The organism is Saccharibacillus sp. JS10 (assembly GCF_024436065.1).
Taxonomy (GTDB): domain Bacteria; phylum Bacillota; class Bacilli; order Paenibacillales; family Paenibacillaceae; genus Saccharibacillus.
Map to the genome: position 1 here is coordinate 966,359 of NZ_JANFNS010000002.1, position 57,671 is coordinate 1,024,029.

The 57,671-nt window shown below is 46.3% G+C and carries 59 protein-coding genes (1 of these 59 cut by a window edge); 58 read left to right on the plus strand and 1 reads right to left on the minus strand.

Going from position 1 to position 57,671, the window contains the following annotated elements; genetic code table 11:
* Positions 1-89: 89 nt before the first annotated feature.
* The 25 genes from fapR to NOM90_RS09920 all read left to right on the plus strand — a co-directional run bounded on the left by fapR (position 90) and on the right by NOM90_RS09920 (position 24,998).
* Entirely contained in the window at positions 90-668 is a 579-nt protein-coding gene (gene fapR / locus NOM90_RS09800) for a transcription factor FapR (protein WP_255941880.1), read from the plus strand.
* A gap of 24 nt (positions 669-692) precedes the next feature.
* A complete protein-coding gene (gene plsX / locus NOM90_RS09805) occupies positions 693-1,718 on the plus strand; it encodes a phosphate acyltransferase PlsX (protein WP_255941633.1) in 1,026 nt (341 codons plus the stop codon).
* Positions 1,718-2,707, plus strand: a complete 990-nt coding sequence (locus NOM90_RS09810; protein ID WP_255941634.1) for a beta-ketoacyl-ACP synthase III — start codon at positions 1,718-1,720, stop codon at positions 2,705-2,707. Before plsX ends, NOM90_RS09810 begins: the two co-directional genes overlap by 1 nt.
* A gap of 31 nt (positions 2,708-2,738) precedes the next feature.
* A complete protein-coding gene (fabD, locus tag NOM90_RS09815) occupies positions 2,739-3,677 on the plus strand; it encodes an ACP S-malonyltransferase (RefSeq protein ID WP_255941635.1) in 939 nt (312 codons plus the stop codon).
* A 34-nt stretch (positions 3,678-3,711) separates the two neighbouring features.
* Positions 3,712-4,461 (plus strand): 3-oxoacyl-[acyl-carrier-protein] reductase, encoded by a 750-nt coding sequence (gene fabG / locus NOM90_RS09820; protein ID WP_255941636.1) that lies wholly within the window; start codon positions 3,712-3,714, stop codon positions 4,459-4,461.
* Between the two features lie 60 nt (positions 4,462-4,521).
* Positions 4,522-4,755 (plus strand): acyl carrier protein, encoded by a 234-nt coding sequence (acpP, locus tag NOM90_RS09825; RefSeq protein WP_037282458.1) that lies wholly within the window; start codon positions 4,522-4,524, stop codon positions 4,753-4,755.
* 121 nt (positions 4,756-4,876) lie between these two features.
* A complete protein-coding gene (gene fabF / locus NOM90_RS09830; protein WP_255941637.1) occupies positions 4,877-6,121 on the plus strand; it encodes a beta-ketoacyl-ACP synthase II in 1,245 nt (414 codons plus the stop codon).
* A gap of 12 nt (positions 6,122-6,133) precedes the next feature.
* Complete coding sequence (gene rnc / locus NOM90_RS09835; protein ID WP_255941638.1) at positions 6,134-6,823, plus strand: ribonuclease III; 690 nt, start codon at positions 6,134-6,136, stop codon at positions 6,821-6,823.
* 140 nt (positions 6,824-6,963) lie between these two features.
* Entirely contained in the window at positions 6,964-10,533 is a 3,570-nt protein-coding gene (gene smc, locus NOM90_RS09840; RefSeq protein WP_255941639.1) for a chromosome segregation protein SMC, read from the plus strand.
* Positions 10,534-10,562: 29 nt separating this feature from the next.
* Complete coding sequence (gene ftsY, locus NOM90_RS09845; RefSeq protein ID WP_255941640.1) at positions 10,563-11,582, plus strand: signal recognition particle-docking protein FtsY; 1,020 nt, start codon at positions 10,563-10,565, stop codon at positions 11,580-11,582.
* Between the two features lie 162 nt (positions 11,583-11,744).
* A complete protein-coding gene (trhA, locus tag NOM90_RS09850) occupies positions 11,745-12,386 on the plus strand; it encodes a PAQR family membrane homeostasis protein TrhA (RefSeq protein WP_255941642.1) in 642 nt (213 codons plus the stop codon).
* A gap of 136 nt (positions 12,387-12,522) precedes the next feature.
* Complete coding sequence (ylxM, locus tag NOM90_RS09855; RefSeq protein WP_255941644.1) at positions 12,523-12,879, plus strand: YlxM family DNA-binding protein; 357 nt, start codon at positions 12,523-12,525, stop codon at positions 12,877-12,879.
* 83 nt (positions 12,880-12,962) lie between these two features.
* The gene (ffh, locus tag NOM90_RS09860; protein WP_255941645.1) at positions 12,963-14,339 is read left to right on the plus strand and encodes a signal recognition particle protein; all 1,377 of its coding nucleotides are present in this window, start codon (positions 12,963-12,965) and stop codon (positions 14,337-14,339) included.
* An 80-nt stretch (positions 14,340-14,419) separates the two neighbouring features.
* Positions 14,420-14,692: a 30S ribosomal protein S16 gene (gene rpsP, locus NOM90_RS09865; RefSeq protein ID WP_255941646.1), complete on the plus strand. Its 273-nt coding sequence runs from the start codon at positions 14,420-14,422 to the stop codon at positions 14,690-14,692.
* Positions 14,693-14,715: 23 nt separating this feature from the next.
* Positions 14,716-14,946, plus strand: coding sequence for a KH domain-containing protein (locus NOM90_RS09870; RefSeq protein ID WP_255941647.1), 231 nt, complete (start codon positions 14,716-14,718; stop codon positions 14,944-14,946).
* A 113-nt stretch (positions 14,947-15,059) separates the two neighbouring features.
* On the plus strand, positions 15,060-15,596 hold the full coding sequence (gene rimM / locus NOM90_RS09875) for a ribosome maturation factor RimM (protein WP_255941648.1): 537 nt from the start codon (positions 15,060-15,062) through the stop codon (positions 15,594-15,596).
* An 11-nt stretch (positions 15,597-15,607) separates the two neighbouring features.
* A complete protein-coding gene (gene trmD, locus NOM90_RS09880; RefSeq protein WP_255941881.1) occupies positions 15,608-16,411 on the plus strand; it encodes a tRNA (guanosine(37)-N1)-methyltransferase TrmD in 804 nt (267 codons plus the stop codon).
* A 177-nt stretch (positions 16,412-16,588) separates the two neighbouring features.
* Positions 16,589-18,997 carry a TPM domain-containing protein gene (locus NOM90_RS09885; RefSeq protein ID WP_255941649.1) on the plus strand — a complete coding sequence of 803 codons (2,409 nt, stop codon included), beginning with the start codon at positions 16,589-16,591 and terminating at the stop codon, positions 18,995-18,997.
* A gap of 163 nt (positions 18,998-19,160) precedes the next feature.
* Positions 19,161-19,505, plus strand: coding sequence for a 50S ribosomal protein L19 (gene rplS / locus NOM90_RS09890; RefSeq protein WP_255941650.1), 345 nt, complete (start codon positions 19,161-19,163; stop codon positions 19,503-19,505).
* A gap of 233 nt (positions 19,506-19,738) precedes the next feature.
* The gene (lepB, locus tag NOM90_RS09895) at positions 19,739-20,359 is read left to right on the plus strand and encodes a signal peptidase I (protein ID WP_255941651.1); all 621 of its coding nucleotides are present in this window, start codon (positions 19,739-19,741) and stop codon (positions 20,357-20,359) included.
* A gap of 43 nt (positions 20,360-20,402) precedes the next feature.
* Positions 20,403-21,266, plus strand: coding sequence for a ribosome biogenesis GTPase YlqF (ylqF, locus tag NOM90_RS09900; RefSeq protein WP_255941652.1), 864 nt, complete (start codon positions 20,403-20,405; stop codon positions 21,264-21,266).
* A gap of 111 nt (positions 21,267-21,377) precedes the next feature.
* A complete protein-coding gene (locus NOM90_RS09905) occupies positions 21,378-22,082 on the plus strand; it encodes a ribonuclease HII (RefSeq protein ID WP_255941654.1) in 705 nt (234 codons plus the stop codon).
* A gap of 107 nt (positions 22,083-22,189) precedes the next feature.
* Positions 22,190-24,322 (plus strand): hypothetical protein, encoded by a 2,133-nt coding sequence (locus NOM90_RS09910; RefSeq protein ID WP_255941655.1) that lies wholly within the window; start codon positions 22,190-22,192, stop codon positions 24,320-24,322.
* Entirely contained in the window at positions 24,319-24,618 is a 300-nt protein-coding gene (locus NOM90_RS09915) for an EscU/YscU/HrcU family type III secretion system export apparatus switch protein (RefSeq protein ID WP_255941656.1), read from the plus strand. The genes NOM90_RS09910 and NOM90_RS09915 overlap by 4 nt, the downstream gene beginning before the upstream one ends.
* Complete coding sequence (locus tag NOM90_RS09920; protein ID WP_255941657.1) at positions 24,615-24,998, plus strand: YraN family protein; 384 nt, start codon at positions 24,615-24,617, stop codon at positions 24,996-24,998. The genes NOM90_RS09915 and NOM90_RS09920 overlap by 4 nt, the downstream gene beginning before the upstream one ends.
* 72 nt (positions 24,999-25,070) lie before the next feature.
* Here the strand turns inward: NOM90_RS09920 and NOM90_RS09925 are convergent, their stop codons facing one another.
* Entirely contained in the window at positions 25,071-26,645 is a 1,575-nt protein-coding gene (locus tag NOM90_RS09925) for a YifB family Mg chelatase-like AAA ATPase (protein WP_255941658.1), read from the minus strand.
* A 245-nt stretch (positions 26,646-26,890) separates the two neighbouring features.
* Between NOM90_RS09925 and NOM90_RS09930 the strand changes: the two genes are divergently transcribed.
* From NOM90_RS09930 to flhF, 33 genes are all read left to right on the plus strand, one after another.
* Positions 26,891-27,358, plus strand: coding sequence for a MarR family winged helix-turn-helix transcriptional regulator (locus tag NOM90_RS09930; protein ID WP_255941659.1), 468 nt, complete (start codon positions 26,891-26,893; stop codon positions 27,356-27,358).
* A 250-nt stretch (positions 27,359-27,608) separates the two neighbouring features.
* The gene (gene sucC, locus NOM90_RS09935) at positions 27,609-28,766 is read left to right on the plus strand and encodes an ADP-forming succinate--CoA ligase subunit beta (protein ID WP_255941660.1); all 1,158 of its coding nucleotides are present in this window, start codon (positions 27,609-27,611) and stop codon (positions 28,764-28,766) included.
* Between the two features lie 62 nt (positions 28,767-28,828).
* Positions 28,829-29,758 carry a succinate--CoA ligase subunit alpha gene (gene sucD, locus NOM90_RS09940; protein WP_255941661.1) on the plus strand — a complete coding sequence of 310 codons (930 nt, stop codon included), beginning with the start codon at positions 28,829-28,831 and terminating at the stop codon, positions 29,756-29,758.
* A 97-nt stretch (positions 29,759-29,855) separates the two neighbouring features.
* Entirely contained in the window at positions 29,856-30,995 is a 1,140-nt protein-coding gene (dprA, locus tag NOM90_RS09945) for a DNA-processing protein DprA (protein ID WP_255941662.1), read from the plus strand.
* A 114-nt stretch (positions 30,996-31,109) separates the two neighbouring features.
* Entirely contained in the window at positions 31,110-33,209 is a 2,100-nt protein-coding gene (gene topA, locus NOM90_RS09950) for a type I DNA topoisomerase (RefSeq protein WP_255941663.1), read from the plus strand.
* 60 nt (positions 33,210-33,269) lie between these two features.
* Positions 33,270-34,619, plus strand: a complete 1,350-nt coding sequence (gene trmFO, locus NOM90_RS09955) for an FADH(2)-oxidizing methylenetetrahydrofolate--tRNA-(uracil(54)-C(5))-methyltransferase TrmFO (RefSeq protein WP_255941665.1) — start codon at positions 33,270-33,272, stop codon at positions 34,617-34,619.
* 29 nt (positions 34,620-34,648) lie between these two features.
* Positions 34,649-35,188, plus strand: coding sequence for an ATP-dependent protease subunit HslV (hslV, locus tag NOM90_RS09960; protein ID WP_255941666.1), 540 nt, complete (start codon positions 34,649-34,651; stop codon positions 35,186-35,188).
* Between the two features lie 75 nt (positions 35,189-35,263).
* The gene (hslU, locus tag NOM90_RS09965) at positions 35,264-36,673 is read left to right on the plus strand and encodes an ATP-dependent protease ATPase subunit HslU (RefSeq protein ID WP_255941668.1); all 1,410 of its coding nucleotides are present in this window, start codon (positions 35,264-35,266) and stop codon (positions 36,671-36,673) included.
* A 366-nt stretch (positions 36,674-37,039) separates the two neighbouring features.
* Positions 37,040-37,447, plus strand: coding sequence for a flagellar basal body rod protein FlgB (flgB, locus tag NOM90_RS09970; RefSeq protein ID WP_255941670.1), 408 nt, complete (start codon positions 37,040-37,042; stop codon positions 37,445-37,447).
* Positions 37,448-37,449: 2 nt separating this feature from the next.
* Positions 37,450-37,902 carry a flagellar basal body rod protein FlgC gene (gene flgC / locus NOM90_RS09975; RefSeq protein WP_255941672.1) on the plus strand — a complete coding sequence of 151 codons (453 nt, stop codon included), beginning with the start codon at positions 37,450-37,452 and terminating at the stop codon, positions 37,900-37,902.
* Between the two features lie 70 nt (positions 37,903-37,972).
* Positions 37,973-38,284, plus strand: coding sequence for a flagellar hook-basal body complex protein FliE (fliE, locus tag NOM90_RS09980; RefSeq protein ID WP_255941673.1), 312 nt, complete (start codon positions 37,973-37,975; stop codon positions 38,282-38,284).
* Between the two features lie 46 nt (positions 38,285-38,330).
* Entirely contained in the window at positions 38,331-39,920 is a 1,590-nt protein-coding gene (gene fliF / locus NOM90_RS09985) for a flagellar basal-body MS-ring/collar protein FliF (RefSeq protein WP_255941674.1), read from the plus strand.
* Positions 39,921-39,932: 12 nt separating this feature from the next.
* Positions 39,933-40,949 (plus strand): flagellar motor switch protein FliG, encoded by a 1,017-nt coding sequence (gene fliG, locus NOM90_RS09990; RefSeq protein WP_255941675.1) that lies wholly within the window; start codon positions 39,933-39,935, stop codon positions 40,947-40,949.
* Positions 40,942-41,763, plus strand: coding sequence for a FliH/SctL family protein (locus NOM90_RS09995; RefSeq protein WP_255941676.1), 822 nt, complete (start codon positions 40,942-40,944; stop codon positions 41,761-41,763). The genes fliG and NOM90_RS09995 overlap by 8 nt, the downstream gene beginning before the upstream one ends.
* Positions 41,764-41,926: 163 nt before the next feature.
* Positions 41,927-43,246: a flagellar protein export ATPase FliI gene (fliI, locus tag NOM90_RS10000; RefSeq protein ID WP_255941677.1), complete on the plus strand. Its 1,320-nt coding sequence runs from the start codon at positions 41,927-41,929 to the stop codon at positions 43,244-43,246.
* 11 nt (positions 43,247-43,257) lie between these two features.
* Positions 43,258-43,701, plus strand: coding sequence for a flagellar export protein FliJ (gene fliJ / locus NOM90_RS10005; RefSeq protein WP_255941882.1), 444 nt, complete (start codon positions 43,258-43,260; stop codon positions 43,699-43,701).
* Between the two features lie 40 nt (positions 43,702-43,741).
* Positions 43,742-44,686 (plus strand): MotE family protein, encoded by a 945-nt coding sequence (locus NOM90_RS10010; RefSeq protein WP_255941678.1) that lies wholly within the window; start codon positions 43,742-43,744, stop codon positions 44,684-44,686.
* 31 nt (positions 44,687-44,717) lie between these two features.
* Positions 44,718-46,118 carry a flagellar hook-length control protein FliK gene (locus tag NOM90_RS10015; RefSeq protein ID WP_255941679.1) on the plus strand — a complete coding sequence of 467 codons (1,401 nt, stop codon included), beginning with the start codon at positions 44,718-44,720 and terminating at the stop codon, positions 46,116-46,118.
* A gap of 21 nt (positions 46,119-46,139) precedes the next feature.
* Entirely contained in the window at positions 46,140-46,748 is a 609-nt protein-coding gene (locus NOM90_RS10020; protein WP_255941680.1) for a flagellar hook capping FlgD N-terminal domain-containing protein, read from the plus strand.
* On the plus strand, positions 46,745-47,119 hold the full coding sequence (locus NOM90_RS10025; RefSeq protein ID WP_255941681.1) for a TIGR02530 family flagellar biosynthesis protein: 375 nt from the start codon (positions 46,745-46,747) through the stop codon (positions 47,117-47,119). The genes NOM90_RS10020 and NOM90_RS10025 overlap by 4 nt, the downstream gene beginning before the upstream one ends.
* 166 nt (positions 47,120-47,285) lie before the next feature.
* Complete coding sequence (locus NOM90_RS10030) at positions 47,286-48,107, plus strand: flagellar hook-basal body complex protein (RefSeq protein WP_255941682.1); 822 nt, start codon at positions 47,286-47,288, stop codon at positions 48,105-48,107.
* A 70-nt stretch (positions 48,108-48,177) separates the two neighbouring features.
* Positions 48,178-48,405, plus strand: coding sequence for a flagellar FlbD family protein (locus tag NOM90_RS10035; RefSeq protein WP_255941684.1), 228 nt, complete (start codon positions 48,178-48,180; stop codon positions 48,403-48,405).
* On the plus strand, positions 48,402-48,866 hold the full coding sequence (locus tag NOM90_RS10040) for a flagellar basal body-associated FliL family protein (RefSeq protein ID WP_255941686.1): 465 nt from the start codon (positions 48,402-48,404) through the stop codon (positions 48,864-48,866). Before NOM90_RS10035 ends, NOM90_RS10040 begins: the two co-directional genes overlap by 4 nt.
* A 68-nt stretch (positions 48,867-48,934) precedes the next feature.
* On the plus strand, positions 48,935-49,933 hold the full coding sequence (fliM, locus tag NOM90_RS10045) for a flagellar motor switch protein FliM (protein WP_255941688.1): 999 nt from the start codon (positions 48,935-48,937) through the stop codon (positions 49,931-49,933).
* Entirely contained in the window at positions 49,923-51,263 is a 1,341-nt protein-coding gene (gene fliY, locus NOM90_RS10050; protein ID WP_255941690.1) for a flagellar motor switch phosphatase FliY, read from the plus strand. Before fliM ends, fliY begins: the two co-directional genes overlap by 11 nt.
* A gap of 28 nt (positions 51,264-51,291) precedes the next feature.
* Positions 51,292-51,657, plus strand: a complete 366-nt coding sequence (locus NOM90_RS10055) for a response regulator (protein WP_037282355.1) — start codon at positions 51,292-51,294, stop codon at positions 51,655-51,657.
* A 12-nt stretch (positions 51,658-51,669) separates the two neighbouring features.
* Positions 51,670-52,209: a flagellar biosynthetic protein FliO gene (locus tag NOM90_RS10060; RefSeq protein ID WP_255941693.1), complete on the plus strand. Its 540-nt coding sequence runs from the start codon at positions 51,670-51,672 to the stop codon at positions 52,207-52,209.
* On the plus strand, positions 52,206-52,979 hold the full coding sequence (gene fliP / locus NOM90_RS10065; protein ID WP_255941695.1) for a flagellar type III secretion system pore protein FliP: 774 nt from the start codon (positions 52,206-52,208) through the stop codon (positions 52,977-52,979). Before NOM90_RS10060 ends, fliP begins: the two co-directional genes overlap by 4 nt.
* Positions 52,980-53,018: 39 nt before the next feature.
* Positions 53,019-53,288: a flagellar biosynthesis protein FliQ gene (gene fliQ, locus NOM90_RS10070; protein WP_255941697.1), complete on the plus strand. Its 270-nt coding sequence runs from the start codon at positions 53,019-53,021 to the stop codon at positions 53,286-53,288.
* A gap of 12 nt (positions 53,289-53,300) precedes the next feature.
* On the plus strand, positions 53,301-54,098 hold the full coding sequence (gene fliR / locus NOM90_RS10075; protein WP_255941699.1) for a flagellar biosynthetic protein FliR: 798 nt from the start codon (positions 53,301-53,303) through the stop codon (positions 54,096-54,098).
* Positions 54,099-54,126: 28 nt separating this feature from the next.
* Positions 54,127-55,215, plus strand: coding sequence for a flagellar biosynthesis protein FlhB (flhB, locus tag NOM90_RS10080; RefSeq protein WP_255941701.1), 1,089 nt, complete (start codon positions 54,127-54,129; stop codon positions 55,213-55,215).
* A 22-nt stretch (positions 55,216-55,237) separates the two neighbouring features.
* Positions 55,238-57,271, plus strand: a complete 2,034-nt coding sequence (gene flhA, locus NOM90_RS10085) for a flagellar biosynthesis protein FlhA (protein WP_255941702.1) — start codon at positions 55,238-55,240, stop codon at positions 57,269-57,271.
* Positions 57,268-57,671: the start of a flagellar biosynthesis GTPase FlhF gene (gene flhF, locus NOM90_RS10090; protein ID WP_255941704.1), read on the plus strand. The gene runs 1,024 nt beyond the window's last position; the window shows 404 of its 1,428 coding nt (coding positions 1-404); it begins with the start codon at positions 57,268-57,270; its stop codon lies off the right edge, out of view. Before flhA ends, flhF begins: the two co-directional genes overlap by 4 nt.

Here is a 57,671-nt window from a genome sequence, read left to right on the forward strand (position 1 = left end):
CTTCACTTGGTGTGAGTTTTAAGCGACAATTTATCATTAGGCGGTTTGCGGAAACCGAAGGCGCGATAAGCGTCCTTCACAAGGAGGAGATCGGCATCGAACGTTTACCCAAACGTCAGCGTCAACAAAAACTTGTCGAGCTGATCGATGAAAATCCATTCGTGACCGACCGGGAATTGACTCGACGCCTTAAAGTGAGTATCCAAACGATTCGCCTTGACCGAATGGAGCTTGGAATACCGGAGCTTCGTGAGCGAATGAAGTTGATGGCGGAACGATCTTACGATCAAGTGCGGTCGCTGGCTGCCGAAGAAGTGATCGGGGATATTATCGATCTTCAGTTAGACCGAAGCGGCATTTCGATTTTTGAAATTCGCGAAGAACATGTGTTTAGCCGTACGCAGATTGCGCGCGGACATCATATTTTTGCGCAAGCCAATTCACTTGCGGTGGCAGTGATTAATGACGAGATCGCGCTGACAGCTTCGGCAGATCTGCGTTTCGTTAGACCGATTCATCTCGGTGAAAAATGTATAGCCAAAGCTTATGTGCGTACAAGCCCGGGCAAAGCCTGGAGAGCCAAAGTCGAAGTGCTTTCCTATGTCGGCGAAGAAATGGTGTTTCAAGGAAACTTTATCATTTACCGGTCCGACGACAAGAACCGGTAATACGGTCATAAGGAGGACGCGGAAATGATTATTGCGATAGACGCGATGGGCGGCGACCACGCGCCAGAAAGTACAGTAGCAGGAGCGCTGGAAGCAGCTAGCGAGTGGAGCGATATTACGATCAAGTTGATCGGAGAAGAATCGAAGCTTGCGCCGCTGGTCGGTGAAGGAAGACCGAACGTACAAATTATTCATGCCGGAGAAGTCATTTCGAGCGACGACGAACCGGTAAGAGCCGTGCGCCGCAAAAAAGACGCTTCGATGGTCGTAGCCGGTCGTATGGTGAAAGAAGGCGAAGCCGATGCCATGATCTCTGCCGGTAACACCGGTGCATTGATGACAGCCGGTCTTCTCGTCGTCGGACGCATGAATGGCGTAGAGCGCCCGGCGCTTGCTCCAATGATTCCGACGCTTGATGAGAGTGGGCGCGGTACGCTTGCGCTTGATCTTGGTGCCAATATGGATGCCAAGCCCGAACATTTGGCGCAATATGCGCTGATGGGAAGTCTGTACCGGGAAAAAGTACACGGCATTCATCATCCAAGAGTGGGATTGTTGAATGTCGGCACCGAACCGGGCAAAGGGAACGAGCTGACGAAAGCGGCATATCCGCTCATCGCTGAACTCCCGATTAACTTTGTCGGCAACGTTGAAGCTCGGGATATTTTGGACGGCGTCTGCGATGTACTGGTCTGCGACGGTTTCGCCGGAAATATTTTGTTGAAATCGCTTGAAGGCACAGCGGGTGCAGTCTTTAAATTACTTAAACAAGAACTTACTTCTTCGTTTAAAGCGAAAGTCGGTGCCGCTCTTGTGATGCCGCAACTTCGTGGTCTGAAATCGAAGATGGATTATAAAGAACATGGCGGAGCGCCGCTGCTTGGATTGAACGGTCTTGTGATCAAAGCACACGGTTCGTCGGACGCCGCAGCGATCAAAAACGCGGTGCGTCAAGCGCGAACAGCGATTGAAAGTCGCTTGGTTGCGAGTATTTCCGAAAGTATGGAGCAGGTAAATCAGCAAATCAGCGGGAAGAGAGTGACAGATTAATGAAGAATTTACGACCGGTCGGCGTAATTGGAGCCGGCAAATATGTACCGGAACGTATTTTGGATAATGCAGAATTGGAAAAAATGGTGGATACCAACGACGAATGGATCGTCAGCCGTACCGGTATTCGTGAACGTCATATTGCTGCGCCCGAACAAGCAACGTCTGATCTGGCTTACGAAGCTTCGATTCAAGCTTTGGCTGCTGCCGGCATCAAAGCCGAAGAATTGGATCTGATTATCGTCGCGACGATCACACCGGATACTTCGTTCCCTTCAACCGCTTGTATTTTACAAGATAAATTAGGCGCGAAAAAAGCGGCGGCATTCGATTTAAGCGCAGCTTGCTCGGGCTTTGTCTATAGTTTGGCAGCAGCAACCGGATTTATCCAAAATGGCATGTACAACAATGCTCTTGTGATCGGCGCGGATACACTGTCGCGCATTACGGATTATACAGATCGCAATACCTGCGTACTGTTCGGCGACGGCGCAGGTGCGGTTGTACTTGGTGAAGTTCCGCAAGGTCGCGGGTTCCAATCGTTTGATCTCGGCGCAGAAGGCGCAGGCGGCGATCAACTCAAATTGCCTGCTGGCGGTTCGCGTTTACCTACATCGCCGGAAACATTGGATGCGAAGCAACATTTCATTTATATGAATGGTCGCGATGTATTTAAGTTCGCGGTTCGCGTTATGGGTACAGCTACCGAAGAAGTACTTCGCAAAGCCGAAATGACCAAAGACGATATCGATTTGTTTATTCCGCACCAAGCGAATATCCGAATCATTCAATCGGCAATGCAGCGTCTGGATCTGTCTGAAGATCGGGTCATGATCAACGTTGATAAATATGCGAACACTTCAGCAGCTTCGATTCCACTCGCGTTGGTAGAAGCTTACGAACAAGGACGCATTAAAGAAGGCGACCGCGTCGTGATGGTCGGATTCGGTGGCGGGCTGACTTGGGGCGGCGCGGCATTAATCTGGTAAAGCGAAATCAACGGAAGCGAGGAATCAAGTCATGAGTAAAATAGCTTTTGTTTTTCCTGGGCAAGGTGCGCAAAGCGTAGGTATGGCTCGCGACGTGTATGAAGCCAGCGCCGATGCCAAAGCATTGTTTGACACAGCCGATCAAGTACTTGGCATGGATCTGACGAATTTGATTTTCGAAGGGCCGGCAGAAGAATTGAAACAGACAGCGAATACACAGCCTGCGCTGCTTACGGCAAGCGTGGCATTACTTCAAGCTGTGAATAAGCAAGGCATCAAAGCCGATTACGTAGCGGGTCATAGTCTTGGCGAATATAGTGCTCTTGCTGCGGCAGGTGTGTTATCGTTTGAAGACGCGGTCTCGATCGTTCGCCTGCGTGGTCAATTTATGGAAGCGGCAGTTCCAAGCGGGCAAGGTGCAATGGCAGCCGTACTGGGTGCAGAACGCGGCAAGCTTACAGAATTGTGCGCAGAAATTTCAGCAGAAGGCACAGTCGTTGAACCTGCGAATATGAATTGCCCCGGGCAAATCGTGGTATCGGGTTCGGCGGAAGGCGTAGCGGCGCTTAGCGCACGCGTCAAAGACATCGGGGCAAAACGCGCGATTGCTTTGGAAGTCAGCGGGCCTTTCCATTCGTCTATGATGAAAGAAGCGGCAGAAAAGCTCGGCGAACATCTATCGAGTCTGACGTTTAACGACAGCGAAATTCCGGTTGTGGCGAATGTTACGGCTCGTCCGGTTAGCGGAGCGGAGAATGTAAAAGAATCGTTGATCCGTCAAGTCTATTCTCCTGTATTATGGGAAGATAGTGTGCAATGGTTGATTGGCGAAGGCGTCGATACGTTTATCGAGATCGGACCCGGCAACGTACTTGCGGGATTGATCAAAAAAATCGACAAATCGGTTCGGATTTTCAGCGTAAATAGTCTGGAAAGCGCAGAAGCGTTGACAAGCGAACTGAACGAATAACAGATCGACGATCAAGTAGGAGGTTATATTCACTATGGAACAGCCGATCAAAGGACAATATGCACTGGTCACGGGAGCTTCGCGAGGAATAGGACGCGCGATTGCGCTTGAACTGGGTCGCCGCGGTGTCAATATTGCGGTGAACTATGCGGGGAACGAAGCTTCTGCGCTTGAAGTGGTACGTGAACTGGAAGCGCTAGGCGTTCAAGCCGCGGCATTCCAAGCAAACGTAGGCAAAAGCGCCGAAGCTGAAGAATTGGTCAAAGCCGTTATTGAAAAATTCGGACGTCTGGATATTTTGGTGAACAATGCCGGAATCACTCGTGATAACCTTGTGATGCGGATGAAAGAAGAAGAGTTTGACGATGTGATCGAAACGAATCTGAAAGGCGTGTTCAACTGTATCAAAGCCGTGACTCGTCCGATGATGAAGCAGCGTTCCGGTAAGATCGTCAATATTTCTTCCGTGGTCGGCGCGATTGGCAATGCCGGTCAAGTCAACTACACAGCGGCAAAAGCTGGAGTCATCGGGATGACGAAATCTTGCGCAAGAGAATTTAGTAGTCGCGGCATTACTGTGAACTGCGTTGCGCCGGGATTTATCGATACCGATATGACCGATGTATTGTCTGATGAGTTAAAAGCGGGACTGCTCGCGGGTATCCCGCTGAACCGTCTCGGCCGTCCGGAGGAAGTCGCGACGGCCGTCGCTTTTCTAGTTTCGCCCGACGCTTCGTATATGACAGGTCAAGTCCTGCATGTCGACGGCGGCATGTATATGTAATACAGTGGCATTTTGGCGGAGCTTCTCGTATAATACGTTTTGAAGAGGAGGTGAATCGGAATGTCTGATGTAATGGAACGTGTAACACGTATCGTCGTAGACCGTTTAGGTGCAGACGAAGCGGAAGTTACACCAACAGCTTCTTTCAAAGAAGATCTTGGAGCGGACTCGCTCGACGTGGTTGAATTGGTAATGGAGCTTGAAGACGAGTTCGACTTGGAGATCTCTGACGAAGACGCAGAGAAGATCACGACCGTAGGTGACGTTGTTAGCTACATACAATCGCACACCTAAGGACGTTTAAAAGTCCCTTGCCGCGCTTGATTTACAGCCGGCTCGGGACTTCTCCTTCATTATGGAACAATAATAAGACTTCCCCGTAAGACGGGAACTCGAAAATATAGAGGTGGCCCATATGGAGCAGCAACATAGAGTCGTCGTTACCGGTATGGGAGTCGTGACTTCCCTCGGCAAGGACGTGGAAACGTTTTGGAACAGTTTGCTTGCAGGTAAATCGGGGATCTCGAAAATCGAGAGCTTCGACGTCAGCGAGTATCCGACGCAGATTGCCGCGGAGATTCACGACTTCAATCCCGAAGATTATGTAGAACGCAAAGAAGCACGTAAAATGGACCGTTATGTCCAATTTGCTTATGCCGCTTCTACGCAAGCGCTTCAAGACAGCGGATTGAAAATCGGCGAATCGATCGAAGCGGAACGAATTGGCGTGATCGTAGGCTCCGGGATCGGCGGTCTGGGAACATGGGAAGATCAATTCACAACGTTATTGCAAAAAGGACCGAAGCGGGTTAGCCCGTTCTTTATTCCGATGATGATCGCAAACATGGGCTCTGGCGACGTATCGATCAAGCTGGGTGCAAAAGGGCCGAATACATCGGTCGTAACCGCTTGTGCGACAGGTACCCATTCGATTGGCGATTCGTACAAATTGATCGCGCGCGGCGATGCCGATGCGATGATCTGCGGCGGTGCGGAAGCAACGATCCGTCCGACCGGGCTTGCCGGATTCTGTGCAATGCGTGCGATGTCTACGCGCAACGACGATCCAACGAAAGCAAGCCGTCCATTCGATACAGACCGCGATGGATTTATTATGGGTGAAGGTGCAGGCGTATTCGTTCTCGAATCGCTGGAACACGCTCAAGCACGCGGTGCACATATTTATGCCGAAGTTGTGGGTTACGGTCTGAGCGCAGATGCGCATCATATGACGGATCCAGATCCAGACGGCGCGGCACGTTGCATGACCATGGCACTCAAAAGTGCGAATCTTGAACCGGAAGCGTTGGATTATATCAATGCGCACGGTACTTCGACTCCGGTCGGTGACCGATCCGAGACGACAGCGGTCAAAAAAGCCCTCGGTGCACATGCAAGCAAAGTAGCCGTTAGCTCGACGAAGTCGATGACCGGACACTTGCTCGGCGCAGCAGGCGGTGTAGAAGCCGTTGTTTGTGCATTGTCTTTGGAGCATCAGATTATGGCACCAACAATCAATATTGAAAACCAAGACGAAGCGTGCGATCTTGACTACGTACCTAATGTGGCTCGCAAAGCGAACTTGAACGTAGTAATGTCTAACTCGTTCGGCTTTGGCGGTCATAACGCTTCTCTTATTCTTAAAAAATTCGAAGCGTAAGGAGCCGGAACGTTGAGCGGAGATCTGAAACAACTTCAGCACAAACTAGGAGTCCAATTTGCGGATAAGCCTCTGCTTAAACAGGCTTTTACGCATGCGTCGTATGTTAATGAACACCGATTCAGTCAGCATCATGACAATGAGCGGCTCGAATTTTTGGGCGACGCGGTACTCGAGCTGACCGTATCGGAATTTCTCTACAACCGTTTCCCTGGACGTCCCGAAGGGGAGTTAACCAAATTGCGTGCCGCGATCGTCTGTGAACCTTCTTTAGTCAAGTTTGCGGAAGTGCTGAATTTTGGCTCTTACGTATTGCTTGGCAAAGGAGAAGAGTTAACAGGCGGACGTAGCCGCCCGGCGTTACTTGCGGACGTGTTCGAATCGTTCGTCGGTGCGCTGTATTTGGATCAAGGATTGGAAGCGGTTCGAGGATTTTTGGATCGTTTTGTTTTTCCGCAGGTTGCTTGGGACGGTAAGCTGCAAATGAGCGACTTTAAGACCGAACTTCAAGAATTGACGCAGCATCACAATCTTGGGGTGTTGGAATACCGAATCGTAGAAGAACGAGGCCCAGCGCACGAACGGGAATTTGTCTCCGAAGTGTATATGGGTGAACGTAGTCTAGGGCGCGGAATGGGTCGATCCAAGAAGGAAGCCGAGCAACAAGCAGCGGCTGCGGCATTAGAGACGCTTAAGTTGTAGCCGATATTCATACAAGTGAAGAGCAAAGAGCGGCCGCAAGCTCGTTGTCGGAATCGTCCGAATCAGCCTATGCCGCTTTTTGCTCTTTTTCGTTGTAGATAGGAAATAAAGAGTAACAGGAAAGGGAAGGGAGCACGGCCATGTATCTGAAACGGATCGAACTCGCCGGATTCAAGTCTTTTGCCGATAAAACGGAAATGGAATTTGTCCGTGGAATTACGGCAGTCGTCGGCCCGAATGGAAGTGGGAAAAGTAATATTTCCGATGGAATCCGCTGGGTATTGGGGGAACAAAGTGCCAAAAGTTTACGCGGTGGCAAAATGGAAGATATTATTTTTGCCGGTAGTGATTCGCGTAAAGCTGTAAACTACGGGGAAGTTTCGTTAACGCTGGATAATACCGATCATGTCCTTGCACTCGATTTTTCCGAAGTGACAGTGACTAGACGCGTTCATCGCAGCGGCGACAGTGAATATTTGATTAACCGTCAGCCTTGTCGATTGAAAGACATCACTGAACTTTTTATGGACACGGGCATTGGTAAAGAAGCCTACTCGATTATCGGGCAAGGTCGTATCGAAGAAATTTTAAGTACCCGTTCCGAAGATCGTCGCGGTATTTTTGAAGAAGCATCGGGTATTGTTAAATATAAATCGCGTAAAAAAGAAGCGAATCGCAAACTTGCCGATACCGAGCAAAATTTGCTGCGTATTCACGATCTGGTGACTGAGCTTGAAGATCAGATCGGGCCGCTCAAAGCGCAAGCCGAAAAAGCGCGTCGTTACAAAGAATTAAAAGAAGAATTGAAAGATAAAGAAATTTCGTTGTTCGTGTATCAGATTGGTGAAATTCATGAAGCCTGGACGGCGGCATCCGAAGCTTTGGCAGAACTTGAGAAACAGCGCGAGAAGTTGGCGGAGATCGTCGATCAGCACGACCGAACATTGGATCAAGACCGTCAAGAATTACGCAGCGTCGAAAACGAAATCGAAGAATTGCAAGGACGTTTACTTCGATATAGCGAACTGTCCGAGAAGTCGGAAGGGTATGCTCAACTGCTGGAAGAACGCCGCCGTAATTTGGAGCAATCTCGTGAACAATTGAAAGAAGCGATCGAGAACGAAGGCGAACGTTTCGACCAGCGTAAGCAAGAAAGTTTATTCGTTCAAAACAAGCTGGATGCGGCGAAGACCGAGCTTGCCCATCTGCAAAACGAACTTTCGACCGAACAAGCCAAATTACTGGGCGTAACCGAGGGCATCAGTCAACAGCAAGAAGAAACGCTAAAAGGCGAATTGCTTGAGCTGATGAATAAAATGGCGCAAACCCGTAACGAAATTCGGTATGCCGATCAGCAAAAAGAAGGCGTCATGCGCCGTATGAACCGAGTCGATGAAGAATCGGGTCGCTGGGAAGCGGAGAAGAAGCGTCTGGAGCAAGAACATGCCGAGCGCAAAGCTTCTTTGGATCAGACGACCGAACAAATCACTCAATTGAGACGTTCGTATATCGAAGAAAGCGAAAAATTGAATCAGTTGCAAAAATCGGTATCGGATCAGTCTTCTTCTGCACGTAAATGGGAACAAAAACGCGAAGCGTTAGTCTCGCGCCGCGACACGATGCAAGAAATGCAAGAAGACTTTGAAGGATTTATGGTTGGGGTCAAAGAAATTTTGAAAGCTTCACGCAGTAGTACTCTTGAAGGTGTGCATGGTGCGGTAGCCGAACTCATGACCGTTCCGCAAAAAGTCGAGACAGCGATCGAAACGGCTTTAGGCGCTTCGCTTCAACATATCGTGATGGAAAATGAAGCGGTGTCCCGTAAAGCGATTGGATATCTGAAGCAACGTCAATTAGGTCGAGCGACTTTTCTGCCTCTTGATGTGATTCGTCCTCGGCATATGTCCGAAAGCGACAAAAGAGCGGCTTCCGGTGCACAAGGCTTTGTCGGAATCGGAGCCGAGTTAGTTCAAGCCGATGAGCGGTACAAAGATATTGTAGGCAGTTTGCTCGGTGGATTAGTCGTAGCGGAGACGTTGGAAGATGCGAATGGAATCGCTTCTCGGCTGAATTATCGGTATCGAGTTGTGACGCTCGAAGGCGATGTCGTCAATGCTGGCGGTTCGATGACGGGCGGTAGCCAAAATCGCCGTAACAGCAGCCTGCTCGGCCGTAAACGTGCGTTAGAGCAATTGGAACGCGAGATTCAAGAAAGCGAACGTGAAATCGCGCGCCTGACTGCGGAAGAACGTAAAAACGGCGAATTGGCAGCGGCGAGCGAAGAACGGTTGATCGAACTTCGCGAACGCGGCGATTCACTCCGTACGCAGCAGCAGCAACTTGATGGCGAACTCAAACAGACCGAACACGGACTGCGTCATGTGAACGAGCAGTTTGCGCTGCACGGTGAAGAACGTTCAGGATATAATGAAGAGTTGGAAAGTGCCAGTGATAGCCGTCAAAAAGCCGAAGAAAAGCTCAAAGAGCTAGAAGCGGAAGAAGTCGCGACTCGTCAAGCGATCGGTGCTGCGGAATTTGCGCGCAAAGCCAGCGAATCGGCAAAAGAAGAATTGCAAGATCAATTGACCGAACTTCGAGTACGCGAAAGTCGTCTGATGCAAGAAACGGCTTCGCTGGAAGAACGATTAAATCGACTGGGCGAAGAAACCGGTAGCGTATCGACTCAACTTGCGGATCGTCGTAAAATGTTGCGCGGAGCCGAAGCTGAACTTGCCGCTAATCGCAAAGATGCTGAAAATCATGTACGCGAATTGCAAGAAGCGAAAGAACTAAAAAGCGGTACGCAAGAAACGTTGGAACAAAAACGTGCCGAGCGCACGGAACGCCAGCGTAAGCTGGAAGAACGCGAGAATGAAACGCATAAGCAGCGAAGCGAACTCAAAACGATCCAAGAACGTATGCGCCATACCGAAATCCAAAGCAATCGTCTGGATGTAGAACTGGAAAATACATTGCAAAAACTGAGCGAAGAGTATGGAATCAGTTACGAATCCGCTCAGCAGCGTTATGAAGTTCCGCAAGATCCCGAAGCGTCACGCCTTGACGTACGCGAGATCAAACGTAAAATCACGATGCTTGGCGAAGTCAGTCTCGGGTCGATTGAAGAATACGAACGGGTTAGCGAGCGCTATACGTTCCTGGACGAACAAAAAAACGACCTTATGGAAGCGAAAGCACAGCTTTATCTCGTGATTCGCGAAATGGATGAAGAAATGTCCAAACGCTTCAAAACGACGTTCGATGCGATCCGTAGGCAATTTGGAACGGTCTTCGCCAAATTATTCGGAGGCGGTCGCGCAGATCTCGTCTTGCTCGATCCCGATAATCTGCTGGATACCGGAATCGATATTGTCGCGCAACCTCCAGGCAAAAAGTTGCAAAATCTACAATTGTTATCGGGCGGAGAACGTGCGCTTACGGCAATGGCGTTATTGTTTGCCATCTTGCATGTGAAGCCGGTTCCGTTCTGCGTATTGGACGAAGTCGAAGCCGCGCTTGATGAAGCGAATGTGACGCGTTTTGCTCAATATTTACGTGAGTTTTCGGAACAAACGCAGTTTATTGTCGTCTCGCACCGCAAAGGCACGATGGAAGAAGCCGATGTGTTATACGGCGTAACGATGGAAGAAGGCGGCGTCTCGAAGTTGGTATCGGTACGTTTGGAAGATGAAGAGATCGGAATCGCTTAACGGTTCATAGTCGATAGGAGGCAAAAAGCATGAGCTTTTTTCGTAAATTAAAAGAAAGTATTGCCGGCAAAACAGATACGGTAACCAAACAATTTAAAGACGGATTGGAAAAAACACGCAAAGGATTCGTAGAGCGCGTATCCAGTCTGATGGTACGCCGCCGCAAAATCGATGAAGAGTTTTACGAAGAATTGGAAGAAATCCTAATCGGCGCGGACGTAGGGGTAAATACCGTAATGGGGCTGATCGACGATCTGCGTGTCGAAGTCAAAAAACGTCGCCTTAACGATGCCAGCGAACTTCGTCCGGTCTTATCGGAAAAACTGGTTGAATTGTTGCGCGGGGAGCAAGACAATTCGCTGAATATGAATACCAATGGCCCTACCGTGATTTTGTTTGTCGGCGTTAACGGGGTTGGCAAGACAACGACCATCGGCAAACTTGCTCACAAATTCAAAAGCGAAGGCAAAAAAGTATTGCTTGCAGCCGGAGATACATTCCGTGCGGGCGCGATCGAACAACTTGAAGTCTGGGGAACACGTACAGGCGTCGAAGTGATCAAGCAAGGTTCCGGTTCTGACCCGGCGGCGGTCATGTTCGATGCAGTACAAGCTGCGAAGCAACGTAATGTGGATGTGTTGATCTGCGATACGGCAGGTCGTTTGCAAAACAAAACAAACTTGATGGACGAGCTGAACAAAATTTTCCGAGTGATTCAACGCGAAATTCCAGATGCGCCGCATGAAGTGCTGATGGTACTAGATGCGACAACCGGACAAAACGCGCTGAGCCAAGCCAAATTATTCGGTGAAAAAAGCGGGGTAACCGGTCTGGTTCTGACCAAGCTTGACGGTACGGCAAAAGGCGGGATCGTCGTTGCGATTCGTCAAGAGCTGAATATTCCGGTGAAACTGGTTGGTCTGGGTGAGAAGATGGAAGATCTGCAAGAATTCGATTCGGAGCAATTTGTCCATGCGTTATTCGCAGGATTGATTGAAGAAGAAATTGTCGAAGAAGAAAACGGCGAATCCACTTCGACCGAGCAATAAAAATAGAAATCAATTTGAAAAGCGATCTGCGACGGGATAATCAACCGAATACGCAGATCGCTTTTTTTGAAATTGGAAAAGTAGCACGTAAAGGTTTATACTCAGAGAAGTTGGAATGATGACGGACGTTAGGATCTATAAAGGAAAGGAAGGGATCACTCTATGGCAAATACCCATACGTATTCCCGCCGGGAAGAAGTAGCGAATGCAGTCACGCACGGAATTGGAGCTGCGCTGAGTGTTGCGGCATTGGTTCTGTTGATCGTATTTGCAAGTATCAAAGGCAACGCTTGGCATGTCGTGAGCTTCACGATCTACGGAGCGACGATGCTGCTGCTGTATATGAGTTCCACATTGGTGCATAGTTTCCGCGAAGGCAAAGTAAAAGACTTTTTCGAGTTCATGGATCATTCTTCGATTTATCTGTTTATCGCGGGGACATATACGCCTTTTATGCTCACCGCGATTCGCGGGCCACTCGGTTGGACCTTGTTCGGGATCGTATGGGGAATCGCACTGGGCGGCGTCGCTTTCAAAGCCTTTTTCGTTAAAAAGTTTTTGTTTATGTCGACTTTGTTCTACTTGATTATGGGGTGGCTGATTGTCCTCGCCTGGGGTGCGTTAACGCAAGCGATTCCGGCTGAAGGCATTCATTTGCTGGTTGCGGGCGGTCTGATGTATACGGTCGGCACTGTATTTTATGTATGGCGAGGATTCCCGCATCATCATGCGGTATGGCATCTTTTTGTACTCGGCGGAAGCATCCTGCATTTCTTCTGTATTTTGATGTATTTGCTGCCGTAAACGGAGCTCAAAAAATGTTTTGCATAAACGTTGAAGATGTTAAGCAAAAGCGCTTGACATCTTCTTTTGTTTTCGGTATGATAGGGAACGTTGATTGGTGTGTAAAGTGTTTTCCCTTGACGAGAGGAGCGTTCCGATGAGTCAAGATAATCGTCTGGAGAAGACGAATCGCATCAACTTGCTGTTCGCGTTTTACGAGCGATTGCTCACAGAGAAACAGCAGACGTTTTTGAAATATTATTTCCATGACGATTTCTCTTTGGGAGAGATTGCAGCGGAATTCGAGATTAGCCGCCAGGCGGTGTACGAGCATATTAAGCGTGCTGAGCAGACGCTGGAAAATTACGAAGCGAAGCTTGAATTGTTGCAACGGCACGATCATCGGATGCAGCAGATTCGGGAATTGGAAATTTTGGCAAATGATGAACAGATTCCGGAGCAACAACGTTCGAGTCTGAGCGACATTTCGCAAAAGTTACAATCGCTGGAGTAAGCGGTAAGGAATTTTACGGATTCGATAATTGAACGGCTTTCGGTATATAATAGAGAGAATAGATACGGAAGCAGGGTGAACATATGGCATTCGAAGGATTAACGACCAGATTGCAGAACGTTTTCGGCAAACTTCGCGGAAAAGGTAAAATTTCCGAAGAAGACGTAACCGAAGCAATGCGCGAAGTGCGACTGGCGCTGCTGGAAGCGGACGTCAACTTTAAAGTCGTGAAAGACTTTATTGGCAAGGTGAAAGAAAAAGCACTCGGCAAAGAAGTCACAGAGAGCTTTACACCGGGCATGGTCATTATCGATATTGTAAATAAAGAATTAACCGAGCTGATGGGCGGAACACAGTCCAAGCTCAATAAAAATAACCGACCGCCTACAGTTGTCATGATGGCAGGTTTGCAAGGTGCCGGTAAGACAACAACAACCGGTAAGCTTGCGAAAATGCTTCAAAAACAAGGCAGTCGACCTTTGCTGATCGCTGGCGATATTTATCGCCCTGCGGCAATCAAGCAGCTTCAAGTATTGGGCGAACAATTGAACGTTCCCGTGTTCTCGCTGGGAGATCAAGTCAGCCCGGTCGAGATTGCGCGTCAAGGTCTGCAAGAAGCCAAAGATAAAGGTCATGACTATGTCATCATCGATACCGCGGGTCGCTTGCATATCGACGAACAATTGATGGACGAATTGAAACAAATTCATACCGAGACGAAGCCTGACGAAGTCTTGCTCGTTGTCGATGCGATGACCGGTCAAGACGCGGTCAATGTCGCACAAAGCTTCAACGAACAGTTGTCGCTAACCGGCGTCGTATTAACGAAGCTCGACGGCGATACTCGCGGCGGCGCGGCTTTGTCGGTCAAAGCCGTTACGGGTTGCCCGATCAAGTTTATCTCGCTTGGCGAGAAACTCGATGCTTTGGAGCCTTTCCACCCGGAACGGATGGCATCGCGAATTCTCGGCATGGGCGATATGTTGTCGCTGATCGAGAAAGCTCAGTCCGGAATCGATGAGAAAAAAGCGAAAGAAATGGAGCGCAAAATGCGTAACGCCGAATTCACATTCGACGATTTTCTGGAGCAGATGGAGCAGGTCAAGCAATTGGGGCCGCTCGATCAGATCATGGATATGATTCCCGGTATGAATAAGATGAAGCAAAAAAACGATATGAAAGTCGACGACAAACAAGTCGGCAGAATCGAAGCGATTGTCCGCTCGATGACGAGCAAAGAAAAACAGTCGCCAGAGATTATCAACCACAGTCGGCGTAAGCGTATCGCAGCCGGCAGCGGAACATCGCTTGCGGAAGTCAATCGTCTGATCAAACAATTTGATGAGATGAAAAAGATGATGAAGCAGCTTTCGGGCATGATGGATCCGAAAGGCGGCAAAAACAAAGCGATGAAACAAATGCAAAAAATGAGCAAAGGCATGAGGTTCCCTTTCCGTTAAACGAAAAGGAGCTTTCCATATAGGCTATATAGCCGCCGCGGTTTTTCGAAGCCGTTTATTTCTTGAAGGAGGTGATTTTCGTGGCAACTCGTATTCGTCTGAAGCGCATGGGTGCGCATAAAGCGCCTTTCTATCGTATCGTGGTATCGGACTCCCGTTCCCCGCGTGATGGACGTTTTATCGAAGAGATTGGTTACTACAACCCGGTCGCTGAACCGCAAGTAGTGAACATCAACGAAGAAAAAGCTTTGGCTTGGCTGCAAACTGGGGCGCAAGCGTCTGACACTGTTCGCAATCTGCTTAGCAAAGCCGGCATCATGAAGAAATTCCATGAAGCTAAACTTCAAAAATAAGACAATGACTCGGAGGGGTTGACATGGAACAGTTAGTAGCGGTTATCGCAAAAGCTCTGGTCGATCACCCGGAAGACGTTAAAGTCCGTACGGTAGAGAAAGAGTCTTTAGTGGTCTATGAGCTTTTTGTTCACCCTGATGATATAGGTAAGATCATTGGGAAGCAAGGGCGGATTGCCAAAGCACTCCGTACGGTCGTAACGTCGGCAGCAGTCAAGCTGGACAAGCGGGTAACCGTAGATATCCAGTCTTAAAAGGGAAAACGTAGTTTTCCGGTCTTAAAGATATACGAAAAGGGGTTAGGAGGTTATCTTCCTAGCCCCTTTTCGTACGTAGTGAAGACTTTAATTGAAAGGAAGATAGATAGATGACGAATTCCAATGCGGCATTAAATTTTCTAAGTGTAGGTAAAATTGCGAATACCCACGGAGTACGCGGAGAATTGAAGATTTTCCCTTTTACCGATTTTCCGGAAGTGCGCTTTGCTAAAGGAAAAGAACTGATCTTGACTTCGCCAGAAGAAGGTACGCAGTTGAAAGTGAAAATCGTATCGGCACGCGAACAAAAAACAGTCTATATTGTAAAGCTTGAAGGGTACGACAATATCAATCAAGTTGAAAAGTATAAAGGTTGGGAAGTTAAAGTTCCGAAAGAAGAAGCAGTCGAAGCTGAAGACAATGCGTATTATTTCCACGAAATTATTGGCTGCACGGTATGGACGGAGCAAGGCGAAGAACTGGGAAGTATCACCGATATTTTAACTCCGGGTGCAAACGATGTATGGGTTGTCAAACGTAAAGGCGGCAAAGAACTGTTGATTCCGTTTATCGAAAGCGTCGTTAAAGAGGTCAATATTGCCGAGAAAAAAGTACGGATCGAACTGATGGAAGGGCTGCTGGATTAATGAGCGCTCTGATGCGGATCGATGTGCTTACGTTGTTCCCGGAAATGTTCGACGGCGTTTTCAATGCAAGTATTTTAGGCAAAGCGAGAGACAAAGGGATCGTTGAACTTTCGGCTGTGAATTTCCGCAATTATTCGACCAGTAAGCATGGGCAAGTCGATGATATGCCTTATGGCGGCGGCGGGGGAATGGTGTTGAAGCCCGAACCTATTTTTGCGGCGGTCGAAGATCTGCTCCGTATTCGGGAAGAAGAAGCAGGAGCGGAATCCGAGGCTGCTCAAGTTAACGAAAAACCATCGGATTCTTCTCGTCCTCGTATTGTGCTACTTTGTCCGCAAGGTCAGACTTTTACCCAACAAAAAGCCGAAGAATTCGCCAAAGAAGATCATTTGATTTTTATTTGTGGGCATTACGAAGGGTATGACGAACGGATTCGCGATGGTCTGGTTACCGATGAAATTTCGATAGGCGACTATGTGCTGACCGGCGGCGAACTTCCTGCAATGGTGATGATCGATAGCACGGTGCGGCTTCTTCCCGGCGTATTGGGGAATGCGAATAGCGCGGTAAGCGATTCGTTCAGTACCGGGCTGCTCGAATACCCGCATTATACGCGTCCTACTGAATTTAGAGGAATGAAAGTACCGGATATTTTGTTGTCGGGTCATCATGCGAATATCGAAGCGTGGCGTCGCCGAGAATCACTGCGTCGCACGCTTGAGCGCAGACCGGATTTATTGCAGAAACTTGAATTGACGGCGCAAGAACAAAAGTGGGTCGAAGAGTTAAAGAAAGAATTAGATTCGACGTCTTGATGCCAAAAGTTAATGGCCTGTGGGCTTCGCTATAAAAAGCGGAGTTCACAGGTTTTTTTCATATTCAGGGAATTTTTTATCGTTTTACTGCTGAAGATGGTAAACTGGAAATTAGCGTAGAGGTTGAGTAGAACGTCTAAGAGTTTGAGAAGGCATGAAGAAAAGGGGGATGAAGTTTTGCGAATATCGATTTGGAAAAAAACGATTCCGCTACTTGTTGTGGTATTGCTGATGTTGACGCCTGTATGGTCTGCGTCCGCTGCAAGCCCGCAAAGAAGCGGGATCGTTACAGACGAAGCCGGTATATTTACATCTAATCAAATTCAAGAGTTAGAACAAAAGTTATCTCAAGGTACATACAAAGTCTATGTGTTAACGGAAAGTGGATTAAGTGAAAATCAAGCGGAAATTTTGGCTTCGCAGACGTACGATCGATGGGGGCTTAACGGAAATGAGCTGCTGCTATTGATTGTAACCGATCCGAATTTTGTCGTATTGGAGCTGGAGAATTCGTCGCTCGGCAACGCGCAGCGAATCATCGAGAGAGCTTTTGTGCCGGCGGCTCAAAATGGCGATCCTGCTGACGGAGCGCTTGCAGTCGGAGAATACGTCAATAACTCGAATAGTGCTTCAAGCAATAACTCTTTTGGAGGGTTCGGCGGAAGCTGGCTGTATATCGTTTTGGCACTTGGCGTATTGGGAATCGTCCTTTATGTCGTGTGGAGCATGTTCAAGTCGGGTTCCAGAGTCAAGCAACGTGCCAATCAGCTTCGAAAACAGCAGCAAGACGCTGCGGCATTGATTGATCGGATTATGGTCTCGGAACTTTTTAGAGAAGTAGAAATGGGATTTGTCCAAGGACAAACGCTGCAAGAAGCCGAAAGCATAAGCCGCGAAGCCGTATCTTTGCATCAAAGTTCCGGTCAGTTAGCACAGCAGCTTGAAGCTTTCCGTCCCGGCAGTTTTGCCAGCCGTACGCAGCGCAAAGAACTAGATCGTTATACGGCTGAAGTTCAAGCATGGGAAGAGCAAGTCACAGCGTTGAACGAACGTTTTGAAAAGGTCTCGGAGAGCTTTGCCGAAGTTCGCCGTCAAGTAAAAGAAGGCAAAGCATTAGAGGAACAAACGCGTCAAGCTTTCAATCAATTGAAAAACGACACGGGATATCCGCTTTCTACGATGGAAAAAAGCTTGAATGATGCTGCAACGTTGCTGGAAAAAGCAGATGGTCTCGATGAATTCGATGTGATGCAAGCTGCCGCTCCGGCGCAGCAATCGTTAGAACAATTACATGAAATTTTGGGACATGTTCAGTCGTTAAGCGGCTTAGCCGAACAAAGTGGCCAATTCCCTAGCCAGATCGTAGAAACCGAACGTCAGTTACGTCCGGTAGTCGAGCGAGAAAGATTGTTGTTAACCGAAGAAGATCCGTTTCGCGTGTTGAGCAACGCAGGAGGCGAAACGCAAAATTTGAATCTGTTGATTCAAGCAGGTGATGTTCCGGCGGGCAAGAAATCTGCGGCGAAAATTGTAGATTTGATTCAAGAAGCCAAAAACATCGTCACCCGGCGAATCGAAAGTCGAAGTTCATCGGCTGAATCGCTTCAAGCCGCGCAAAGTCTTTTGAATGAAATTGAACAGTTCGCACCGAAATATGATCGGGAATTGGAACTGTTACGCGGACGTTATGCAGAGTCGCATTTGAGCGAGCAACATCATCGCCGCGAAGAAATTGCTCAAGCTGAGCAAGAAATCCGCCGGTTATTGCCCGAGATTCGTTCGGCGCTGAATCCGCAAGTTCAATATTATAAAGCGGCACGGGAAAAAAGTGATCGCGTCGATGAACTTGTAACGCGTTCGCGCGAGTTGATGCAGCAGTCGCTACAATATGCGCAAGAGCTGGATACTCAGCGGAGAGCAGCAGCGCAACGATTCGAAGGAGCGCGCAGCGTTTTTCGCCAAGCTGGAGCGACCTATCGCGGAATGAATGTTCAGATGGCTGAATACGATCGTGCGCTCAGTAGCGCGGAGCAAGAAGGAGAAGCGATTTCGAGTCTTTTGCAAAGTGAAATCGTCGATCTGCTTCGCGCAGAACCGCTATTAGCCGCTTATGAACGCAACGCTGCTGATTTTGCCGGACACATCCGTGATTTGCAGCAACGCCGCGAGCAAGCGATCCAACAGCTGGAGCAGTTAAGCGGAGATTTCCGAAGCCGGGAACAAACGTATCGACGTTATGTGCGCACGTCTACGTATAGCGGACGTTATAACGGTTTTGAATCGGAAGCGCGTCGTTTGATTGCGGCAGGTCGCTTTGAAGATTCGATGGCTCAAGCAGCATTGGCGCGGCAACTGTTAGACGAGATGGAACGGGATTATCGTAGAGCGGTGCAGCGCTCGAATAACAATCATCGCGGCGGGGGAGGCGGTTTCGGCGGTGGATTTGGCGGCCCTAGGATCGGTGGCGGTTCAAGCGGAAGATCGTCCGGCGGATCAAGCTGGGGCGGCGGTGGAAGATCAAGCGGTTCGTCTTCTTGGGGCAATAAAGGAGGCGGCGGACGTTCGAGCGGTTCTTCAAAATGGTAAGTTGATTTTCACTTCATTATTTTTATAAAATCTGTTGCCTTTTTGCTAGTCTATATGTTAAAATCAATCTGTTGTGTAATCTTGCGGTCCTCTGCGAATGATGAGGCGGAACACCGTTCCGAAGAAAACGTATGAACGCATGAGTGGAAGGAGGAAACAAATTATGAATTTACTTCAAGTTTTGACTCAAGAACAACTTCGCACTGATATCCCTAGCTTCCGTCCTGGCGATACTTTGAAAGTACACGTTAAGGTTATCGAGGGAACTCGCGAGCGTATCCAGTTGTTCGAAGGCGTAGTCATCAAACGTAAAGGCGGCGGTATCGCCGAAACTTTCACCGTTCGTAAGATCTCTTACGGCGTAGGCGTTGAAAGAACGTTCCCGATCAACTCGCCAAAAATCGACAAAATCGAAGTCGTACGTCACGGTAAAGTCCGTCGTGCGAAACTCTACTACTTGCGTGAACTGCGCGGTAAAGCTGCAAGAATTAAAGAAGTTCGTCGTTAATCTTCCCTTGCGGAAGCTTAAACAGGCGAAAATGGGGAGCTTGGAAACAAGCTCCTTTCGTTTTATTCTCATAAGCTTATTCGCAGTGAAAAAGTAAGTTTGAGGCTTGTTTTATTTTAGAAATTCCGGTTGATTTCCGTAAAAATATGAGCATTTCTCAAAACCGGACGATACACGGACGGTTTTGCAAAATGCTGATGTTGAGTAGATCAAGCGTAAGGAGAGAGCAAGCTATGGAAGAGAATTCAAACCGCCCTATAGCGGAAGAAACACCTAACAATCCGAAAAACAAAGTCAAAAGTGAAACGCTGGAATGGGTAAAAGCGATTGCGATTGCTTTGGTGTTGGTATTTGTGATCCGCTGGTTGCTTTTCGCGCCGTACATGGTCGATGGCTCCTCGATGGAACCGAATTTCCACAATGAAGAGCGGGTAATCGTCAACAAAATTTTATACGATATTCGAACTCCGAAAAAAGACGAAGTGATTGTGTTTAAAGTGCCTTCCGAGGATAACAGAGAGTTCATCAAACGGGTTATCGCTTTGCCGGGAGATACGGTTAAAGTAGAAGGCGACGAAGTAACCGTGAATGGTAAAGTGATCGAGGAGCCTTATATTCAAGGTGTACTTGATGCGGCACATGCTAATGGCGAAACGTACAATAATAATGTAAACTTCCCAAATTCGTTGTTCCCGGATGGCACAGTGCCAGCAGGGCATGTATTCGTAATGGGCGATAATCGTCCAAACAGTAAAGATAGCCGATCGATCGGATATGTCCCTTTTAGTGATATTACAGGTCGTGCTGATCTTGTGTTCTGGCCATTTAACGAATTCCATATTGTAAATCATTAATTTATTATTCCTGCTCCGCTATTAAGAGAGGTGAAACACCGCAATGACAATTCAATGGTTCCCCGGTCATATGACGCGTGCTCGTAGACAGATCGAAGCAAAATTAGGTCTCATCGATTTGGCAATCGAACTGCTGGATGCTCGTTTGCCGTTATCGAGTCGCAATCCGATGATCGGAGACATTCTCAAAGATAAACCTAGATTGATTCTGCTGAACAAGTCGGACTTGGCAGATCCTGAAGTAACAAAGCGCTGGATCGAATATTTCCGCGAAGAAGGACATCTGGCGATCGAGACCGATACGCCTGGTGGTCGCGGAGTGAAAGATATTTCGGTCTATGCCAAAGAACTGCTTAAAGAAAAGATCGAACGTCAGATTTCCAAAGGTATGAATCCGCGTGCGATTCGAGCACTGATTGTGGGTATTCCAAACGTGGGTAAATCGACTTTGATTAACAAGCTTGCTGGCAAAAGTATCGCGGAAACTGGGGATCGTCCAGGCGTAACGAAAGGCCAGCAGTGGATCAAGATCGGCAAAGAAATGGAACTTCTGGATACGCCGGGTATTCTGTGGCCGAAGTTTGAAGATCAGAATGTCGGTATGAAACTTGCCGTAACCGGAGCGATCAAAGAAGACGTATTGAACGTCGAAGACGTAACTTTTTTTGCAATTAAATATTGCGCCGAGCATTATTGGCAGACTCTATCCGACCGTTATGAACTGGGCGAACGCCCAACGGTGTTCGATGATGCTGACGAAATCGTAAAGATCATGGAACAAATCGGTCGCAAACGTGGATGTTTGATGAGCGGAGGTCGCGTCGATCTCACGAAAGCTTCGATTTTGTTTTTACGAGATTTGCGTGCCGGGAAAATGGGACGTTTTTCGCTCGAAGAACCTTTTTAATCTTTTTTATAAGAGTAAGCAAAAATGCCGCGCAAGCAGTGTGGCAAAAGATCGCCGAGCTTTTCGGCGATCTTTTTTGTATCAGGATATGATCAATTAAAGGAGAACGTTATGCCAAAAGCGAAAAAAAATGAAGATCAGACTACGACACCCAAGCCGAAAAAAGTGAAAGTGGAGATAGATCGTCTACTTTTAGAAAAAGAAATGTGGGCAGAAGGGTACCAAAAAATCGCAGGCGTCGATGAAGTGGGTCGAGGTTGTATGTTCGGCGATGTGGTTGCTGCCGCTGTCATTTTACCTGTAGGGCTCAAAATTGAAGGTATTGACGATTCGAAAAAGATTTCGGAGAAAAAACGCGATCAGCTTTACGATATCATCATGAACGAAGCGATTGCAGTCGGGGTAGGTCGTGTCACTCCGCAGATGATCGACCAAATCAATATTAAACAAGCTTCTCGTTTGGCGATGAAAATGGCGGTAGAAGCGTTAACGGAGCAACCGGATAGTCTGCTGGTTGATGCCGAGAAGATTGAAGTAGATTTACCGCAACAAGCGATTATTAAAGGGGACTCGCTCAGTCAAAGTATCGGAGCGGCTTCGATTATCGCCAAAGTGACACGCGACCGACTGTGCACAGGGGAATGGGAGGAAGCTTATCCCGGATACGGAATCGCGATCCATAAAGGATACGGTACAGCTCTGCATCGCGAAAAGATTTTGGAGCTTGGAATCAGCGATCTGCATCGTCATAGTTTTTTAGTCAAAATGAAAGCTCAATATGAACAATTGCGTGAATCCGATCATTCAGATTCATAAACGTTTTGTATGACTTTCTTATTATCGTTGCTCTATTTTCCGATATATTGATATAAATAGAAGCTTTTCGATTACGGCAATAAGCAGTGAGGAAAGAGGTGAATGTGTTGAATATCGGTTCATTATTTAAAAACATAATCGGCGATTCGAAACCGGGCGAATTCAAACAAGTAGACCTTCGCGCCGGGCAAGTCGTCCGAGGCGTCGTGCAGTCGGTATCGGAAGACGGAAAAGAAGCTGTGATCCAAATTCAAGGCGTGAAAGTAAACGCTCAATTAGAAACACCTCTACAAGCTGGGCAAACGGCTTTTATGGAAGTTCAACCGGCGACCGAAGACGGAACGATTGTGATGAAGCCTGTTGCGGCTCCGCCCGGAGCAGCTGCCAGTGCGCAATCGATAGAACAAACGTTAAAACAACTCGGTTTACCGGATAATAAGCAAAATCGTGACATGATCACCATGATGCAAAAAGCCGATATTCCGTTAACGAAAGAGAACAGTGCGGAAGTCAAAACGTTAATGGCGCAAAAGCCAGCAACTGTCGATGCCCAGCAATGGGTTCGTTCGATTGGTATTTTGCAGCAACGCGGCTTACCGGTTACGCCGCAAAGTGTGTCGGGAATGCATCAAGCTGTGTTTGGAGCGCCGGCTTCGACACTTTTGCAAAATTTGGAGCAGCAGATTTCAGCAGCTTTAGGGCAGTCGGGTCAAGCTGAAGATGGAAATCAAGGTGTAACTGGACGTCCGGCAAATGCTAATGTGGTTTCTGGCGCGAATACGTCGACTACTGTAAATAGCGATCCGAGCGGGAAAGGTCAGACTCATCCTGCGCAAACTTCGCCAAATAGCTCAACTCCTGTAGCGACTAATAACACAGGGAGTGCGACAACTACGGCTGGAGCTCAAAGTCAGACTGCTCCAGATACGGACAGCGCCTTACCCGCAACAAATCTGGCGAAGGCTACAGAGCGTGCTGTACCCGCCACGGGAGCTGCACCAACTGCTTCTGCGCCTACATCGGGTAGTCCAAATTTGGCGCAATCAAATGTAGCAAATACGCCGGAGGCGCCTCCAAATAGGTCGAGTACGTCAAATCAGACCGTAAATAGCGGACGTGTCCCAACAGGAGAAAGCCAGCTTCAACCTAGCGATGCTACTTTATTGCGAAAAGTACAGTCTCTTCTCGGTGAGTTGCGTACGGCTGCTGCCAGCAGTACAGAAAGCGCAAATGCAGCTCAAGGGCAAAACGCTGCGGCTTCTTCGCAAACAGAAAATGCAGATTCATCGCCGTGGGTCGGTCGATTACTCAAAATGCTCGGTGCCGAACATGAACAACAAACGGCAAGATCGACGTTGTTGAATACTCCTGCTTCAAATGCGACGCCAAACACAAATGCGGCTTCCCCGCCCAGCGGGCAACCTACAGCGCAGCCGAATACACCGAGTTCGAATCCACCTGTGACGAACTCCAATGCTCAAGCAGCTTCTCAAGCTCAAGCAACGACGCAGGCTTCAGCACCTGCACAGACTCAAGCTCAGTCGCCGCAGCAACCGCCAATATCGGCTGCTGTCCGTCAAGCTGCCGAACAAGCCCTTCGTGCGATCCAAGGAGATGCGACTTCAATAAACCCTTCTGCAACAGCGGATGACCGAAGCGTAACAGCTGCTCCAGCCGCGCAGCAATCGGTAGCTGAGGTACGCGAGACCTTGAAGTCTTTATTATTACAGTTATCTAATTCCGATACGCTTCCCGCAGGGTTAAAAGACGCTGTACAACAAACGCTGCAACAAATGACCGGGCAGCAACTGTTACTGAATACGGATCGAACTGCACCTTTTGCTCAAGTCACGATGTTTTTGCCGTTTGTAGGGCCGGATGGAAATCAGACAGCTTCTGTGCAGATCGAATCTCGGCGGGGTCCCAAAGGCGAACTCGATGCTTCGAATTGCCGATTGTGGTTCGATCTAGATATGAAGTCGCTAGGGCGTACTGTGATCGATGTGCAGGTTGTGGATCGTAATGTGAGTCTAAATGTTCGTAACGATGAAGAATGGGCAAGACCTTTGCTTGAAGCCGGTCAACCTCAGATCACTTCGGCGTTGGAATCCGCAGGTTATCAATTGATGGCTTTGCGATTCGATACATTGCCTGAAAAAGCGACGTCAAACAACGGAGATTCTGGCACGGCATTGTCTTATACGCCTCCTTCTTACCGAGCAGTGGATGTGAAAGTATGAAACAGCAAAAGCCGGAAGAAGCTGCGCGTAAGCGCGCTGTAGCTCTTAAATATTCACCGGAGCAGATGTCTGCTCCTGTAGTTGTCGCTAAAGGTAGCGGTAGTATTGCGGAAGCGATTCTCGCTCGGGCTCACGATGCCGGCGTTCCGATCCAAGAAGACGCAGCATTGGTCGAAGTACTATCCAAACTTGATTTAGATCAACAAATTCCGGGAGAATTGTACGGGCTTGTTGCCGAACTGTTATCTTTTGTATACCAAAGCGATCGTGAAGCGGGGAGGCGTAGAGGGCGATGAACAATTCTACGCAATCGGTCACGTTTAATCGCAAAGAAAAAGGTCGCGCAGCGGAAGAAGCGGCGGCGAATTATGTAGAGCAGCAAGGCTGGACAATTCTTGAACGCAATTGGAGTTGCCGGTCAGGCGAATTGGATCTGATCGCAGAAAATGGTGAGACCATTGTGATCGTGGAAGTACGCAGCCGAAGCGGTCTTGGATACGGCTCGCCTGCCGAGTCGGTTGATCGTCGAAAGATCCAAAAGGTAAGACAAACAGCAGAGATTTATCTACAGCGTGTCGGCAAAATCGACCGCCGTATTCGGTTTGATGTGATTGCCGTTATGCTGGGGCGTCAATTGAATGTAGTTTCGTTAGAGCATATCGAAGACGCTTTTTAATTAACAAATATACGAAAAAAAGAGCTTCTCTGAATGATAGAGAAGCTTTTTTTGCATTTCACTTTATACGTATCAAAATTGATTCCGATCCATTTGCCGGTATTGAAGCGCTTCGGCAATATGTTCGGCACGGATTTGCGAGCAATCTTCCAGATCTGCAATCGTTAGCGCTAATTTTAATATCCGATCTCTGGAACGCATGCTGAGTCCCATCGCCTCGATCGCCGATTCCAGCAATAACTGTGCTTCACGTCCAGGATCTGCGTATTTTCGTAATCGTGCCCCGCTCAGTTCACTATTGTATTGAATAGACAAAGCGCGATAACGCGCTTGCTGACGTTCCGAAGCCGAATTAACTTTGTCGCGAAGTGTCGCTGAAGAAGCGCCGGGTTGAGCCAGTTGATGAGCAGACGGTTGAGGAACTTCGACTTGCATATCGATTCGATCTAAAAGAGGACCCGATATTCGATTCTGATAACGTAAAATCGTTGGCGGCGAACACGAACAAGTAGACTGACCGTTTTCATCACGTTTCCCGCCGCAAGGACAAGGATTCATCGAACAAGCCAACATAAAATGGGCGGGAAAAGAAAAAGAAGCTCTGGCGCGGCTTATTGTTACATTTCGATCTTCTAACGGTTGACGAAGCACTTCCAATGCCCCGCGCGAAAATTCAGGCAGTTCGTCCAGGAATAAGACGCCTTTATGAGCCAAGCTTACTTCGCCGGGTCTCGGAATCGAACCTCCGCCTGCGAGTCCAGAAGGAGAAATCGTATGATGCGGAGCGCGAAACGGACGACGGCGGATCAGACCGGAGCGAACTTGACTCAGCCTTCCTGCGGCGCTCAAAATTTTGGTTGCTTCCAAAGCTTCGTTTTCGGAGAGTTCTGTCATGATGCCCGGCAATCGCTTGATTAACATCGTTTTTCCGGTTCCGGGAGGCCCTGAAAGCAAAATATTGTGCATGCCCGTCGCGGCAATCGTCAACGCTCGTTTGGCATGTTCTTGACCGAGCACATCGGCATAATCCAGATCATCACCGTTCGAAATTGTAGAAGAAAGTGCCCAATTCGGCTGGCTATAAGATAGACCTTCGGCATCGAAGTCATACCTTTTTTCCACACCCGCTAATAATTCAGCACGCTGCGTTTCCGGCACGAGTTGCTTTAAATTCGGTAACGCGTAGACGGTAAGCCCTTCGACAAGGCAAGCTTCATCCGCATTTTCCGCTGCAATCAACATACAGTCAAACCCTTGCCTGCGTGCACAATCTGCCATCGCTAGAACTCCGGGAACCGGACGCAAAGAGCCATCGAGCGATAATTCGCCGACAGCGATTAGTTTTTTTCCTTGTGGCAATTGAAGTTGTCCGTCTGTCAATAAAATGCCTAGTGCAATCGCCAAATCAAGCGCAGAACCTTCTTTACGCAAATCGGCAGGTGCTAGATTGATCGTCACACGTCTGTTAGGAAAACGAAAACCGCAATTTTTCAGCGCGGCTTTGACCCGATCTGTCGATTCGCGAATTGCAGAGTCGGGTAAACCGATAATCGTCGTCTGCGGCAATCCATTTGTAATATCGATCTCGACTTCTACGATCACGCCATCAACCCCGTATAGACAAGCGCTATAACTTTTTCCATACATAAAAAATACACCTCTTTTCAGATAATAGCGGGATTTCCGCGATATCGAAAAAGGGTGCTTCCTCTTTTTCCGAACCTATTCACTGTACTTTTATTCTAAGCAGCAAGAAATGAAAGTCAAGTTGTACACAGTATTTGTTTCGACAAATTTTACCTAACATATTTACAACAATCAAATTTAATGCGATTATATTTGTAAGTGATTGCCGGAAAAAAACCAGTAAGTGAATGGAAGGAGTACGCAGAATGGATAAAGTGAATGAATATCCGCAGCTTCAGTTGGACAACATGTTGTGCTTCTCGATCTATGCTAGCTCGCGTGAAATTACGAAGATGTATCAACCTTATTTGGAACAGTTAGGTGTAACGTACTCGCAATACCTCGTATTGATCGTATTGTGGGAGCAAGATGAGCGCACGGTAAAAGAATTAGGGGAAGAATTGTTCCTGGATTCCGGTACACTCACGCCGCTGCTTAAGCGTTTGGAAAGTGCAGGATTGGTTGAGCGTAATCGTTCTACAGAAGACGAACGCAAAGTATTTATTTCGTTGACTGAAAAAGGACGCGAATTGCAGGATAAAGCTGCACATATTCCAGAGTGTCTGGCACGTGACCTCAAAATGGATGGGCCTGAGTTTGCGGAACTGCTTGGCAGATTCCAAAATTTATTGGCTCGTGCTCATGATGTGAATTCAACGCCTTCGGGCAAATAATAGCCTCTTTTAAAAAGAAATGATAAAAAATCGATTGCCAATCTGGCAGTCGATTTTTTTGATAAAAGCCTTTCGTTACGGGATTTTTACTTCTTTTTAGATAAGAGAAAAATGTCGAAAAAAGCGGAAACATTCGAATTTTAAGAAAGCGTTTCAATTTTGTGAGTGAATCGTGCTATACTAATTGAGGTTGTACTTTTCTGCCTGGCAACCCGCCTGGTGCGAGCCAATTTGATAGGAGGATTCACAAATGAATATCCATGAATATCAAGGCAAAGAAGTTTTGCAGCAGTACGGAGTATCCGTACCTCGCGGCAAGGTAGCGTTCAGCGCGGCGGAAGCCGTAGACGCTGCTCGTGAGCTCGGTAGTCCGGTGGTCGTCGTAAAGGCGCAAATCCATGCGGGCGGACGCGGCAAAGCTGGAGGAGTAAAAGTGGCTAAAAGTCTCGATGAAGTGCGAAGCTATGCCGAAGAATTGATCGGTAAAGTGCTTGTGACCCATCAGACAGGCCCAGAAGGTAAGGAAATTAAGCGTCTTCTGATTGAAGAAGGCTGCGACATCAAAAAAGAATACTATGTCGGTGTTGTCGTTGACCGGGGAACCGGTAGCGTCGTACTGATGGCTTCCGAAGAAGGCGGAACAGAAATCGAAGAAGTTGCAGCAGCAACTCCCGAGAAAATTTTCCGTGAAGTTGTGGACCCAGCTGTAGGCTTACAGCCGTTCCAAGCTCGTCGTCTTGCTTATGCGATCAATATCCCGAAAGAGCTTGTTAACAAAGCAGCTAAGTTTATGCTTGCTCTGTATGAAGCATTCGTTGATAAAGATTGTTCCATCGCGGAAATCAATCCGCTTGTTGTAACTGGAGATGGCGATGTTATCGCTCTCGACGCCAAGCTCAACTTCGACTCGAACTCTTTATTCCGTCACAAAGACATTTTGGCTTTGCGCGATCTGGATGAAGAAGACGAGAAAGAAATTGCAGCATCCAAATTCGATCTCAGCTATATCGCCCTTGATGGTAATATCGGTTGCATGGTCAACGGTGCGGGGCTTGCAATGGCGACGATGGATATCATCAAATACTACGGCGGCGAACCCGCTAACTTCCTCGACGTAGGGGGCGGTGCGACAAAAGAGAAGGTAACAGAAGCCTTCAAAATCATTTTGTCCGACCCGGAAGTAAAAGGTATCTTTATCAACATTTTCGGCGGCATTATGCGTTGCGACGTTATTGCTGACGGCGTTGTTGAAGCCGCAAAACAAATCAAGCTGGAAAAACCTCTTGTAGTACGTTTGGAAGGCACGAACGTCGAACTTGGCAAAAAGATTCTGAATGAATCGGGACTCAACATTGTATCTGCGGATTCGATGGCTGACGGCGCGAAAAGAATCGTAGAGCTGGTATAATCGACGGAATCACCGCAGCGTAAGTTTCACAAACCGACTTTAAACGGAGGATGTGGATAGGCATGAGCATTCTGGTTGATAAAAACACGAAAGTCATTACGCAGGGAATCACCGGCGAGACAGGGCTTTTCCATACGAAAGGCGCTCTCGAATACGGTACCCAAATGGTGGGCGGCGTAACCCCGGGTAAAGGCGGAACGGACGTCGAGATTACGCTTGAAAACGGCAGTTCTGTGAAGCTTCCTGTATTTAATACCGTAAACGATGCAGTTAAATCGACAGGTGCTACCGCGAGCGTTATTTACGTACCGCCAGCATTTGCCGCTGACTCGATCATGGAAGCGATTGACGCTGAGCTTGAACTGGTTATCTGTATTACTGAAGGTATTCCGGTTCTGGACATGGTTAAAGTAAAACGGTATCTTGAAGGCAAAAAAACGGTATTGATCGGTCCTAACTGCCCGGGTGTGATTACGCCTGAAGCTTGTAAGATCGGTATCATGCCGGGTTATATCCATAAAGCGGGTAAAGTAGGCGTTGTTTCCCGTAGCGGAACCTTGACTTATGAAGCCGTGCATCAATTGACGACGCGTGGTATCGGTCAATCGACCGCTGTTGGTATCGGCGGCGACCCGGTTAAAGGTTCGGAGTTTATTGATATCCTGAAATTGTTCAACGAAGATGAAGGTACACAAGCAGTCGTAATGATCGGCGAGATCGGCGGTACAGCAGAAGAAGAAGCTGCGGAGTGGATCAAAGCGAATATGACGAAGCCTGTCGTTGGCTTTATCGGCGGCGCTACGGCGCCTCCGGGCAAACGTATGGGTCACGCGGGTGCCATCATTTCGGGCGGCAAAGGTACAGCAGCAGAAAAAATCGCTAAGCTGGAAGAGTGCGGTATTCGCGTAGCTCCAACTCCAGCTGAAATGGGCGCAACTCTGGTTGCTGTATTGGAAGAACGCGGAGTGCTCGAAACGTTTACAGCAGGTTAAAAAAATAGCCAAGCAAGCACAAGGCAAGCAGCCTTTCTTTCCCTAATGGGAAGAAGGGCTGCTTTTTGTGTTTTAGGCGATATAGGAGTGTGGAGAAATGACAATAAATATGCCTAAGCAGTGGTTACCTGAACAATTATGGATTTTATCTTTGCATGAGACAACCGGGATCGGTTGGGAAAGCATCAGAAGCTTGCTTGCAATCGTTCAATATCAAGGAATTGCTTATGACGAGTTGTTTCGGATTCCTGAAGAGACATGGCTTAAACTCGGTGCACAAAGTCGACAAGCCAAAGCGGCAGGTAACGTAAATATTCAGCAAGCTAACGAACGAGTTCATCAATTGCGTATTCAAGGTGTTGAACCTATTTCTTATTTTCATGACGAGTATCCTACTTTAATGAAGGAATCCGTCAAACCTCCGTGGATGATCTATACAATAGGACGCCGAGAATTGCTTCACGGATTCAATATTGCGATTGTAGGAAGTCGGTCACCTACGGCTTACGGTCGAGTCATGTGCGAACGAATCGCCGGAACTTTAGCGGAACGCGGAGTATGTTTGGTAAGTGGCATGGCTAGAGGAATAGACGGCTTTTGCCATCGCGAAGCCCTTCGGCACGGAGGATCAACGATCGCGGTACTCGGCGCAGGACCGGATATGATTTACCCGCCGGAGCATCACATACTGCATCGGGATATTGCTGAGCAAGGCTTAATCGTATCGGAATTTCCTCCGGGTACGCGTCCTTCGCCGGGTTTGTTCCCTTTGCGTAATCGAATTATAGCGGGGTTGACTCGCGGGGTGCTTATTGTCGAAGCTGCCGAAAAAAGCGGTTCACTGATTACTGCCGATTATGCACTGGATAGCGGCCGCGATGTTTTTGCTGTACCTGGGCAAGTGACATCGCCCAAAAGCTCAGGGACGTTACAATTGATCAAAAATGGAGCCAAACCTTGCGGAGACGCAGAAGATATTTTAGAAGAATATACGCATCTGTTTGTTCCGACCTCGTTAACTTCTGCAAAAAAAGAGAGTTATGAAAAATTGACAAAAGAGGAGCGGAAGATATACGTTATATTGGAGCAAGGGGATGCGAGTATCGACGAGCTGCAACAAAAGACCTCGTGGGACTTTGGACTTTTACATTCCGTTCTGCTATCGTTAGTCATAAAAAGTCAGGTAAAATCGCTCTCTGGCGCTGTATACGCATGGATCGGAGGCCCGGTTCGCTAATCGATGCCTGCTATTCATTACTATTAAAACATTTAAAAAATCGAACAATTAGCGCGGTTCAGAGCAAGGGGCTTGGAAAGCCGCGCTTGTATATTTTGAGAGGAGGACGAACCTATGGCGGATTCACTCGTCATCGTAGAATCGCCTGCAAAGGCTAAAACGATCGGCAAATACTTAGGCAGCAAATTTATCGTCAAAGCATCGATGGGGCATATTCGGGATCTGCCGAAAAGTCAAATTGGTGTCGATGTAGAAAACGAATTTAATCCGAAATACATCACGATTCGAGGCAAAGGTTCTATCCTGAAAGAACTGAAAGACGCAAGTAAAAAAGTGAAAAAAGTCTATCTCGCAGCCGATCCGGATCGCGAAGGCGAAGCGATTGCGTGGCATTTGGCGCATGCACTGGATATTGATAATGTGCAAGATTGCCGAGTCGTTTTTAACGAAATTACAAAGCAAGCCGTGAAAGATGCGTTCAAAACGCCTCGTCCAATTAATATGGATTTGGTCAATGCGCAGCAAGCACGCCGGATTCTTGACCGATTAGTTGGATACAAGATCAGCCCGTTACTTTGGAAAAAAGTAAAAAAAGGATTATCGGCTGGACGCGTTCAATCCGTAGCGGTCAAGTTGATCATCGATCGGGAAAATGAAATTTCAGAATTCGTTCCGGAAGAATACTGGAGCATTACCGCTCGACTTGCTGTAAAAGGCAATGAATTTGAAGCAAAGTTCCACAAATTAAACGGTACCAAAAAAGAGCTTCATAGCGAGCAAGATGTAAAAGAAGTGCAGGCCGCTTTCGAAGGAAAGGATTTTGTCGTAGGCGAAGTGAAGGAAAAAGAACGCCAACGCCATCCGTCCCCTCCGTTTACGACAAGCTCACTTCAGCAGGAGGCTGCGCGTAAGTTGAATTTCCGAGCAGCCAAAACGATGTCGGTCGCGCAGCAACTTTATGAAGGTATCGATCTTGGCAAAGAAGGCACCGTAGGTCTGATTACGTACATGCGTACCGATTCGACTCGTGTAGCGGGAAGCGCTCAAGAAGAAGCAAAAGAATTTATCGGAGAACGTTACGGAGCGGAATTCACTCCGGAAACACCGCGTCAATATTCGAAAAAATCAGCAAGTTCTCAAGATGCTCACGAAGCGGTTCGTCCGACTTCGATTGCACGCGATCCTGAATCGGTCAAAGCTTCGATGAGCCGTGATCAATTCCGATTGTACAAATTGGTTTGGGAACGTTTTGTTGCGAGTCAAATGTCTTCTGCGGTATTGGATACGTTGTCGGTTGATATTGCGGCGGGCGATGCGACATTCCGTGCTGTAGGTTCGAAAGTCCGTTTCCAAGGTTTTATGAAAGTGTATGTAGAAGGTAACGACGATGGTAGCGTGGAAGAAGATAAATTTTTGCCGGCACTTGCTAAAGGTGATCCTTTGGAACAAAAAGCGATTGAGCCGAAGCAACATTTTACACAGCCGCCTCCAAGATATACCGAAGCGCGTCTGGTCAAAACGTTGGAAGAACTCGGTATAGGGCGTCCAAGTACGTATGCGCCTACGCTTGAAACGATCCAAAAACGCGGTTATGTCGCGATCGAAGAGAAAAAGTTTATGCCAACTGAACTTGGTGATTTGATCAATGAGCAGATGGAAGAATTTTTCCCGGAAATTTTGGATGCAGAGTTCACCGCTCACATGGAAGAAAGTCTTGACCATGTAGAAGAAGGCGACGAACAATGGGTGCGTGTGCTTCAAGAGTTTTATGGCACATTCGAGAAACGGCTTGAATTTGCGGAAGAAGAAATGAAAGAAATCGAAATCCAAGATGAAGTCTCGGATGAGATTTGTGAAAAATGTGGTAAGCCATTGGTGTATAAAATGGGACGATTCGGGAAATTCTTGGCTTGCTCGGGCTTCCCGGATTGCCGAAATACCCGCCCGATCGTCAAAAATATCGGAGTGACTTGTCCAAAATGTAAAGAAGGGCACGTCGTTGAACGTCGCAGCAAAAAAGGGCGGATCTTCTACGGATGCGATCAATATCCAGAATGTGATTTCGTATCGTGGGATCGTCCTTCGGAAAAACCTTGTCCAGTGTGTTCCTCGCTTATGGTGGAAAAACGCAACAAACAAGGAACCAAGCTTCAATGTACATCTTGCGATCATATGGAAGTCGTGGAAGATAGCGAAGATTCAGCAGACGCTTAACCATTGTGGGAGTCCAAATCCTTTGATGAATTAGGGTTAATGTTATAGGGGGAAGAAAAAGTGAGTAGTCATCCAGAGTCAAACAGTCAACGAGTAACGGTTATTGGAGCAGGTCTAGCAGGAAGCGAAGCGGCTTGGCAGATTGCCAGCCGCGGCGTTCCGGTAACTTTGTATGAAATGCGCCCTAAAGTGAAAACACCGGCGCATCATACGTCTTATTTTGCAGAGTTGGTATGCAGCAACTCGCTACGTGCAAATGGATTCACCGGCGCAGTCGGAGTATTAAAAGAAGAAATGCGTCGATTAGATTCGTTAGTCATCGGAAAAGCCGATGCGAGTGCAGTACCGGCAGGCGGCGCTTTAGCGGTTGACCGTGATCTGTTTTCGGGCGGAATCACGCAAGCGCTCAAAGAACATCCACTGGTTGATGTACGCGAAGAAGAAGTGACTGAGATTCCAGCAGACGGTATCACGGTTATTGCCACAGGTCCTTTGACGTCTCCGGCTCTTTCCGCGCAAATCAAAAGTTTTATGGGCGAAGAATATTTTTACTTCTACGATGCGGCAGCTCCGATCATTGAAAAAGATTCGATCGATATGGATAAAGTGTATCTCGCTTCCCGTTACGATAAAGGCGAAGCGGCATACTTGAACTGCCCAATGACTGAAGAAGAATTTGATCGTTTCTATGAAGCTTTGATTACCGCGGAAAAAGCAGAACTCAAAGAATTCGAGAAAGAAATTTACTTCGAAGGTTGTATGCCGATCGAAGTCATGATGCAGCGTGGTCGTCAAACCGCGTTATTCGGGCCGATGAAACCAGTCGGATTGCCTGACCCGCGCACAGGAAAAATTCCTTTCGCTGTGGTACAACTTCGTCAAGACAATGCAGCAGGTACGCTATACAATCTGGTTGGTTTCCAAACGCATTTGAAATGGGGCGAGCAAAAACGCGTCTTCCAAATGATTCCGGGTCTTGAAAATGTCGATATCGTTCGTTATGGTGTAATGCACCGTAATACCTTTATCAATTCGCCAAGATTGCTTGAACCGACTTATCAGTGCAAAGCACGTCCGAATCTGTTTTTCGCAGGTCAAATGACAGGCGTAGAAGGATATGTAGAGTCGGCAGCTTCTGGGCTGATTGCCGGTATCAATGCTGCGCATCAAGCTTTGGGACGCGAGCAGATCATATTCCCAGAAGAAACGACGCTTGGCGGCATGGCTCGTTATATTACGAACGCCGATCCGGATCATTTCCAACCGATGAACGCAAACTTTGGTTTGTTGCCAAAACCAGAACAAAAAATCCGCAACAAAAAAGAAAAGAATGAAGCTTTGGCGATGCGAGCATTGGATAAGCTGGCGGCGTTTACCGAAGAACATTCGTTAAATGGCGTTCGCCAATAAATTGCAACGCCTGAATAAGGAGGATCACGATGGAAATTTCGTTTCACGCAACGACGATTTGCGCAGTACGCAAAGACGGTAAAGCGGCGATAGCCGGTGACGGTCAAGTGACGATGGGACAAAATGTCATCATGAAACAACATGCTAAAAAGGTTCGTAGATTGTATCGCGGTCAAATCCTTGCCGGCTTTGCAGGTTCTGTCGGCGATGCAATTACCTTATTCGAAAAGTTCGAAGCGAAGCTTGAAGAACATCAAGGTAATTTGCAGCGCGCAGCGGTAGAATTGGTTAAAGAATGGCGTACCGATCAAATGCTGCGCAAACTTGAAGCTTTGATGATCGTGATGGATAAAGACGGAATGTTGTTGATTTCCGGTAACGGGGAAATCATTGAACCAGACGATGATATTATCGCAATTGGTTCAGGCGGGAATTTTGCATTATCGGCAGCGCGTGCGCTGAAGCGGCATGCGGATATGGATGCCAAAGAGATTGCTCAAGCTTCACTAAAGATTGCTGCGGAAATTTGTGTCTATACGAACGACAATATTATCGTCGAAGAACTTTAACGCCAATTTCGGCGGTATTCAGACGAAAAAATGTATGTGATCTGGATACGCGCCCTACAAGTGGAGGGTACATTCATGAAAAACGAAGCCCTGACACCGCGAGAAATCGTGGCGGAACTGGACAAATATATCGTTGGGCAAAAAAAAGCAAAACGATCGGTAGCGGTAGCGCTGCGTAATCGTTATCGTCGTAGTCTTTTGCCGGAAGAAGTTCGAGACGAAGTCGCTCCGAAAAATATTTTGATGATTGGACCGACAGGTGTAGGTAAGACCGAAATCGCTAGACGTCTAGCTAAACTTGTAGGTGCTCCTTTTATCAAAGTTGAAGCGACTAAATTTACCGAAGTGGGTTATGTAGGCCGTGATGTGGAGTCGATGGTTCGCGATTTGGTTGAAACTTCGATTCGTATGGTGAAAGCGGAACGTACTGAAAAAGTTAAAGATCGAGCGGAAGAAATGGCGAATGAGCGAATCGTAGAAATTTTAGTGCCAGCTTCTAAATCATCTTCGGCGCAGAAAAATCCGTTTGAAATGTTATTTGGCGGTCAAGGTAAAACAACGCCTGAACCGGAACCGGAAAAAAATCGGTACGAAGAAGGTTCGCTTAGCGAACGTCGTCGTCAAGTTCGATTCAATCTGCTAGCGGGTAAACTCGAAGACGATGTGATCGAAATTGATGTTGAAGACGCGATGCCAAATATGTTCGATATGCTAGCGGGTCAAGGTAACGATCAGATGGGAATGAACATTCAAGAAATGTTAGGTAACTTCCTACCGAAACGAACCAAGCGTCGCAAATTACCAATTCGCGAAGCTCGCAAAGCATTGACGCAAGAAGAAGCTTCGAAGCTGATCGATATGGACGATGTCAATCAAGAAGCGGTTCGTCGAGCAGAGCAATCTGGCATTATCTTTATCGATGAGATCGATAAAGTTGCAGGCAGCGGCCGTGGACATGGTCCAGACGTTTCCAGAGAAGGGGTTCAACGGGATATCCTTCCTATCGTTGAAGGTTCGACGATCGTAACTAAATATGGTCCGGTAAAAACCGATTATATTTTGTTTATGGCAGCTGGAGCTTTCCATGTATCCAAGCCTTCCGATCTCATTCCGGAGCTTCAAGGTCGTTTCCCGATTCGGGTTGAGTTGGAAAGTTTGACGTTGGAAGACTTTATTGCGATTTTAACCGAGCCGCAAAATGCGTTGACAAAGCAATATATCGATCTTTTGCAGACTGAAAATGTCGAAATCGAATTTTCTCAAGAAGCCATTCGAGAAATTGCCAGTATCGCAGCCTCGGTGAATCAAAATACCGAAAATATCGGAGCACGTCGTTTGCATACGATATTGGAAAAGCTTCTAGAAGATCTTTCTTTCGAAGCGCCTGAACTTAATATTGAAAAAATGACGATCTCGCCAGCCTATGTTCGCGAAAAATTAGGCGATATCGCAAAAGATCGAGATTTAAGTCAATATATTTTATAAATTTAGCGTTTTTATCGTTTGTAAAAATGCAGAAGGTTTTAACCTTTTGCAGACAAAAGTTTGTGAAAGCCTATTCATTTTTAACATGTAATTGATATTGGTAAGTTAGTAACCAAAATAAGAAAAAGCCCTGTCTTCCCTTTAAGGAAAGATAGGGCTTTTTTCTCATTGTTTTATAGTCCCAACTCGAAGAAACTTAGAATAGACATTAAAAGGAATAAGGACTGGATTTACATCCAAATTGAGGAGTTAAGCAGTATTCTCGCCGAATTCTCGGAAAAGACAAAAAAAACAATAGTGTAGTCAAATTTTATTTTGTATAGTTTATAGTATGCACAAGGCTTATTAATTAAAGGAGTGGAATCGATGAATATTTTGAACGATACCAGTTTTAACCGTCTGCGCAGCGCGATCGACGCATCGAATACCAGACAGAATGTAATTTCCAACAACATCGCCAATGCAGATACGCCTTATTTTAAGCGTTCTGAAGTGTCTTTCGAAAGTCTGCTTCAGTCGGAGATGAACGGTGTAAGTTCGATTAAGGGAAGAGTTACCAATTCCCGGCATATTTCCATCGGTTCTACAGATTCCATTCCTAATGCCAAAATTACTAGCGATAAAAGTACAGCGATGAACAATAACAAAAACAATGTGGATATTGATAGCGAAATGGTTAAGCTAGGCGAAAACCAAATTCGTTACAATGCTTATATCGAAGAAGTCAATCACCAAATTAAAATGATGCGCACCGCATTGGGAGGCAACGGATAATCATGAGAATCAGTAACGGATTTGATATCAGCGCTTCTGCATTGACGGCGCAGCGTTTACGTATGGATATTGTTTCTTCTAATATAGCCAACGCGGATACGACTCGCGCACAGGTTGTTGACGGTGAAGTACAGCCTTATCGCCGTAAGATTGCCGTATTATCTGAAAACAGTCAAACTCCTTTTGCTCAAACGCTGAATGCGGCCATGAATGGTAAAAGTCCCGCTAATGGGGTGAAAGTATCCGCGATTCAAGAAGACCAAGAGCCGTTCAAGCTGGTATACAACCCGACGCATCCTGATGCAAATGCAGATGGTTATGTACAAATGCCGAACGTAGATATTGCTAAAGAAATGGTCGATATGATCTCGGCAACACGTTCTTATGAAGCTAACGTAACGGCATTAAACGCAACAAAGGCGATGCTTACGAAAGCTATGCAAATCGGTAAATAATTGATTGACGTAAGTTTTCTAAAATAAAATTGCTTTTCCATAGATGGAAATCAGCAAAAAGGAGATTGCTATGATTCAAAACCATATGTTCAATCCAGTTCAAATTGCTAATCGCGCCGTTTCCGCTTCCCAGGAAACGGCTTCGGCGACTCCGCAAGAAGCGATGCAAGGTTTCGGGCAATACTTACAAGATGCGCTGCAAGGCGTATCGGATATGGAAAAAACAGCGGATCAGACAGGCAAGCAATTCATGGTCGGACAAGCAAATGTCGATCAAGTTATGATTACTTCCGAACAAGCTTTGCTTGGTCTTCAGTTAACTTCTCAAGTTAGAAACAAAGTGATCGAAGCTTACCAAGAGATTATGCGTACCCAAATGTAATTGACATAATAAAGCTAAGTATAATGTTTTCTAGTGGGGTGAAACTGTGAACGAAAGACTAACCCGAATCAAAGATTCGATATTGGGTTATTGGAATCGGCTAAGCAAAACTCAAAAAGCCCTGCTGGTATCGACGGTTGCAATTACGATTCTGACGATTGTGATTCTTACCATGCAGTTTTCCAAAACGGAATACGAAGTGGCTTTCAAAGACATGAACAGTGAAGACGCTGCTGCTACGATGGCTTATCTCGATACGGCAGGCGTTCCTTACAAATTAAGCGCAGATGGAACAAGTATTTCGGTTCCCAGTACAAACGCAGCAAAAATTCGCGTAGATGTCGCTTCACAAGGCATTATTCAAAACGGGACAATTGGATTCAACAAAATGTTCGGTATGGCGAACTCTGCTTTGGGTGAGACCGAAAATGAATTCAACGTGAAGTACAATAGTGCTTTGAACGGCGAAATCGCATCTTTGTTACAGATGATGAACGGAATCCAAAGTGCCAATGTGCTTGTAACCCTTCCTAAAGAAAGTTTATTCGCTAGCGATGAAGATCAAGATCAAGCTTCTGCGGCTGTGATGTTGACTTTCAAACCGGGGTTTCGTCCCAGCCAAGAAGTGATTGACAGTTACTTCAACTTAGTCAAAAGTTCGGTTCCGAATCTTCCGATCGATAACATTACGATCAATAGCAACAGCGCAGAATTGTATGCTTCGAACGCCGGCAACGGATTTGGTGCAGGCGTATCTGGTGCGATTCAAGACAACCTTGCGATGCAGCGTAAATATGAAAGCGATATTGAGAAAAGTGTGAAAATGTTCCTCGGAACGATTGTGGGTGCGGATAAAGTCAACGTGTTAGTTGCGTCCAAACTCAATTTCGACCAAGTCAATCAGGACGAAATTCGTTATGAACCTGTAGACGAAGAAAACATGCGGGGTATTGAAATCAGCGTTCAAGATATTCAAGAAAGTTATACCGGTGGCGCCAATCCAACGAGTGGAGCAGCAGGAACGGGTACAGAAGCAGTACCTACGTATCCAGGGGATACAGCTTCGGGAAACGGGTCATCTGAAAGCTCTAATAAGATCGTTAACTATCAAGTCGACCAAATTACCAAGCAAATCGTGCAAAGCCCTTATATTGTAAAAGATTTAACCATCAACGTAGCGCTAGAACCACCAACCGGGCAAACTACGATTCCACCGCAGACAATTACGGATATTAATAGTGTTTTAGTTAATATCGTGGGTGCTTCTCTTGCTGATTCGGGAGTAACTTACACTCAAGATGAGTTGACGCAAAAAATCCTGGTTATGTCCACGACTCCTTTAGCTGAAACAGCTGCAGCAGATACAGGAATATCAAGAGTGCTGTTATGGAGCATTATCGGTGGGCTGGCTGCACTTCTCGGCGTTGCTATTTTCCTGATCATTCGTCGCAGAAGAAGAAACCAAGAAGAAGAATTGTTGGAAGAAATGCAATTGCCTACACCGGCAGAAATGCCTTCGATCAATTTGGATACAGTTAGCGGTGAAAGTCAAATGCGAAAACAGCTTGAATCGCTCGCCAAAAAGAAACCGGATGAGTTTGTCAATCTGCTGCGCACCTGGTTAGCCGACGAATAGGAGTGAAAAAGTGTGCCTAAATCAAGCGCGCAGACATTGAGCGGACGGCAAAAAGCTGCGATTCTTTTAATTTCACTAGGGCCTGAAGTGTCCGCTCAAATTTTTAAACATTTACGGGATGAAGAAATTGAGCAATTAACGCTCGAAATCGCCAACGTTAGAAAAGTAGATAGCTCGGAAAAAGATACGGTACTTTCCGAATTTCATCAGATCTGTTTAGCACAAGAATACATCTCGCAAGGCGGTATCAATTACGCGAAAGATATTTTGCAAAAAGCGCTTGGCGAGCAAAAAGCGTTAGAAGTCATCAACCGCTTGACTGCGACTCTTCAAGTACGACCGTTCGATTTTGCGCGTAAAGCCGATCCTAGCCAAATTTTGAACTTTATTCAAAATGAAAACGCGCAAACCATTGCTCTGGTTCTTTCATACTTACAGTTTGATCAAGCTTCAATTATTTTGTCTTCGCTTCCTCAAGAAAAGCAAGCAGAAGTCGCAAGAAGAATTGCTATGATGGATAGTACGTCTCCAGAAGTCATTGCTCAAGTTGAACGTATTTTGGAGCAAAAACTGTCTTCGACGGTAACGCAAGATTTTGCGACAGCCGGAGGCATCGAGTCGATCGTATCGATTTTGAATGGCGTCGACCGTGGAACAGAACGTACAATTCTCGACTCGCTTGAAATTCAAGATCCGGAACTTGCGGAAGAAATCAAAAAAAGAATGTTCGTATTCGAAGATATCGTCAATATCGACGATCGTTCGATTCAACGTATTATTCGCGACGTGGAAAGCGCCGATCTGCAATTGGCACTTAAAGTCGCAAGCGAAGAAGTTCGCGAAGTGGTATTTAAAAATATGTCCAAACGTATGGCAGAAACTTTCCGTGAAGAGATGGAATTTATGGGACCTGTTCGATTACGCGATGTCGAAGAAGCGCAAACCCGTATTGTAACGATTATCCGTAAGCTGGAAGAAGCAGGTGAGATTATCGTCGCACGTGGCGGAGGAGATGATATCATTGTCTAACCTCATAAAATCTTCGCAGTATGTACCGAAAGAAGACTTTGTCAAACTGGATTTACATCGGCATTATGCTTCGCAGCAACCTCAAGTTGAAGGAGAAGAACATTCTCATCTGCCTGTTGCGGATCAGCAAACGATCATTTTAAAAGATGAAATGATTCGCGATGCCAAAGAGTTTGCAGAGCTTCAAATTCGCGAAGCCGCAGAGCAAGCGGAGCAGATGCTTGCTGATGCTCAGCAGCAGATTGAATTTTGGTGGCAAGATAAACGCGAACAAGATGAACATCTGGTTGAAGCGGTAAAAATGCAAGCATTCCGCGAAGGCTATGAGGAAGGCAAAGCCCAAGCGGAAGCGGAACTTGCCGTGCGGATGCAAGAAGCTTCGCAAGAAGCACAAGCGTTGATTCAAGAAGCGGTTCAAACGAAAAGCGATATTATTCAAGAAGCTGAACCTTTTTTGGTGGAACTAAGTTCAGCGATCGCCGAAAAGGTCATTGATCGTAAGTTGGCAGAAGATGAAGAGTTGACGATATCGTTAATTCGTCAAACCTTATCGCGTAAAAGAGAACAAGGCACGATTACACTTTGTGTAGCACCTTCTCAATTTTCGTTAATTAATTCAGCACGGGAAGAGCTTGCTATGTCGATTGATTCTCAAGCCGAACTTCAAATCTTGCCTGATTCTACGGTAAAAGATCGCGGATGTGTGATTCGTTCAAATTTCGGAAGTGTTGATGCCCGAATCGATACGCAACTGACTGAAATCAAACGAGAACTGTTGCGCCTCGCTCTGCATGAAGAATCTTCCGGTTCTTGAAAAAAGGAAAGCTATTCCTAGTGCTTGAATCAGACTATAGGAACTGAGGTAGGTTGCCGGGTTTTTTTAAAATCAGGAAATAGCACTTTTTAGCCTTAGCGGGGTTTTTATAAGCGTGTAAAATAACGAATATAAGGTGAACGAGGGGCAAGGAGGTAGCAAATTGAAAGAGATTTTAGTCGATAAATATTTGGATCAATTAAAGCAAGTCGATCCGATTCGCGTAAATGGCAAAGTCACGCAAGTTATCGGATTGATGGTCGAATCAGAAGGGCCTGATGCAAGTATCGGCGAAGTTTGCTACATTTATCCGACCAAAACGGCACCTCCGCTGCAAGCAGAAGTCGTAGGTTTCCGAGATAACAAAGTGTTGTTGATGCCACTCGGTGAATTACAGTCGATTGGACCAGGTTGCGATGTAGTGGGAACAGGCAAGCCTCTTACCGTACAAGTCGGATCTGAGCTTCTTGGCAAAGTATTGGACGGGTTAGGAAGACCGCTAGACGGTTCTCTACTCCCGGCACGTATGGCTCACGCTTCAACATTCAATATCCCAAGCAATCCTCTCCAGCGCCCTCGAGTACATGAACCGATCAATGTAGGCGTAAGAGCGATCGATGGCTTACTTACAATCGGCAAAGGACAACGGGTCGGGATTTTCGCAGGTTCAGGGGTTGGCAAAAGTACATTGATGGGCATGATCGCGAGAAACACTTCGGCAGACATCAATGTGATCGCTTTGGTCGGAGAGCGCGGACGCGAAGTGCTTGATTTTATCGAACGAGATTTGGGACCTGAAGGTCTGGCACGTTCCGTTGTGATCGTGGCAACCTCGGATCAACCGGCACTCGTTCGGATCAAAGCTTCATTGATTGCGACAAGCATCGCTGAATATTACCGAGATCGTGGAATGAACGTCATGATGATGATGGACTCCGTTACTCGTTACGCGATGGCTCAACGTGAAGTTGGACTTGCTGTAGGCGAACCGCCAGCGATGAGAGGGTATACCCCTTCGGTTTTTGCTAGTCTTCCTAAGCTACTAGAACGTGCAGGTACAGGTCCTACGGGTTCGATCACTGCTTTTTACACAGTGCTGGTAGACGGTGACGATATGAACGAGCCGATTGCCGATGCGGTGCGAGGGATTTTGGACGGTCACATCGTATTGAATCGCGGTATCGCGAACCGAGGACATTTTCCGGCAATCGACGTACTGGCTAGCATCAGCCGGGTTATGAAAGATATTTCCCCAGAAACGCAGACAGATGCTGCTAATAACCTCAAAAGATTGTTGTCCGTATATAAAGAATCCGAAGATTTGATCAACATCGGAGCTTACCAACGAGGGTCAAGCGAAGAGATTGACGAAGCGATCGACAATATTCAGCGCATTTGGGATTTCACCAAACAAAAAGTAGACGAAAAAACGACGTTGGAAGATACGATTGAACGACTAATACAAGAATTCTCAAGGAGTTGACCTAGGAAATGTTGAAATTTAATTATTCATTTCAAAAAGTCGTGGATTTGAAAACAAGTGAAAAAAATCATGCAGAAATGCACCTTTCCTCGGCTATAGGTCAACTTAACGCTGAGGAGCAGACGCTCGGCAAACTTTTCTCGGACAAAGATACTTTAAGTAATTCGATTCAAGAGCAAACGGTAAGTGCAGTATCGGCTTTGCAACTTCAGCAAATGCAAGACTACGTCAATTATATCGATCAGTGCATTTTACAAAAACGTCAAGATATTCAAACGGCGCAAGTCAAAGTCGAAGAAAAGAAAGAAACGTTAACAACGAAAATGTTGGATGAAAAAGTATGGATGCAAGCACGAAGCAAAGCGTTGGAATCTTTTCAAAAAGAAGAATTGCTTCGTGAGCAAAATGAATTGGACGAGATGGCAACGGTTCGTTTCGCTTCTCGCGCTCATTAAAATAGGAACAACGTCTAACGTGTAAAAGGAGGTTCAACGCATGGCAAAAGCCGGAGCGGAGATGAATTTGGAAGAAGAACCGTCATCAGGTAGCAAAGCAGGGAAAATTTTATTGTTTGCGGCTCCTGTACTGTTTGCAGTTGTGCTAGTTGGAGTGCTTTTGACTTTAATGAATCCAACTGTCCGCAATTCGGTACTGGAAACTGCCAATAAAGTTCCTGTAGTCGGTTCAATGCTTCCAAAGCCGACTTATACACCGGAACAGCAGGCGCAAAAACAAGAAGAAAAACAAGCTGCAAGCGCGGAAGCAACAATCAATCAATTGAAAACGCAGCTGAATCAAAAAAACACAGAATTGAAAACTGCGCAACAAGCTCAGGTAGATACGCAAACGAAAGCGGAAGATCTGCAAAAGCAAATAGATGATATGAAAGCTAAACAAGAAGCGACAACAGCAACGGAAAAACCGGAAGGTCCAAGCACGCAAGTTAAGCAATTGGCTCAGACCTACGGCTCTATGAGTGCAAGTAAAGCCGCTCCGATCTTAGAGACTTTAACCGATGAAGAAATCGCAATGATTCTTGGAGCAATGAATACCGAACAACGTTCGGCTGTCATGCAAAAGATGACCGCTGATAAAGCTGCTAAAGTTTCAATCATGTTAAAATCTGCGGCATCTCCAGAAGCTTTAGAAGTCGCAGCGAACAAAGCAAGATCAGCGGCAGATCGTGCCGCGACTCCTGCGCAGACGACGACATCGACAACAGGATCATTGAATCAGGATCAATTAAGTCAAACATTCTCGTCGATGGACGCTTCAAGCGCTTCTGCATTGTTGATTCAAATGGCAAAAACAAATCAAGCTAAAGTAATCACGATCTTAAAATCGGTTGATGACGCGACACGGTCTAACATTTTGTCCCAAATGGCAAATACGGATAGCGAAACAGCAGCATCTTTAGCTAATCGCTTAATCGGAAGTTAAACGATCACTTGAGAGGAGGTGAAAAACGAAAATGGGAATGATTATTCCAGGTATGACAGCAGGAACGGCAGCATCAGCTTCTTCACCTAACGGTAAAGCAATGACAGCAGGAACAACAACAGGAGCTACAGCGGTATTCGGTCAATCGCTTCAACAAATTATGGGTCAAGCTGCGACAGTCTCTAATTCTGGAACAGCTGAAACGCCGAGTAATCCTTTACTTGCAGCACTGCAACAGTTGATTACGGCAGCTGGACAGGTTTCCGAAGACGGTGAGCATGTTGGTAGTCAGTCAACCGAAGAACTGGATGCACAAGTTGAAAAATTGATGAAGCAGTTGGATGGATTGGACGAGCAATTGACGCAAAATCCAGAGTTAATGACGATGCTTCAAAATTGGATTCAACAAGCGCAAGTCGTTTTGCAATCACAAAGTACCAAAGAGGATTCACAAGGCGATATTGCAACAGCAACTGCTGAATCTTTGCAACCTCTTGCTTCTAATCCGGCTACACTTAAGTTTGCTTTGCAAGATACCGTCGCGCAGTTGATTGATATGCAAAAATCTAATCAGACAGCACCGGAAGTGAAAGTTCAAGCTCAGCAAGTGTTGGCTTCTTTGGAACAAACGATGAAGCAAGTTGCCAATCAAGCAAAGTCTGTTGATCCAAAACAAACATTAGCTTCTAATCCGGAAGTTGTATCGCAACAAAACGAGATGCAGCAAGGTGTAAAAGTCGATCAAACTGTGAAAACCACTTCTGAAGCCCAAGCCAAATCTACAGATGCAGCGATTGTTTCATCCAAAACGCAGGCGCAACAACAAGAAGGACATTCGCAACCAGGTGATAGTCAAAATGAAGAGCCAGCACAAGAATTCAAATTGCCAGGTACGATTACAGCAGGCGAATTGGCGCTTCGTACAAATGGCACAGCACCTGCAAAACCTGTTGAAGCGGTACCTGTACACCGGATGGCTCAAGAAGTAGAGAAATTGGTCGTAGATCGATTAGAGATTTTGCAAAAACAAGGCTTTACTGAAGCGAAAATATCGCTGACTCCGGATCATCTGGGTAAAGTAGATATTCGAATCACGATGCATGCTGGACAATTGATGGCTCATTTTGTTACCGAACATGCCGCAGCCAAAGATTTGTTGGAGCAGCAAATGGTGCAACTTAGAGGATCGCTTCAAGGTCAAGGACTGACAGTCGAGCGACTCGAAGTGACGCAAAGTTCTTCTTTGCAATCGCAAATGGATCAAAATGGCGGTCAACAAAGCAATGGACAACAACAAGGAAGACGTTCACGCTCTAGAGAAGAAGGTACGGACGATGCGAGATTAACAGCAGAGCTCAGTGAAGAATTGGGCGAGTGGTTAAGAGAAAAAAGCGCTGCTCAATCCGGTAGCTCCTTTATTGCGGAAGCTTAAGTCTAGAAAGGAGAGAATTTTTTGGCAAATAACAATGTTTCGACTACAAATATCTGGCCTAACTATTCTGCGCAAAATGTAAAAAATGCCTCAGCTAAAGAAACCAAAGACACCGCAACAATGGGTAAAGAACAATTTTTGACGATTTTGATCGCGCAACTGAAAAATCAAGATCCGCTAACGCCTATGGATAACTCGCAGTTCACAGCTCAGATGGCACAGTTTTCTTCGTTGGAGCAGTTGATGAATATGTCCAGTCAATTAACACAAATGAATGCTTCGATGGGTACGGCTTCACAATTGATCGGTCAAAAAATCACATGGTTCGATACGGAAACTAAAAATTATCTGACCGGTGATGTGACTTCTGTTTTACAAAAGGATGGTAAGATGTATGCAGCAGTCGGCAAATATTTGGTTCCAACAGCTGATATTACGGTAGTAGAGCCATCAGATAGCAAAGCAGGTACAACAAGTCCGATATCAACAGATCCGACTGACAAGACTGCGGAAACTAAAGATAACGAAAAAAGCGTAGAACCTACGACTTCGCAGACAACCTCGTCGCAATCTTCGACAGAGGAGGAAACGAAAACCGACGAAAGTGTTAAAGATGGAGGTGTACAATGAATGACCCGATTCGTATAGGTCAGCTTTACCCGGCGAAAGTTCCGCCGGTGGCTTCAAGAAGTCAAGCATCGCCGACAGTAGGAAAAGATAGCTTTCAAAACGTACTCGATGAAAAACTGCTAAAGTTTAGCGGTCATGCTTCAAAAAGATTAGAGCAACGAGGTATTCATTTTGATAACGAGCAACTTGTTAAGTTAGGAAGCGCTATTGATAAAGCAGCTGCTAAAGGTTCAAAAGAATCGTTGGTTTTGATGCAAGATATGGCGTTGATTGTGAATGTTCGCAATCGTACCGTTGTTACAGCGGTTGACGGAGGTTCAATGAAAGATAATGTATTTACGCAAATCGATAGTGCAGTGATTGTTTCCTAGTTAGACCGGCTGGACCGATAGGAAGCCGGATTATCGCCGAACGCATGACGCGATAAAAATAGCACTTTATAGCTGGGACTTTTTCTGTTAAAGACAGTAAAATGGAAACAAGTCAAATCCAACGCAAATTTTTCAAAACGTATGAACCCATAGGAGGAATTATATAATGTTGAGATCTATGTATTCGGGCGTATCAGGCATGAAAGGCTTCCAAACGAAACTCGACGTGATCGGTAACAATATTGCCAATGTCAATACGACGGGATTTAAATCTTCACGCGTTATGTTCAAAGATATTTTGAGCCAGACAGCAGCTGCAGCTACTGCGCCTACAGATGAACCTAGAGGCGGCTCGAATGCAAAGCAAATCGGATTGGGCGTATCGATCGGCTCGATCGACACTCTGCATTTGGCAGGTAGTGCAATGACTACGAATAACCCGACCGATCTTCGTATCGACGGCGACGGATTTTTTGCAGTATCTTTAACAGGCGAAGCTGAAGGCGGAACTTTCCTCACTCGCGCAGGCGATTTCCACGTCGATGGATCAGGTAACCTGGTGAACTCGGATGGAATGTTTGTTTTGAATACAGAAGGCGGAATCATCAATGTCCCTGAAAACTCTTCATTCGGCATTGGTAGCGACGGAACAGTTACGATTCGTAGTGCAGAAGGCGAAATCAACGCAGAGAATCGCTTGGCGGTTGTCGTGGTACGAAATCCAGAAGGTTTGGAAAAAGCAGGAGGCAATCTGTATCGCGTAGGTCAAAATGCGAATCCTGCTGACGGAGATGGCGAACTGGCACTGGATGCTGACGCTAACGCAAGCCGAGGTTCTATCGTAGCAGGTCAACTGGAAATGTCGAACGTCGATCTAACAAGTGAGTTTACCGAAATGATCACGGCTCAACGTGGTTTCCAAGCGAACTCCAGAATCATTTCCACTTCAGATGAAATTCTGCAAGAAGTTGTAAACTTGAAACGTTAATCCGGATTACTAGCGGCGGGGAGGCGGCTTAATCAAGCTGCTTTCCCGCCAGCTTTACGGGAGGAAAACTATGATTCCAGTTACTCGTTTGAATGGCTCTCCTTTGTGGCTTAATGCTTTGCAGATCGAATTAGTTGAAGAAACGCCTGACACTTATGTTACGCTGGTCAATGGAAAACGTATGATCGTGCTTGAAAAAGCAGCCGACGTCGTGAAGCTGATGACCGAATATTATGCCGCAATTGGCCTGCACACCGCCTCGGTGAAAGTGCAGAATACGGGGGAAGAAGAAGAATGAAAAAACTTTTACCGTGGATCATCACGATGTTTCTTGCCATCACTTTGATCGTAGTCGCTGTATTTTTAGTACTTGGCAACGGCGACGACAAAGCGAATGCAGAAGGTAAAAAAGAAGAAGTTAAAAAGGAAGAAAAACTTTCTGCAAAAGATATTGTAGCCGTTAGTTCCGATATCACAGATATCAAAACGAATTTGTCTGATCCTTCTTACATCGTACAAATGAGTTTCTCGGTTCAATTGAATGATGCTAAAGTTAAAGCTGAGTTTGATGAAATCAAAGAAATTACGATCAAACCGATCATTTTGATGACACTGGCAGATACATCGCCGGAAGCTCTAAGTACCGCAAAAGGTAAAATGCAACTGAATACGAAGCTGAAAAATCTGATCAACAAAGCTATGCCTGATGGCGAAGTTGTAAATGTAAGTATTACAAACTTCATGCTAGCCGGTATCTAAGATTTTTAAAAAGAGATTCAGCATTGTGCCTGTAGGGGCGGCCATGTCTATGGGAGGGGGTGAAAGGTTTGGTTGATGTATTATCCCAAAATGAGATCGACGCGCTTTTAGCGGCGCTCTCATCAGGCGAAATGGACGCGGAAGAACTAAAGAAAGAAGAAACGCAACGAAAAATTCGCTCCTACGATTTTAAAAGAGCTGTTCGGTTTTCGAAAGACCATATTCGAAGCTTGACGCGAATTCATGAAAACTTTGCTCGAAATTTAACAACTTATTTTTCTGCTCAGCTTCGTACTTTTGTACAAATTAGCGTGGTGCAAGTTGAACAGTTGCCTTACGATGAGTTTATTCGCTCCATTCCGAAAATGACTGTTCTGAACATTTTCGAAGCGGAGCCACTCGAAGGGCGAATGGTATTGGAAGTCCATCCGAATATCGCCTATGCGATGGTGGATCGGATGCTAGGGGGAAGCGGGACGGCTCCGCTTAAACCTGGCGCACTTACCGAGATCGAGACCGTTATTATGGAACGAATTTTTAGCCGAGCACTTGAAAATTTGCAAGAGGCTTGGAAAACAGTGTACGACCTTTCGCCAAGAATGGAAGCGCTAGAGACCAATCCGCAATTTATGCAGATTGTATCGCCCAATGAAACGATTGCCCTGATTTCGCTTAGTACGAAGATCGGCGATACAAGTGGAATGATCAACTTATGTATTCCGCACGTCGTAATCGAGCCTATTATGTCGAAATTGTCTGTTCATCATTGGTTTGTGTCTCAAAAAAAAGCGCGCGCTCCCGAAGAGCTCGACGCGTTGCGCGAACGAGTGACTCGAGCGCAAATTCCGTTTATAGCGGAGCTTGGACAGTCCCAACTGACGATTCGAGAATTTCTCAGTTTGGCTCAAGGCGATGTGATTGCACTGAACAAAGCTACAGAAGATGGCCTTGCAATCCGTGTTGGAGAAAAACTGAAATTTATCGGCAGCCCGGGAATGGTAAAAGATCGCATCGCCGTGCAAATCGATGAGATCGTCAACGAAGGAGTTGAAGAATTTGACGAGTAAAGATTATTTGTCGCAAGAAGAGATCGATGCTTTGCTAAGACAGTCCGCATCGGACGATGAAGAACCGTCAGGTGCAGTCGAAAAAACGATTGACGATTTCTTGACTCCTCTTGAACAAGATGCTTTAGGTGAAATCGGAAATATTACGTTCGGAAGTGCAGCTACAGCATTATCGACCTTGCTCGGTCGTAAAGTAGATATCACAACGCCGAAAGTATCGATTATTACGCGAAGCGAATTTGAATCGGAGTTTCCTAAACCGCATGTCGCGATTCATGTGAACTATGTAGACGGTTTTCAAGGGATCAATTCTTTGGTCATCAAAACAAGAGACGCTCAAATCATTGCCGACCTCATGCTGGGTGGGGAAGGAGATCCGCAAGATGAAGAGCTGAACGAAATCCATATCAGCGCCGTGCAAGAAGCCATGAACCAAATGATGGGTTCTTCCGCGACGTCCATGTCAACCATTTTTAATCGTTTTGTCAACATATCGCCTCCGGCTATCGATATTTTAGATGTTAGTAACGGAGACGGAGTCAAAAATCTGCCAGCCGAAGAAACGCTTATTAAAGTTTCTTTCCGACTCTTGATTGGAGATCTGATTGATTCGACGTTGATGCAACTGATTACCGTCGACTTTGCTAAAAACATGGTCGATATGCTTCTAGGTGGAAGCATGACAGAAGAAGAGCCTGTAGCCGCAACGCCGGAGCCGCAACCTCAAGTTGCAGCATCGCCACCTCCGCCGGCTCAAGAACCTCAAGTAGCGCAGCAACAACAGCCGCCTATGCAAAACGCTCCTTATCCGGATCCTTATGCTGCTCAGCAGCAAGGCATGCCGCCATATGGAGCGCCTATGCAACAACCGCCATACCCAGGATATGGCGCTCCAGGGATGCCTGGAATGCAACAGCCTGAATACGGTGTGCCTTATCCGGCTGCTTATGGACAAATGCCTATGCAGCAACCGCCACAACCGAACCATTATGGGAATGCAGGACGTAACGTCAACGTACAACCTGTACAGTTCGGCAACCTTCAGAACGGTGGTTATGGGCAAGGGGATGAAAATAATTTAGGATTATTGATGGACATTCCCCTCAAAGTCACCGTAGAATTAGGAAGGACCCAAAAGCAGATTAAAGATATTCTTGAATTGTCTCAGGGGTCTATCGTGGAGCTTGATAAACTTGCTGGCGAACCGGTGGATATTCTGGTCAACAACAAGCTGATCGCTAAGGGGGAAGTGGTCGTCATCGACGAAAACTTCGGCGTTCGCGTAACGGATATCGTCAGTCAGTGGGACCGTATTCAAAACTTACAATAATGTAATCGACAGGGAGGATTTTTAATCAATGGCAAACCGTATTCTTATCGTGGACGACGCAGCATTCATGCGCATGATGATCCGAGATATCTTGACTAAAAATGGATTTGAGGTTGTAGGCGAGGCTCAAGACGGCTCGCAAGCGGTAGAAAAGTTCAAAGAACTTAAACCGGATCTGATCACAATGGATATCACAATGCCTGAGATGGACGGAATCGCAGCTTTGAAAGAAATCAAAAAGCTCGATGCAGCTGCAAAAGTAATTATGTGCTCCGCGATGGGACAACAAGCGATGGTTATCGACGCGATCCAAGCAGGCGCAAAAGACTTTATCGTGAAGCCGTTCCAATCCGACCGTGTTATCGAGGCGATCAACAAAACGCTTGGCGCGTAAGGAACACTGCCTATGCTGTTATTAAGCGAAGGCCAGCCTAACTTGGCGGATACAGGCGTATATTCGTATCTGGTATGGGTCATCTTCGTCCTAATCGCGATTGTTGCCCTTATCGTTTTTTTACTCCGCTATCTAGGGAAAAAAAACCGGGGTTGGTTTGGTGGCCGCTCTGTCCGTACACTCGGCGGAGTCGGCCTCGGCCAAAACAAGTCGTTACAAATTGTCGAAATTGGCGGAAGTGTTTATCTGATCGGCGTTGGCGAAAATATTTCGTTGATCGATAAAATTTCCAATGCTGAGGAAGTCGAAATGTTGATTGCGGCGTTAGAACAAGAATCTGCCGGTCCGAATATTACTTTGCCTCCTTGGGCAGAGAAACTCACATCCAGATTCCGAGGCGGGTCGGAGCCTTCTTCTCAAACCGAAGAGCTCGATTCATCTTCATTTCAGCAATTGTTCGAAAGCCGATTAAAAGAAGCTTCGGACCGTCGACGGAAAGTCGATGATCTGCTGGAAAAAGAGGAGTCTGTTGACCGATCGAGGGAACCATGAAAAAAAAAATAATGATCGCTTTTGCTTTATGTATCACGATATTAACGATTCAAATGTTTCCGATTGCTCATGCAACGGGCACAGAAAATCCGATTCCGAATATTGATCTTCAGATCGGCGGAGATTCCGAAGGTGCTCCCGCAACGAGTACATTGTCTGTGCTTCTTATGATTACCGTCATTAGTATTGCTCCGGCTTTGCTGGTATTGATGACGAGCTTTACACGTATTGTCATTGTGCTCAGTTTCGTCAGAACGTCGCTCGGTACGCAGCAAATGCCGCCGAATCAGGTGCTCGTGGGACTGGCACTTTTTTTAACGCTTTTTATTATGTCTCCGACGCTTTCTTCCATTAACGATACGGCGTTACAGCCTTACATACGAGGCGAGCTGACGCAGATGGAAGCACTCGACGAAGCCGCCGTTCCAATGAAAGAATTTATGTTCAAGCATACGCGTGAAAAAGATTTACTTTTGTTTCTTGATTATACGGGTGCCGAAAAACCAGCAAGTTTTGAAGATATCCCGCTTACGGTTATGGTTCCGGCATATGCAATAAGCGAAATGAAGACAGCATTTCAAATGGGCTTTATGATTTATATTCCGTTTCTTGTTATCGATATTGTCGTATCCAGTACGCTTATGGCAATGGGTATGATGATGCTCCCACCGACTGTCATTTCGCTGCCGTTCAAGATTTTGTTGTTCGTGCTTGTGGATGGGTGGTATCTGGTTGTCAAATCGCTGCTTCTCAGTTTTAACTCTGGATAAAGCGATCCAAGATCAGGTCAACTGTGGAGGAGGGATAATATGGATGCAAACTTCATTATCGGACTTGCAGGTGAAGCCGTATATGTCGTGTTAAAAGCTAGTGCGCCTATGCTGATTTTAGGTTTGGCAGTCGGATTGCTTGTCAGCGTGTTTCAGGCGACGACTCAGATTCAAGAGCAAACACTCGCTTTCGTTCCGAAAATCGTAGCTGTTATGTTATCTGTTTTGATTTTTGGGCCGTGGATATTAAATACGCTTGTCGACTTTACCTACAATATTTTAAGTAATTTGTATCGGTATGTCGGATAAGGCCGGTCGATCATGATAAATTTAATGCAAGCTTTCCCCGTGTTTTTGTTAATGTTTTGCCGGATTACTTCATTCTTTGTTGTTGCACCTTTAATCTCCTCGAGAAATGTGCCGACTCGTTTTAAAGTGGGTCTAGGTACCATTGTGGCGATACTGGTTTATCTGAGCTTTGGAACCAATCAGACCGCTGCATTCGACGGTACTTATGTATTGTTGATCATGCGAGAGATTTTAATCGGGTTAATGCTTGGGTATGTGGCGAACTTGATTTTAACGGCAATTCAGATTGCAGGAGCGATTTTAGATATTCAGATTGGGTTTGGTATGGCAACGGTATTTGATCCTACTACAGGTGCTGTTACGCCGCTTACCGGGCAATTTAAATATATGATCGCGATGTTGCTTTTTTTATCAATGAATGGGCATCATCGTTTATTGGATGCGATTGTATACAGTTACAACTGGGTTCCAATCGACAATCGTTTATTCGTTGAGATTTATAATGGAAGCTTGACTGAATTTTTTCTAAAAGCTTTTGCTTCCACGATGGTTATCGCTTTCCAGATGGCAGCTCCGATCGTCGTTGCTTTATTTTTGACGGATGTAGGGCTTGGTTTTCTTGCCAAAACTGCGCCGCAGTTTAACATTTTCGTTATCGGCATTCCAATCAAAATTATTGTAGGATTGATGTTGCTGCTTCTATTAATGCCAAGTTTAACGTATGTGTTCGATAATCTATTTTCTTTGATGGCACAAATGATGCAAGGATTTTTAGGCACGGTAGGGGCACGACCCGGTTCCAACCCATAACGACGTACAGCGAGAGGAGGCGGGACGCTTGGAACTTAGGCATAAACTCGACCTCCAAATGTTTGCGGGTGAAAAAACAGAAAAAGCCACGCCAAAAAAGCGAGGCGAAAGTCGTAAAAAAGGTCAGGTTGCGAAAAGCCAAGAGTTGCCTGGCTCAATCCTGCTTTTGATGTGTATCGTCATGTTAATGATTTTCGGTAGTAATTTTCGTACCGTCATCACTGATTTATTCACCGATGTATATGCTCATCGAATGAGTATGGAAGTTACGATCGATAATGTGATGAAGATGATGATGCAATACGTATTTGAAATTTTGAAATTACTTGCTCCTATTTTTATCGTAGTCATTTTAGTCGATATCTTAGCAAGTGTAGGCCAATACGGACTATTGTTTGTTTCGGAAGGGCTCAAACCTAAATTCAGTAAACTTGATCCGATCAAAGGAGCTAAAAATTTATTTTCGCTCCGTTCCATTGTTGAGTTGCTGAAATCTCTTTTGAAAATGTCAGTGATCGGTCTTTTGGTATATACCACGCTTCAAGGGCAGATTGGTATTATTTTTCAATTGCACTCTATGTCTTTGGAAAGCATTTTGAGTTTCGCGGCATCTACCACGATTTCTCTTGGCATCAAAATCGGTGTTGCTTTAATTATTTTAGCGATATTCGATTACATGTATCAGAAGTTCGAGTTTGAGAAAAGTATTAAAATGTCTAAGCAAGATATCAAAGACGAGTATAAAAAAGCAGAAGGCGATCCGATGATCAAAGGCAAAATACGCGAACGACAACGCCGAATGGCGATGCAGCGTATGATGCAAGATGTACCGACTGCCGACGTTATTATCACGAATCCAACGCATTACGCAGTCGCTCTCAAGTATGACGGCGATCAGATGCAGGCTCCAGAAATTGTGGCTAAAGGACAAGATTTTGTCGCTTTACGCATTCGAGAAATCGCTGCAAACAACGGTGTTCTAATTATGGAAAACAAGCCCCTCGCACGAGCGTTATTTGCTCAAGCTGAGATTGGAGACACGGTTCCCGCCGATTTATTTCAAGCGGTAGCGGAAGTGCTGGCTTATGTATATAAATTAAAAGGTAAAGCGAAATAATCGAGCGCGGAAGGAGAAAATAATGAAGAAAACGGATATTGTGATTCTTGCCGGTGTACTTGGCATCATTTTAATGATGATTTTGCCTATTCCGACCTGGCTGCTCGATATTTTAATTGTAATCAATATTTCCGTTGCGATGCTGATTATGCTGCTCGCTATGAGCACCAAAGAAGCTTTACAATTTTCGATCTTCCCTGCGTTATTGCTCATTACAACGCTTTTCCGACTGTCACTTAATATCTCGACGACCAAATTGATTTTGGGTCAAGCAGATGCAGGTTCGGTTGTTGAGACGTTCGGTGCATTCGTAGCGGGCGGCGAAATCGCAATCGGGTTTATCGTCTTTCTGATTCTGGTTGCTGTTCAATTTATCGTTATCGTTAAAGGTTCTGAACGCGTAGCCGAAGTAGGAGCGCGCTTTACGCTCGACGCAATGCCCGGCAAGCAGATGAGCATTGACGCCGATTTGAATGCCGGCCTGATCAACGAGCAACAGGCACGGGAAAGACGTTCTAAAATCGAGCGCGAAGCGGACTTCTACGGTGCGATGGACGGCGCAAGTAAATTTGTAAAAGGTGATGCGATCGCAAGTATCATTTTGTTAATCATCAACTTGGTTGGTGGATTTATTATCGGGATGACGATCCACGGCATGGACTTCAGTACCGCGTTATCGACGTATTCGATCTTAACGATCGGCGATGGATTGGTTAGTCAGATTCCGGCACTGTTAATCTCGACAGCAGCAGGTCTGATCGTAACTCGTGCGACTTCCGAAGGGAACTTGGCAGACGATGTCGTCGGTCAGCTCTTCTCGTATCCGAAGTTGTTGTATATCGTAGCAGGTGCCATCGCTTTGCTCGGTATTTTAACTCCGATTCATTGGTTTTCTACCTTCCCGATTTCCGGGTTGCTCTTCTTTACTGCTCGGCGAATGCAGAGTAATTTAAGCAAGCAGCAAGTTGCCGAAGAATTACAAGAAGAAGAACAACAGATCGAAGAAGTTCGTAGCCCGGAAAGTGTAGTGAGTTTGCTACAAATCGACCCGATCGAATTCGAATTTGGTTATGGTCTGATTCCACTAGCAGATATGCAGCAAGGGGGCGACTTACTGGATCGAATCATTATGATTCGGCGCCAATGCGCGTTGGAATTAGGATTGGTCGTTCCGGTTATTCGGATTCGCGACAATATTCAACTTCGACCTAACGAATATGTGATTAAAATCAAAGGCAATGTAGTAGGACGCGGCGAGTTGCTGCTGAATCATTATCTGGCGATGAGTCCAGGCTTCGACGATGAAAGTATCAGCGGAATCGAAACAATGGAACCGGCTTTTGGGCTTCCGGCACTTTGGATCGATGAACCGACCAAAGAAAGAGCGGAATTATCCGGGTACACCGTTGTTGATCCACCTTCCGTCGTTGCAACGCATTTGACCGAACTTGTGAAACGTCATGCACATGAACTGCTGGGTCGTCAAGAAACACGCGCATTGATCGATAATTTGAAAGAAAGTTATCCAGTGCTTGTAGATGAATTGATTCCTTCTATATTAGGGATTGGCGATATTCAAAAAGTATTGATGAAATTGCTAAAAGAAAAAATCTCGATCCGCGATATGGTAACGATTTTCGAAACGTTAGCGGATTATGGAACTTACACAAAAGATCCGGATATCTTGACCGAGTATGTACGCCAAGCGTTGTCTAGACAGATTACGCAGCAGTTTACTCAGCAAGGCGAAACGATGCGCGTTATTACGGTTGGTCCGAATTTAGAGAAGAAGATAGCTGAAAGTGTACAACAAAGCGAACAAGGCAGTTATTTGGCACTTGACCCGGTATCGACTCAGACCATTTATCAGAAGTTGACTGAACAAGTGAACCGTGCGGTACAGTCCGGTCAGCAGCCTATTTTGCTTGCGTCACCTACTATTCGTATGTACATGCGACAAATTATTGAACGCACCATGCAAGACATCCCGGTTCTTTCTTATAGCGAACTTGAACCGAGTGTTGAAATTCAAAGTGTCGGAGTGGTGAACTTATGAGAGTGAAACGTTATATCGTCGAGACGATGATTGAAGCGATGCAAAAAATCCGAACAGACCTTGGATCAGACGCCGTCATCTTGAGCACAAAAGAAATCAAGGTCGGTGGAGTGTTTGGTCTGTTCGGCAAAAAAAAGCTGGAAGTTGTAGCTGCCCTAGAAACGGATCAAAAAGAAGAGAAAGCAGTCTCCAAAAAAGCAGAAGCTCCTACATTATCCGTACCTGCGGCAATACCAAGAAGTGCGGGAGCAGGAGCTTACCAAAAAGCAAGCAATCTAGCAAATAAGCCTAAAAATGAAGAAAATGCTGTCGAAAATTCGTCTTCGGATAGGAAAAATGTCGCAATTTCTACGTTAACTGCAGGTCTTGAAGCCCCACATCTAAAACCAGAGGCCCAATC

Bases quoted from the DNA above. Each gene is read 5' to 3' on its own strand.
- lepB (WP_255941651.1), top strand. From the start codon at position 19,739: ATGGAAGAGAATTCAAACCGCCCTATAGCGGAAGAAACACCTAACAAT.
- fliQ (WP_255941697.1), top strand. From the start codon at position 53,019: ATGGATGCAAACTTCATTATCGGACTTGCAGGTGAAGCCGTATATGTC.
- fabG (WP_255941636.1), top strand. From the start codon at position 3,712: ATGGAACAGCCGATCAAAGGACAATATGCACTGGTCACGGGAGCTTCG.
- trmD (WP_255941881.1), top strand. From the start codon at position 15,608: ATGCGGATCGATGTGCTTACGTTGTTCCCGGAAATGTTCGACGGCGTT.
- NOM90_RS10060 (WP_255941693.1), top strand. From the start codon at position 51,670: ATGCTGTTATTAAGCGAAGGCCAGCCTAACTTGGCGGATACAGGCGTA.
- dprA (WP_255941662.1), top strand. From the start codon at position 29,856: ATGACAATAAATATGCCTAAGCAGTGGTTACCTGAACAATTATGGATT.
- rplS (WP_255941650.1), top strand. From the start codon at position 19,161: ATGAATTTACTTCAAGTTTTGACTCAAGAACAACTTCGCACTGATATC.
- NOM90_RS10055 (WP_037282355.1), top strand. From the start codon at position 51,292: ATGGCAAACCGTATTCTTATCGTGGACGACGCAGCATTCATGCGCATG.
- sucC (WP_255941660.1), top strand. From the start codon at position 27,609: ATGAATATCCATGAATATCAAGGCAAAGAAGTTTTGCAGCAGTACGGA.
- NOM90_RS09870 (WP_255941647.1), top strand. From the start codon at position 14,716: ATGGAACAGTTAGTAGCGGTTATCGCAAAAGCTCTGGTCGATCACCCG.
- fliE (WP_255941673.1), top strand. From the start codon at position 37,973: ATGATTCAAAACCATATGTTCAATCCAGTTCAAATTGCTAATCGCGCC.
- topA (WP_255941663.1), top strand. From the start codon at position 31,110: ATGGCGGATTCACTCGTCATCGTAGAATCGCCTGCAAAGGCTAAAACG.
- flgC (WP_255941672.1), top strand. From the start codon at position 37,450: ATGAGAATCAGTAACGGATTTGATATCAGCGCTTCTGCATTGACGGCG.
- fabF (WP_255941637.1), top strand. From the start codon at position 4,877: ATGGAGCAGCAACATAGAGTCGTCGTTACCGGTATGGGAGTCGTGACT.
- flhA (WP_255941702.1), top strand. From the start codon at position 55,238: ATGAAGAAAACGGATATTGTGATTCTTGCCGGTGTACTTGGCATCATT.
- fliR (WP_255941699.1), top strand. From the start codon at position 53,301: ATGATAAATTTAATGCAAGCTTTCCCCGTGTTTTTGTTAATGTTTTGC.
- NOM90_RS09905 (WP_255941654.1), top strand. From the start codon at position 21,378: ATGCCAAAAGCGAAAAAAAATGAAGATCAGACTACGACACCCAAGCCG.
- flgB (WP_255941670.1), top strand. From the start codon at position 37,040: ATGAATATTTTGAACGATACCAGTTTTAACCGTCTGCGCAGCGCGATC.
- ylqF (WP_255941652.1), top strand. From the start codon at position 20,403: ATGACAATTCAATGGTTCCCCGGTCATATGACGCGTGCTCGTAGACAG.
- ftsY (WP_255941640.1), top strand. From the start codon at position 10,563: ATGAGCTTTTTTCGTAAATTAAAAGAAAGTATTGCCGGCAAAACAGAT.
- NOM90_RS09925 (WP_255941658.1), bottom strand. From the start codon at position 26,645: ATGTATGGAAAAAGTTATAGCGCTTGTCTATACGGGGTTGATGGCGTG.
- smc (WP_255941639.1), top strand. From the start codon at position 6,964: ATGTATCTGAAACGGATCGAACTCGCCGGATTCAAGTCTTTTGCCGAT.
- ffh (WP_255941645.1), top strand. From the start codon at position 12,963: ATGGCATTCGAAGGATTAACGACCAGATTGCAGAACGTTTTCGGCAAA.
- NOM90_RS09915 (WP_255941656.1), top strand. From the start codon at position 24,319: ATGAAACAGCAAAAGCCGGAAGAAGCTGCGCGTAAGCGCGCTGTAGCT.
- NOM90_RS10015 (WP_255941679.1), top strand. From the start codon at position 44,718: ATGGGAATGATTATTCCAGGTATGACAGCAGGAACGGCAGCATCAGCT.
- NOM90_RS09920 (WP_255941657.1), top strand. From the start codon at position 24,615: ATGAACAATTCTACGCAATCGGTCACGTTTAATCGCAAAGAAAAAGGT.
- NOM90_RS09930 (WP_255941659.1), top strand. From the start codon at position 26,891: ATGGATAAAGTGAATGAATATCCGCAGCTTCAGTTGGACAACATGTTG.
- ylxM (WP_255941644.1), top strand. From the start codon at position 12,523: ATGAGTCAAGATAATCGTCTGGAGAAGACGAATCGCATCAACTTGCTG.
- acpP (WP_037282458.1), top strand. From the start codon at position 4,522: ATGTCTGATGTAATGGAACGTGTAACACGTATCGTCGTAGACCGTTTA.
- NOM90_RS10035 (WP_255941684.1), top strand. From the start codon at position 48,178: ATGATTCCAGTTACTCGTTTGAATGGCTCTCCTTTGTGGCTTAATGCT.
- NOM90_RS10030 (WP_255941682.1), top strand. From the start codon at position 47,286: ATGTTGAGATCTATGTATTCGGGCGTATCAGGCATGAAAGGCTTCCAA.
- fliP (WP_255941695.1), top strand. From the start codon at position 52,206: ATGAAAAAAAAAATAATGATCGCTTTTGCTTTATGTATCACGATATTA.
- hslU (WP_255941668.1), top strand. From the start codon at position 35,264: ATGAAAAACGAAGCCCTGACACCGCGAGAAATCGTGGCGGAACTGGAC.
- NOM90_RS10040 (WP_255941686.1), top strand. From the start codon at position 48,402: ATGAAAAAACTTTTACCGTGGATCATCACGATGTTTCTTGCCATCACT.
- fabD (WP_255941635.1), top strand. From the start codon at position 2,739: ATGAGTAAAATAGCTTTTGTTTTTCCTGGGCAAGGTGCGCAAAGCGTA.
- plsX (WP_255941633.1), top strand. From the start codon at position 693: ATGATTATTGCGATAGACGCGATGGGCGGCGACCACGCGCCAGAAAGT.
- rimM (WP_255941648.1), top strand. From the start codon at position 15,060: ATGACGAATTCCAATGCGGCATTAAATTTTCTAAGTGTAGGTAAAATT.
- NOM90_RS09810 (WP_255941634.1), top strand. From the start codon at position 1,718: ATGAAGAATTTACGACCGGTCGGCGTAATTGGAGCCGGCAAATATGTA.
- sucD (WP_255941661.1), top strand. From the start codon at position 28,829: ATGAGCATTCTGGTTGATAAAAACACGAAAGTCATTACGCAGGGAATC.
- trhA (WP_255941642.1), top strand. From the start codon at position 11,745: ATGGCAAATACCCATACGTATTCCCGCCGGGAAGAAGTAGCGAATGCA.
- NOM90_RS10010 (WP_255941678.1), top strand. From the start codon at position 43,742: ATGGCAAAAGCCGGAGCGGAGATGAATTTGGAAGAAGAACCGTCATCA.
- NOM90_RS10025 (WP_255941681.1), top strand. From the start codon at position 46,745: ATGAATGACCCGATTCGTATAGGTCAGCTTTACCCGGCGAAAGTTCCG.
- hslV (WP_255941666.1), top strand. From the start codon at position 34,649: ATGGAAATTTCGTTTCACGCAACGACGATTTGCGCAGTACGCAAAGAC.